This window comes from Nitrospirota bacterium (assembly GCA_020846775.1).
GTDB lineage: Bacteria > Nitrospirota > 9FT-COMBO-42-15 > HDB-SIOI813 > HDB-SIOI813 > RBG-16-43-11.
On sequence record JADLDG010000097.1, the window covers coordinates 1 to 57671 of the forward strand.

Sequence of the window (57671 nt, forward strand, 5' to 3'; positions counted from 1 at the left end):
AGCAGGAAGAGGCTGGAGAGGTTGAGTATATAAGAAAGGAATGGTTTAAGGGGGCGATATGAAATTTACGGAATTTATTGGTCAGACCAGTATTGACTTTATGGGGTTTAGAAAGTATGCATTTGTATTTTCCGGTATTATTACGCTTATTGGTATTTTTGCTATAATACAAATCATTTTAGGCCACGGCAATCTGGGAATAGATTTTGGTGGTGGAACAGCCGTCCAGTTGAAGTTCGAGAAGCCTTTGAGGATTGATGCGGCAAGGTCTGTTCTGATACAAAATGGCATACAGGATGCTGAACTCCAGGAATTTCCGGAGGATAACAAGATCCTCATCAGGTTAAAGAAGCTTGTTGCTACTACTGAGCCTGTCGCAGACCGCATTATATCCATGTTCAAGCAGGATATACCGGACAATACATTTATTGTTGACAGTTCTACGGAGATAGGCCCTACCGTAGGCAGGCAACTCCAGAAGGACGCTATCACAGCGGTTATTTTATCTTTCATCGGCATCATCATCTATATCGCACTCAGGTTTGAATTCAAATTTGGTATTGCAGCCGCTATTGCGACATTTCATGATGTCATTGTTGTTGTGGGCTTATTCTATCTGCTTAATAAAGAAATAAACCTGCTGGTAATAACAGCGCTTCTCACACTTGCCGGCTATTCTCTGACAGATACGGTGGTTGTATTTGACCGTATCAGGGAGTATCTGCGCGTAAGACGCAAGGAGCCGATCGAAATAATTATTAACAATGGAATAAACCATGTCATAGGACGTACAGTTATTGTATCATTAACCACGCTCCTGGTTCTTGTAGCCCTATTTTTCTTTGGCGGGGAGGTAATTCATGATTTCTCATTTGCCCTTCTCATGGGGGTATTAGTCGGCACCTATTCGTCAATCTTCGTTGCAAGTCCACTCCTTGTTATATGGAAAGGAAAGGGCATAAACCCGAAGAAGTAGCCCCGGACTCCTTCACAGGATCATGTAAAATCCCCCTTAATCCCCCTTTTTCAAAGGGGGAAATCAGTTCCCCCTTTAGAAAAGGGGGGCAAGGGGGGATTTGAAAGGTGTTTTTGTATGAAAAAACGCTGGATAATGGGCGAGGGCAACCATGTCCTTCAAAGCAAACTGTGCGCTGAACTTGATATCTCTCCCCTGGTGTCAAAGATACTGATTAACAGGGGTATCAGTGACCTGACGTCTGCCGGTGAATTTCTTAATGTGTCATTTAAAAATCTTATAGACCCGTTCAGGTTAAACGACATGGAGAAGGCAGTCGGCCGCCTTATACAAATCGCTGAACAAAAAGGCCGCATACTTGTATCAGGTGATTATGATGTGGACGGCGTTACTGCAAGTGCACTCTACCTCGAATTTTTCAGAAAACTGGACATAGATGTGAGTCTATATATACCTGACAGGATAAAGGATGGATATGGACTTAATGAATCTATTGTTAATATTGCCAGGTCGCAGGGAATTGATGTAATACTGACAGCTGATTGCGGCACAGCATCAGCAGTTACAATAAAGTCAGCCATGGACCTGGGCATTGATGTTATAGTGACGGACCATCATGAGTGTCCCCCGGATCTTCCGCCGGCATTTGCACTGATAAACCCAAACAGGCATGACTCTACCTACCCGTTCAAAGGTCTTCCAGGTGTTGGTGTTGCGTTCAAACTTATACAGGCCCTTACCATGGCATTGAGTTCTCATTCCGAACAACGTGCCTTCGATGATGATCTTTCTTCTTATCTTGACCTCGTTGCACTGGGTGTTATTGCTGATGTTGCTCCTCTTACAGGGGAGAACAGGTATTTTGTGAAAGAAGGTTTAAAGCTGCTGACTTCTGAGAAAAGGGTGGGTGTTGCGGCGCTTAAAGAGGCCGCAGGGATTAAAGGAAATGATGTGAGCAGCGGTACTGTAAGTTTTATGCTTGCCCCTCGCATTAATGCATCAGGACGTCTCTCCAGGGCCGATGATGCCGTTAAGTTATTGATAACAGACAACCCGGAGGAGGCAAGGGGCATCGCCCTGTATCTTGATGGTGTCAATCAGGAGAGACAGAAAATAGAAGCTAAAATCAGAAATGAGGCCAGAGACAGGATCTTAAAGGAAATGGATGCGGAGAAACAGAAAGTCTTTGTCATGGCTTCACACGAGTGGCATCAGGGTGTAGTGGGGATAGTGGCATCCAAGATTGTGGATGAGTTCTATCGTCCCTGTGTTATGATCTCCTTACAGGAAGATGGCATAGGCAAGGGATCGGCCAGAAGTATCCCTGGTTTCAATTTATATGAGGGCCTTGAAGCATGCAGTAACCTCCTTGAGAAATTTGGCGGCCACAAGTATGCTGCAGGGTTAACGATAAAAGAGGGTAACATACCTATGCTGAGGGAGAGGTTATCAGATATTGTTACAGAGAGGGTAAGGAAAGAGGATTTTACTCCAAGACTGGTTATGGATGCTGAAATAGACCCTGAAGATATCAACTTCCCGCTGTTAAAAGAAATGGCATTACTCCCGCCATATGGTGTATCAAATCCTGAACCTGTAATTATGTCAAGAGGTCTCAGGCTTTCAGAATCACGGATAGTGGGTAAAGACCACTTAAAGGTCAGGCTGAAAAGAGGAAGGGCAATTTGGGATGGAATTGGATTTGGCATGGCAACGGCGTATAATAATATAATAACGAGTGATAAGGAGATAGATGTTGCTTATACTCCGGAGCTCAACTTATGGCAGGGAACTTACAGGATACAGCTGAAGCTCAGGGATATGAGGGTTAGCGAATCAAATGCTGAATTGGCAATGAGTAATAAGCAGTGAGCAATACTCCGCATTTGACAGTTCGGATTATGTTAATATGCCTAACGTCGAAGAATTGATACAACATGTTATGGACTATAATCCCCAGGCAGATGCAGGACTGCTAAGGCGTGCCTACAGTTTTGCCGCAAAGGCTCATGAGGGACAAGTCCGCAAATCAGGAGAACCCTTCCTTAAACATCCGCTTGAAGTTGCAAATATCATTGTAAAGATGAAGATGGATACATCGTCCATTGCCGTAGGTCTGCTTCATGACACCATTGAAGACAGCCTTGTCACCTCTGATGATATAACATCAGAATTCGGGGGCGATATCGCAGGTATTGTTGATGGACTGACCAAGATAAGCAAGGTAGAGTTCATGTCAAGAGAGGAGAAACAGGCAGAAAATTTCAGGAAGATGGTCATGTCCATGGGAAAAGATATCAGGGTCATCCTGATAAAACTTGCGGATCGTCTTCACAACATGAGGACACTTGATCCCCTTTCCCCGGATAAGCAGAAGAGGATTGCCCAGGAGACCTTAGAGATATATGCACCTATTGCAAACCGTCTCGGTATAGGCTGGATGAAGGTCGAACTTGAAGACCTGTCGCTTCGCTACCTGAAACATGAGGCATATACGGAGATTTCAAAAAAGGTCGCCATGAACAAGGCCGAAAGAGACAAATATATTGAAGATGTAATAGCGGTTGTCAAAAAAAATCTAAAAGTATATGGATTTGAGGCTAATGTTTATGGACGGACAAAGCACTTTTACAGTATATACATGAAAATGGAGCGCCAGGGCATTGCCTTCGAGGAGATTCATGACCTATCAGGCATCAGAATTATTACTGAAACCACGGTTAATTGCTACGCAATACTTGGCATGATCCACTCAATGTGGACCCCTGTCCCAGGAAGGTTTAAAGACTTTATCGGAGTACCCAAATCCAATATGTATCAATCTCTTCACACAACTGTCATAGGCCCGAAGGGACACCGGGTCGAGATACAGATAAGGACAGAAGAGATGCATAAGCTGGCTGAAGAAGGTATCGCTGCACATTGGAAATATAAGGAACGGGGTCAGATAGACACGAAAGACCATCAAATATATAACTGGCTCAGGCAGATGATGGAGTGGCAGCAGGACCTCTCAGACAGCAAACAGTTCATGGACTCTGTAAAGGTAGACCTCTTCCCCGATGTTATCTATGTCTTTACCCCAAAGGGTGATGTAAAGGAATTGATAAGAGGGGCTACACCGGTAGACCTTGCGTTTGCAATTCATACTGAGGTAGGCAACCGCTGTGTAGGGGCCAAGGTTAATGGCAGGATGGTACCGTTGAGGTATACTCTCAAGAGTGGTGACACAGTGGAGATCGTTACCAATCCCAACCATGTTCCGAGTAAGGACTGGCTTAAGTTTGTCAAGACCCCGAAGGCAAGGAATAAACTCAAGCACATTATAAAGATGGAGGAACAGAGCCGCAGTCTCGAGATCGGACACAAACTGCTTGAGAAAGAACTCCAGAAAATGGGGACGAGCCTTAACAGTTTTTCGAAGTTGGAAAAGACTGATGAATTGTTGAAGGAGCATTCTGCAAGTAACATTGATGACCTTTTTATACTTATAGGTTATGGCAAGTTATCAGTTAAACAGGTTATACGAAAGGTATATCCTGAAAAAGATGGGAAGGAAGAAGCCCCTGAAAAAGTGGATGTCTCGCGGCCAAAACGATTGGATGGCGGGGTCAAGGTTAAGGGAATAGATGATATACTCCTCCATTTTTCCAAGTGCTGCAGCCCTGTCCCTGGAGACAAGATCATAGGCTACATAACCCGGGGGAGGGGATTGTCAATTCATTCTGTCACCTGTCCGAATATAGATGAACTGGATTTCGATAAAGACCGTCTAATCGGTGTTGAGTGGGATGTTGCAGGAACTGCATCATATCCGGTTCGCATATCAGTCTTCACGATTGACCGTCCGGGACTTCTGGCAAGTGTATCAACCTCCATAACATCTTCAGAGGCGAATATAAGCCATGCCGACATTTCAACCACGGAAGATAAGAAGGCAGTCCTAAATTTTGTTATAGATGTTAAGGACCTGCAGCACCTGGAGAGGGTAATACAAAAGATAGAGCAGTTGAGCGGAGTATTGCAGGTTAAAAGGCTGATGGGAAGGTGAAGCTTAAATTTTCTGAATTTTATTGACATGGCTGTTACACTGTTTTAGTATGGCAGGAATTTATAGAATATTATTGAATTCAGGGTTAATTGCATGAATAAAAAGTTTTCCATTATGGTCAGGGGTTTTTACGTCGCTGTATTATGCTTCGCCATTGCACTACTTTCCAGCTGCAGCAGTAATGAGAGTGCAGATTATACTGGTTTTACGTTTATAGGACCTGATGGTGGAACCGTTACAAGCAGCGATGGAAAGGCCTCGGCAAAAATTCCTGCCGGAGCCCTTGATAATAAAACTGCAATTGCAATAAAACCTGTTGCTGATGTATCTTCAGACCAAATAGGGGTTCCCTATGAGTTTCTGCCAGATGGCATCAATTTCCTCAAACCTGTAACTATTACAATATCCTATGAGGAGGAAACACTTCCGTCAGGTTTAAATGAATCCAAACTTCGCCTTGGTAGAAAAATTAATAATATTTGGGACCCGATCACAGACTCTAATGTAGATGTACAGAAAAATATAGTAAGCCATGAGGTTGATCATTTCAGTAGTTATCTTGTTGTGAATACTGGAAACGTTCCAACAGGGGTTAAGGCTAATCCGGTTAATTCACGGGTAATAACTTCAAAATTGACTCGCGGAATAACCATCAGATGGAAACCGGTAGTGGGTGCCACCTCATATAATATCTATTGGTCTACAACTCCGGACGTAAAAATATCTGGAGAGAAAATTGCTGATGTCACAAGTCCGTATACACATGAAGATTTAATATTTGGTAAAAAGTATTATTATATTGTTACTGCAGTTAAAGACACGGTTGAGGAAGAAGCATCATTAGAAACTTCGGCACTTCCTGGAATGGATTATATTTCTGGTGGGTCTGAGCATGTAGCTGTTGTGAAGAACGACGGAACGGTCTGGACATGGGGACTAAACACCTGGGGACAGCTCGGAGACGGAACTAAGACGGACAGTACAATCCCTGTTCAGGTGCTGGGCCTGACAGATGTAATCGCTGTTGCAGCAGACCGTACCATGACGATGGCCCTGAAGAGCGACGGAACGGTCTGGACATGGGGGTTCCATGATTCCGGCGAGCTGGGTGACGGCTCTAACATGCAGAGGTCTATACCGGGTCAGGTGACCGGGTTAACGGATATAGTTGCCATTGCAGCAGCCTGGTCAACTGGCATAGCCCTGAAGGGCGATGGAACGGTCTGGACATGGGGAAATAATCAATATGGAACCGTCGGTGATGGGACAATTGAGAAGCGATTTACACCGGTCCAGGTGACTGGTCTTACTGAAATCGTGGCTATCTCAGCCAAACGGTCTCACGTCCTTGCCCTGAAGAGAGACGGCACAATCTGGGCATGGGGACATAATCGTCATGGTCAGCATGGTAACGGCACGGCCACGGGAGATGCCAATTCTCCGGGACCTGTACCTGTACAAGTAAGTGACCTGAAAGATCCGTATGCAGCCATAGCAGCAGGTTATTGGCACTCCATGGCAATGAAGGGCGATGGAACTGTCTGGACCTGGGGAAGAAATGAAGCCAGTGAACTTTGCGACGGTACAATTATTAATAAATCAATACCGGTGAGGATTAATGGTCTGCCTGACCTGCTATCCCTTCAGGGCGGAGAAGGATATACCATATTTCTCAAGAGGGATGGGACGGTCTGGATGTGCGGAAATAATAGCACTGGTCTCCTTGGTTTAGGGGAGAATACAGAGACGGTAATGAGTACACCAGCGCAGGTATCAGGCCTGTCTGGCGTTGTCGCCGTAACGAGTGGAAGATATTTTGCCGCTGCATTGAAACGGGATGGCACTATCTGGACATGGGGATTTAATAATAAGGGACAGCTTGGGGATGGAACAACGACTCCAAAAACAGAACCGGTCCAAGTCTTGATGGATCCGCTTTTTTAATTTCACCGTATCTGTTCTGATAACCTGAAGTATCTTTTCAGATAGCTCCTGCCTGAACTACATTCTGTGTTTTTCTTGTTATTTCAACTGGTTAGAGCCAGGTTTCCATGCCATTAGTGAGGCATGCGAGTTGCAATATACCATCCTCATAGATTTTTGAGGATAGACCCTGAAGACTACTAATTATATTTTTTTGTTGAGTATCTCCTTTTTTATTCTCCTGACCCCTGCCTTATTATTTGGAGTTGAGATCAGCATAATTACCAGCCAGGAGTTGCCCATTTATGAGAAGACCTATGAAGGGTTCAATAATGTCTATAAAGGTGAAACAAGACGTTATGATCTTAAAGGCGATCTCATGGAATCAGAGAAAGTTGTCAGACAGATCAAGGAACAGCCCCCGGAACTGATAGTTGCAATAGGTCTTCTGGCCGCCACAGTGGCCAAAGAAAATTTCAGGAAAACCCCCATAGTCTTCTGCAGCGTCTTTAATCCCGAACGTTATTCCCTGGTTGGAGATTACATAACAGGTATAACTCTCAATACCCCTGTCATTGAGACGTTGTCTCAGATCAGAAATCTTTTTCCGGATGCCAGGAAGATTGGGGTCCTTTATGATCCCCGAAAAAACAGACGAACATTGAAACAGACTGAGAATTTGGGGAAGACAATGGGGTTTTCCCTGATTAAGCAGAAGGTTACTTCGGAAATGGACCTGCCGAATGCCATTAGATCCATTCTGGTAAAGGCAGATCTATTGTGGATAATCCCAGACAGCACAATACTTACATCAGACGCCATTGACTATATATTAATGAACAGTTTTGAGGATCGTATTCCAATCGTCACCTTTTCGGAAGATCTTGTAAAGAAGGGGGCACTGGTAGCCTTTTCACCAGATTATGTTAGCATAGGAGAACAGGCTGCACGTCTGGTACTGAGCATCTTGAGCGGTAAAAAACCTGACAATCTTTTTATACAGCCAGCAGAGAAAAACAGACTGATTATTAATCAAAAAATTGCAAATAAATTGGGACTTAAATTGAACACTGAGGCGATAGATTTTGATACTGAAGTTGTAATATATGAATAACGAGGCCGATCAGACAACATAAGCTTGCATCCGGTAACATTTCGAATGTATGATCTTCTTTAAGGACCTCCTTTATGAGATTGAAAACATATCTTATTTTATTCATTAGTCTGATCTTACCTGTTCATGTAATGGCTGAAGAGGTGGGAAATACTACAGAGGATATCTTTGCCATCTTTGCAGAGGAGGAGTTGGTTATGACGGCATCCAAATATCTTCAGCCTGTAAGCCAGTCACCCTCGACTATTACCGTGATAACGGCAGAAGAGATAAGGGAATCCGGTGTGACCACCATACCGGATATCCTGCGGAGAGTTCCAGGCGTGGAGGTCATGCAGGCAAGTGTAGCAGAGTATAATGTGGGTATTCGCGGGGAGAACAAGCTTAATTCGAACAAACTCCTTGTCATGATAGATGGCCGCACGGTTCAGGAAGATTTTGAGAATCACACGTTCTGGACCGCATTTCCAATAGTATTGGAGGAAATTGAACAAATCGAGTTGATCAGGGGGCCAGGATCATCCATATGGGGAGCCAATGCCTTCAATGGAGTAGTGAATATTATCACAAAGAAGCCGGAAGATTCGCCGGTAATTTCTGTTTCTGCGGTCGGTGGCTCGGAGAGTATGTCTATGGGCAGTTTTGTCCATGCCTCAAGGGCCGGAAGAATGGATTATAAATTTTCAATTGGCTATCAAAGGGCTGATATATTTAATGGCCGGGATGAGGCAGCTCTTATGGTAAGTGTCCCGGAACATGGTCTGGAGGTTTACAGGGGTAATGCAGCCCTTCAATACCATCTTCCCGGTAACCGGAGTATTAGCATGTCCGGCGGTTTTAGTGATACTCCCCGTTACGATGGCCCCTATTTCGGGGATGGGTGGAGTGATTCAGTAATTGACAACAATTATGTCCATTTTAATTATCAGGGTATGCAGACCGTCCTGCGTGGTTATTGGAACAGAAATGATGTTGAGATGAAATACATTGAAGCAGCAGTTAACTCGCCGCCCTTGATAACAGATCTGCATATCAAATCTGATCTTTATAATCTGGAGTGGCTTTATTACTTTAATATGGGGCAATCTCATAAATTAATCAGCGGGATCAATTACCAATATAATGATTCAGGAGGGTCTCTGCTTCACCCGGATGAAGTCCGGCCTTTGAACATGACAGGTTTCTTCTTTCAGGACGCATGGAATCCCTTAAAGAGAGTCGAAATCATCTATGGGGCGAGATCTGATTACCATACATTTACTCATTGGAATCTAAGCCCCAGGTTAGCCTTTATTTATCATCCGACGCTTGATCAGACCTTCAGATTAACATATGGTCTTGCCTATCGGGCCCCTACACCAATGGAGTTATTCTCGATCAATGGAGGAAATAGAGAACTTGCTAATGAAAAGATCATAACATATGAGGCTGGTTATTCATTGTTTGCCTTTCGAAGATTAAAGGGAGAGATAAATCTATTCTATAATCAATTGTCAGATCTGATCAGTGAATATATAGATTACAAAAACAGATACAATACTGAAACCTATGGCGGTGAGATTAACGCAGATTTGCTGCTTACCTCAAGGATTAAGACCTTTTTGAACTATTCCTATCAAAGGTTTAATGACATCACAGGGGATGATCCAACAGCGGACAGATCGTCTGCTCCAACTCATAAGCTTAATGGCGGCTTAAATATCGGGATGGCCAGGGGTCTTTCGACCGATCTGTCTTTTCATTATGTGTCAGATGTCTCCTATGCAGCCAGTGTAACAAACAGAAGGCAATTGCCGAACGATATCGGTTCCTACATCACAGTAAACCTGCATATCAGCTATCGTCTTTGGAAAGATAACCTTGTGATGGCCATATCTGCATCCAATTTATTTGATGATGTACACCGCGAGCATCCACTTGGAGATGAAATAGGCAGAAGATTCTTTGTATCTCTTAACTTTAAATCATGAGTTGTTTCATCTCGCGGACGGCCTGTTCTAATCCCACCAGTAGTGCCCGTGATATTAAGCTGTGGCCGATATTTAATTCCTCAATCTCGTTAATTCCTGCTATCGCCCTTACATTTCTGTAATTAAGTCCATGACCCGCTGAGACGTCTAATCCTATTCCTCTTGCGAACAGAGCTGCGTTCACTATTGCCTGTTTTTCCTCAGCTTCCAGTTGAAGAGAAGAGGCATTAGCATAATGCCCGGTATGAATCTCGATTATTCCAGCGCCTGTATCACGTGCTGCCTGTATCTGCTTTGAGTCAGGATCAATAAATATTGATACATTAATTTTGTTTTTATGAAACCTGGCGATTACTCTCTTCAACATTTCTTTGTGTTTTATAACGTTCAGACCGCCTTCAGTTGTAAGTTCCTCCCTTCGCTCCGGCACAAGCGTGACAAGCTCAGGTTTGACCTTAACAGCTATATTGACGATCTCCTCAGCAGGGGCCATCTCAAGATTAAGGCGTGTAGTCACTACCTGTCTAAGCAATTTCAGATCCCTGTCCTGTATATGCCGCCGGTCTTCGCGGAGATGTACCACAATCCCATCTGCACCTGCTGATTCGACAAGAATTGCAGCCGCAACTGGTTCAGGTTCACGTCCGCCGCGTGCCTGCCTGAGCGTGGCAACGTGATCGATGTTAACACCTAAACGCGTCATAGTTTTTCTATTATTTCAGAATATATGTTATATCGTCAAGAGAAAGAGTATGGAATGATTAAATAGAATATGTTTGAATGAACATGTCTAAGATAAAGAGAAATAACCTGACCTAAACTTATAACCTGCATGTCCGATACATACTGCAAAAACACTAAGTAAACAGACAGGTAACAGTGCACTGCCTGGGGGAAGGCAAAAACAAGTTCTATTACAAAGTAACTGACTGATATGGAAAAAACTAAAATACACTCCTCTGAACCTTATCTCAATCTGCATATGCCGGTTGGCACCGAACTTATGATCGAAATCGTAGACCTGAAAATTCGTGTAAAAAGTACTGTAGTAGGAATAGATTACAACAAGTTCATACTCGTTAACGCGTCCTCTCTTAATGTTGTTGCAGGCGGCTATATGGATGGAACAATTATAACTAGTCCTATAATCATAAGATACCTATGTGATGGTTATGTCTATGGATTCAAGACGGAAGTTCTAAACATAGTCTACAAACCCGAAAAATTAATCTTCTTTGCCTACCCAAAAGAAATAGAAGAATATAATATCCGCAGCAATCCAAGATATGAGTGCAGTTTACCAGCTGAGGCAAAAATTGGTGATTTTGCCATTGATCTGGTCATTATCAATATAAGCAAGAATGGGTGTGGTTGTGTTGTCAAGACATCCGGAGGTATAAATAAAGAACAGCTGTTTGAGTTGTTAAAAACGGATATGAAGATAGACTTGACGATGCAACTTCCTGGAATTGAAAATAAACTTGGTGTAAAAAGCGCTATCAGGCACATCAACGCAGGTGATGATCCTATTACGATCGGACTAATATTTGAAGATATGGTGTCAGATGTAAAGATGAATCTTGACAAGTTTATTTCATTGGTTTCTATTGTATAAAATAAAGTCCTGGACAATGTTCCACATGAAGATGTATTGAGTTCACATTATTTATTTGTGTGCCGCTATGATAAATGGAGGATATTTTCGAGCTTATTATTTTCCCCTCGTCATCAGCCGTATCGGCACGCCGTCAAACCCCCACTTCGAACGCATATTGTTTTCAATAAAGCGTTTAATGTTTGTGCCTATAGCGCCGGGATAATTTACAAACAGTGTGAACCTGGGGGGACGCGTGCCTGTTTGAGTTGCATAATATATTTTTAATACCTTTCCCCTGTATGAAGACATTGGAAGTCTTTTGGAAATCTCACCTATAAATCTGTTGAGCTCTCCAGTCGTAATCTTCCGTGAATATTGTTCCATGACAGAATGGATCTCCGGATAAATCTTTGCTGCCCTGATACCAGTAAGGGCGGAGATGAAAATCACCGGGATGTGAGATAAGTGGGGATAATTTGACACGATATTCTTCCTGTACCTTTCCATCGTATTCTCATCCTTTTCTACAAGGTCCCATTTATTTAAAGCAATAATGCAGCCCCTTCCGGCATCTTCAATATAACGGGCTATCTTAAGGTCCTGAACTGCTATTCCTTCCATCGTATCAAGCAGGAGGATCGCGATATCACATCTGTCTATACTTCTCAAGGCCCTGATAACACTGTAGGATTCAATCCCGTTATCTATTTTTGATTTTCTCCTGATTCCTGCAGTATCTATGAACATGTACTTTTTTTTGTAATAAGATACTACGGTATCTATGGAGTCTCTCGTAGTTCCTGGAACAGGGCTTGTCACAAGCCGCTCTTTACCTATGAGCCTGTTAACCAATGTAGATTTACCGGCATTCGGTCTTCCTACAATGGCTATCCTGGGGAATGCATCTTCCTCTTGCACTTCCTCTGCATCAGGCAAGAGGGCATATACATCGTCAAGAAGTTCGTCAACATCCAGACCATGTTCAGCAGAAATGGGGTAAAGTTTTTCTATACCTACTGAATAAAATTCGGGAACACTCGATAATCCTTTTTTACTGTCAACCTTGTTAACTGTATAGAAGACAGGCTTGCTGACCTTCCTGAGCATTCCTGCTATCTCAGCATCTGCTGTTGTAAGACCCTCTATTCCGTCCATCAAAAAAATTATTATATCGGACTCATCAACGGCTATTTCCGCCTGTGTCCTCATCTTCGAGAGTATATAGTCTGAAGTCTCTGGTTCAAGCCCGCCGGTGTCTACTAAGATAAACTCCCTTCCGCAGTATGAGGTCGGGGCATAGTTCCTGTCGCGTGTTACACCGGGAAAGTCCTCCACTATGGCCACACGTTTTCCCAGTATGCGGTTAAACAGGGTGGACTTGCCTACATTTGGTCTGCCGATTATGGCTACTATTGGTTTTTTCATCAGATTATCCTCTATTACTCATTGCTCATTGCTTCTTCTCACCCCACAACCCATATAATTACAGCTGTTAACATTACCATACTGCATGGAATAATCATATACCTGTATATGGTGCCCTTATCTGCCTTGAAGTATTCACCTGTGAGCACAAAACACATATGAACAGGGGAGAACATTACTCCAGTGAAGCCGCTGGCAAAGGCAAAGGCCATATGACCGATATCAGGAGCCCCCCCGCTCAAAGTGATTAGGAGCGGGAAGGTGGCGCCGACAAAGGCTATCGTAAGGCCGGTAAGCATACCTACCAGAAAGGGCAGCATAAAATACAGGATTATCAGCGGGAAACCTGTACCCTTGAAAAATAGCGATACACCATTTACTGAACCTGTTGCATCGAGCATCTCCTTGAAAAATATCACACCGGTTATGATCAACAAGATCTTCCAGGATATACTTTCCCTGAATGAGTCAATAATCATTTTAAAAGTATAGCGGTGATAAATGAACAGGGTTATGATGACAATTCCCATTGTAATGACAATATCTATGCGGAATACGGCAACCAAAAGTATGACAATGCCTAAGGGCAAGAGGCTTATGACAAGTTTTATTATGTTGTCCCTGCGTCGTTCAATCGAAGGGGTGTTATTGGGTATTTTTATCCCCCTGAAACAAAATAATGCCCCTGTGAGGATCACCATGACAGCGAATGGCAGTTGATAGACAATCAATTTGCCCAGAGGAAAACCTGTCAGGGCAGAGGCCAATATGATCCCCGGATATGTCGGCATGACATATTCCCATATATGTCTGAACCAGTAGTTGATAAAGCCCTTTCTCTCAGGGGTGATAGATATTGAACTGCTTGCTTCTTCAACCAATGGCGCTGAGAAATATGCACCTCCGACAGAAGGCACCATCCCGATTATTGCAGGAGGCGCTGCAAGGACTATCCTCGCATCACGAACGACATTCTTCAACGCCATCATCATCTCCTTAAAGGTCTCAGTCTTTCTCAGTATATTCTCCATTATCATAATCAGCCCCAGAGCGAGTATTAACTGAATACCTGTATAACTTGTTACTGTAGTGATCAATACAGTACTCAGGGCGGCTAGTGACAGTCTGTAGAGGAGTGCCAGCCCTATGGCCCCGGTTATCATAGCAAGTCCCAGATTGAGCTTACGGTTGATCAGGATTAATATCGCGGCAAATATAACAAGTATCTTTACAACATCATGCATAACTTACTCTGATCCTTAAAATCTTATATAATAGCACGATTCCGGAGTTATTGGTAAAGAGAGTAAACAGCTTGCCTGGTATGCATATTTGGTATTATCATGGAATGAATGAGAGGCTGGATTTGTAGATGAACCTGCAAACAAAAATATATCAGCTCATCATCAGCAGGCTTGATGGCGGGAGGATTTGTGATCAGACATATCTTGAAAGCATATTTACCCTTGTCAGGAGGGGGATAGGCGGGTTCATAATATTTGGTGGAAAGAGGGAAGAACTTAGACCTTTTATTGATAATCTCCAGTCAATTGCAGAGGTACCATTATTCATTGCGTCAGATATAGAAAGGGGAGTGGGACAGCAGATTGCAGGCTATACACAATTTCCTGGACAGATGGCAGTCAGGGCAGCGATAAACAGGGATGACCCTGATGACATGGCAATACTCAGGGATTATTTAAGGGCTGTTTCGCTTGAGGCCATTGATGCAGGTATCAACATGCCTCTGATCCCTGTCCTGGATATAAATAATAATCCCGATAATCCCATTATATGCACCAGGGCATTTTCTGATGATCCTGATGATGTCACTTTTTTTGGTTGTCAGTACATCAGTCTGTTAGAGGGTTTGAACCTTTTTAGCTGCGCTAAACACTTCCCGGGTCATGGTGGTACTTCTACGGATTCTCACATTTCTTTACCTTTGATATCAAAGTCATATGATGATCTGGTAAATTTTGATATCAGACCATTTGCAGAGGCCATACGATGTGGTGTGAGCAGTATAATGATCGGCCACCTTCTCATACCGTCAATTGATGATGCCACTCCTTCAAGCCTTTCAAAAAGGGTGATAACAGGTATTTTGAGAAAAGATCTTGGTTTTAACGGACTTATAATGACAGACGCACTCAATATGTCCGCATTAAGCGGAATTGATAACATTGCAGCAAGGTGTCTTAACGCGGGTGCTGACGTAATTCTTCATCCGACAGATGACGGGTTGACTGTAAAGGATTTGGAAGATGCTGTCAGTACACGACTATTGTATGAAGAGACTTTAGACAGTGCTCTTGAGAGGATATTAAAGGCCAAGGCGCGTTTGTCAAATATTAAGCGGGAGAAAATTGACTTCCGCGGCCACACACACATTTCAAAACTAATAACTGATATGTCTGTAACTTTGGTGAAGAAGATAGTTGGCATTTTACCGGTTGCTGACCATGAAAATATCCAGGTAGTCATTGCAGGTGAAGAAAGTCTGTGTGAACAGCCGGTGTGGGAAACACAATTCAGGAATGTTTGCAGTCTCTCGAAGACTAATGAAATGCTGGCAGTTCATACAGTCATAATTGCCATCTTCTCCAAAGTAGCAGCCTGGCGAGGTAGTTCCGGAACAGATGATCTGGTTATTAATCAGGTTAACGAACTGGTCGGAAAGGCAAAGACATCAATTGTTATTTCCTTTGGCAGTCCTTACATCCTGAGTTATTTTAGTAATGCTGATGTGCTCCTCGCAGCGTATGAGGCCAATGTCCGCATCCAGGAGGCTGTCATTAAACGTTTAAAAAGCGAGTCGGGATTCAAAGGCATGCTGCCTGTTAGATTTTGAGTCAAATAATTGCAGGTATTCAGACATGAGTCCAATCCTCCGCTATCAAAATCAGTTCTTCATCACCTTTAAGGTTACTGTCCTCAGACATATTTTCGACAGGCAGGTAGACTTCAAATGTTGTGCCTTTGCCCTCTTCACTAATAACATTAATCCATCCTTTATGATCTTCAATTATGTCCTTAACAACAGATAAACCAAGTCCAGCATTCACGCGACTTTTCCTTGTCGTAAAAAAAGGTTCAAATACATAGTTAATGTGGTCTTTACTTATTCCCAGGCCGGTATCCCTCACGGTTAACATTATAAAGCTGCCGGGCCGTGTAATTGGCATTCCGTTGTGGTACGGTGTATTTATGGTAACATTTTCAGATTTGATAACCAACGTGCCACCCTGGGGCATAGCATCTCCGGCATTTATAATGAGGTTCATAATTACCTGTTCCATTTTTCCCATATCTCCCGTGATCATCCTGAGATCGGTGTCTAAACTTAATTTTATGCCAATGTCGTTACTGATGATGGAGGATAACATTTGCAGCAGTTCATTTATCAGACTGTTCATATCAATCAAATCAGATTTTGCAGGTTTCCTCCGGCTGAAGGTAAGTAGTTGTCGTGTAAGGTTTGAGGCACGGCAGGAAGCCGCTTTTATATTTGCAAAAATGTCAAAGGCCTGCGGAACAGACGCTTGAAACTGTTTCATCCCTATGTGGCTGAAGTTGTTGATAGCGGTCACTATTTTACTGAAGTCATGGGCGATACCACATGTCAACATTCCAATAGCCGCCATCTTAAGGGATTGCTGCAACTGGTTTTGCAGCCGTTCTTTTTCTTCCTCTGCCCGATTGCGCTCGGTGATGTCCCTGAGAATAGCAACTGCCTTGACCGGTGAGACTTCAGAATCTCTAATGACAGAGAAACTTACAATTGCAGGGAATTCAGTCCTGTCTTTACGTTTGCTCATAACCTTGAAGGGCTGAATGAAATTATCAGCATGGATATTTTTAAAGGTCTTACAGAATTCTGGTTTGTCTTGTTCTGAGATGAATAATTCTACCATCCTTTCGTCAATAACCTCTTCCGTGGAATATCCGGATAATCTGGCAGCCGCAGCATTAATGTGGAGTATCTCTCCCTGCATGTTTATAATTATAAGGCCGTCCGGCATTGCATCGAGCATTGCAATTGTCTCTGCAGTCATTATCTTTACCTCTAATTAAGACTCTAAACTCTTGTTTCTTCTATGTGCAGAATATATGCCATAAAGATATACCGGTAGATCAAAGATAGTGAATGAATAAATGCTATTTAAACAATATGTTGAGTGTAATTGCCCAATTGACATATAGATGATTCTGCGAGTGCTGCAGGTATAATCTACACCCTGATGTTATCCATTAAGATAATAGGATGTAAAATGAGATACTGTTTTAGAGCCGTATAAGTATTATGTCTGAGTATTTGAAGATGGACAGAGGCCGTTAGTTAAAGTGAAACTAAGCTGGAAGCGTAAAGATAAATTCACTCCCCTTTCCAACCTCGCTGGTCACCCATATTTTCCCGCCGTGCATCTCGATGACGTTTTTTGCGATAAATAGTCCCAATCCGGTCCCTTTGGGTTCAAGAATCGAGTTCTTTTCAAGGCGATAGAATCTATCGAATATTCTGGGTTGTTCTTCTACCGGGATGCCAACCCCGTTATCACTTATCCGGGCCTTAATAAAACCCTGACCATTATCAAGTTTAATCATAATTTTGCCTCCGGGCCTGGTATAGATAATGGCGTTATCAACCAGATTAGTTATGACCTGTTCAATTTTGTCCCTGTCTACCAGTATTTGCCTCTCAGCATCTAATTTCACAAGGCTTATTTCAATCTGTTTCTGGATGGCGATGGGACGAAGCCCATCAGATACCTCTTTGATCAGCTCAGATAGCAAAAGCGGGGTATAATTAAGCTTTATACCCCCGGCTTCAATGAGGGATATATCAAGCAATTCATTGATCATCCGGATCAGGCGGTCTGCATTCTTAGCCATCCTCTCGAGATACTCCTCCTGTCTCAACGTCAAGTCTCCTGCTATCCTGTCTCGAAGATTATCTATAAACCCCTTTATTGATGTAAGAGGTGTTTTAAGTTCATGAGAGACGTGGGAGACAAATTCTGATTTAAGGCGGTCGATCTCCTTGAAATGTGTTACGTCATGCAGAACTGCAATCTTACCTAACAATTCACCTCTATTATCGCGGAAGGGAAATGATTTCATTTTGATTATCATGTAAAGTCCGGAATCAGGATTGTCTACACGGATCTCACCGTTTGAATCGCCGGAAGAGTCAAAGAGGCTTTCTTTTATACGTTCTCCGTTTATCAGCATCAGGCGGGCAGCGGGGTTGATCATGATGGTTTTTCCATTCTGATCAACAACAATGACACCGTCATCTATTTCATGCAGAATCCTCTCTGTCTTCATCTTCTCCTTACGAATCTGAAAGAGCAATTTTTCCAGTTTATTCGTCCTTTCCAGAACCCTGTTTTCGAGGGTAAGATTAAGATCAGATTGCTTCTTGTTCATCCTTTCAAGCTGATGAATGTAGGATTTACACTCCTGTTCACGAAGACTGAGGGAAACGGTCATCTGATTGAAGATATCAGTCAGTTTCCCAATTTCGTCTTTTCCTGCAGGAGGGGCTTTCTGAGAGAGATCTCCCCTTGCGACCTTGTCAGCTACGGCAGCCAGCATTTCGAGAGGCTTCAGGTAGTGTTTTGTAAGGTAAAAGATGAGTATAATCCCTCCTGCCATTACCGCGGCAGTAATCAGAATGGCTACCATCCACATCTCGCTAATCTGCTTATCCAGCGAGTATGATGATAGCTCGATAACAACGTCTCCAAGTTTTGCCGGATTATCACTGGTTCGTTTTTCTAATTTAGTCTCTTCAAGGAGCTCGATCGGAAAATTATTCAACGCAGGGGACAAATAATGTACAGGATATGATACGAAATAATGTTTTAGGCCATCCCTGGAGGTAACGTATGTTACAATAGCAGTATCGCTGAAATCAGCATTATCTGCAGCTCTGGATGGCATATTTTCCCCTGAGGGCAGCGCTTCCCTTAATTTGGCTTTCTGAGCCAGGGGCTTTCCATGAGAATCCAGTATTGTGACAGAAACGATTTCACGGGCCTGAAGGACGCCGCTGATAAGTTCTTCAAGTATAATCCTGTCCTCAGTGATAATTCCATACCGGCTGTTATTGGCCAGGGTTTGAGCAATTAGAACGCTGTTTCTGATAAAGGTTTCAATCATGCTCATCTTAGTCTTGTGGAAGAATGAGAGACTGAGTGAAGCACAGATTAATACGATGACCAGGCTGAAGAAGAAAGACAACTTGAATTTTATAGAATATCCTCTCATGAAATATACTCATTCTCACTATTTTAGACTTGTATTTATTGCCGGGGTATATAGTTCTAACTCTTCCCGTAGGGAATACATCGCCTCCCGGTTGATTTTAATGCCCATCTTCTTAGCGACCATAATGTTAATTGATGTCTGGAGTTTTTTTACCGTGTTGACAGCTTCGGCAGCAGGAGGGGGCTTCCCTTGCAGGATGTTGTTGGCCAATCGCCCCGCCTCTATCCCTACCGTGTGATAGTCAGGGGAGAAGGTTAACAAGGCCCCTCTGCTTAGCAGATCCTTAGAGAAGGCTATAACCGGGATCCTGCTCTCGAACGTCTTAAGAAAAATAAACTCCAGGGACTCGGGCGTTACCACAGTGCTATCAGGAATTAACCAGAGGAGATCAATCTCGTTCTGTATATCCCTGAATGCATCCGGCATCTCTTTAATTGAAGATACCTCCTTTGTCGTCAGAGTAAATCCCCAAGTCTGAGCTATCTGCATGTCCTTCTCGACTATCCTTTTGGATTTTGCAGGGTCATAAAGGATTCCGATCTTTTTTGCCTCCGGGAAGAGTTCTCTTAGCCGGCGGATGGCCTCGAACGAGCTGATGTTAAGGTTTACACCAGTCAGGTTGCTTCCGGATATGGAGAATAGGTCAGGGTTAAAGACCATACAGTAGACAATGGGGGTATGCTGAAAATTATTCTTTGCTGTCACAGTGGCCAGGAGGCCTACTGAAATAATAAGATCCGGAAGATGCCTTTTGATTTCCCTTACGACCCTGCCTGATTCTTCCAAATCGCCTTTCAGGTCAAACTCCCTCATTTTCCCGTCATAGATACTCTTTATACCGGTCACGGCTTCACGATAGACAGGAAGTTCCTGGCTCATGATTACAGCAATCTCCTTTCCATCTGCATGATCTGCTGCAAATGCAAGAAAACTGATCATAGAGGAAAGGACAAAGATCACAAGGATGCCAAGCCTATTAATCAATTATCCTCCTTAACATAGTCTCTAATATTTAACTTTCTGATCAAACGGGCCAGATAGGTTCTCTGGAGATTAAGCAGATTCGCTGCTTTAGCCTGATTACCGCCTGTTTGCTGCATGGCACGAAGGATTACCTCCCTCTGGCAGCGCACTACTGATTCATGATATGGTTTTATAGTGTGAGGATCTTCCATCTTAAGATTGTATGTTGGAAATGGCAGGTCAAGGGGAGTGATCTCTTTACTGCTATCATCAGCCAAAACAACAGCCCGTTCAATAATATTTTTTAGTTCTCTGACATTTCCGGGCCAATGATAGTTGATCAGGTGCTCCATTGCCTCGGGAGAAATCTTCATTACGGGTCGCTTAATCTCCCTGCATGCATCATTGAGAAAGAAAGAGATGAGATTTGGGATATCCTCTTTGCGCTCCTTCAGAAGTGGAAGCTGGATCGAAACTACATTGAGGCGAAAAAATAGATCATCCCTGAATTTCCCCTCTTGAACCCTCTTATAGAGATTTTGATTTGTTGCCGCAATGGTCCGGATGTCTATCCGTATTGGCCGGTATCCACCTACACGTTCAAACTCGCGTTCCTGAAGAACCCTGAGCAGTTTTGCCTGAAGTTCAGGTTTTAAGTCACCGATCTCATCGAAAAATACTGTGCCTCCGTCAGCAATCTCGAGTTTTCCCCGTTTCATTGCATATGCCCCTGTAAATGCCCCTTTCTCATGTCCGAACAGTTCACTTTCAAACAGCTCATCCCGCAAGGCAACACTATTTACAACAACAAATGGTTTTTTTGACCGTTCACTCCTGCGATGGATAAAACGGGCAAACATCTCTTTACCTGTCCCGCTTCCCCCGAGGAGAAGTACTGTCGAAGAAGTTCCGGCGACCTTCTGCGCCATTTCCAGGGCTTCTCTTATTTTCTGAGACTCACCTATAATGCCGGGGAACGAGGCATCAATTTCACCCTGAAGATAGAGATTGTTTCTCCGCAGAGCCCTGTAGTCGAGGGCCTTTTTGATCACTATATCAAGGTGGTCAGGAGAGAATGGTTTTGTTACGAAGTCGAAGGCACCTGCCTTCATTGCAGCTACAGCATTCTCAATTGTTCCAAAGGCGGTCAGTACAATGATTGGCAGTTGCGGGTTATCCTTAAGGCGCTTAATTACCTCCATCCCATCCATTATGGGCATCTGGAGATCCAAGATCACTATATCCGGTTCGTGACTGTCAATGGATTTCAGGGCCTCCTGCCCGTTTCCAGCAGTCATTACATGGTATCCCAGTTTTTCAAGACGATCTTTAATTATCGTCCTGATATCCTCGTCATCATCAACCAGAAGAATTGTTTCATGCATGTTCATATTTTTACATTCCTGCTATCCAGAGTCAGCTGGTAAGGGGATGGATTAACTGTCGGTGGTATGCGCATAACTCGTATTTTGAGCAAATTATATTTGTGACGGTTGATTCTGTCAATACGTTATAGGACAGCAAGAATCAGACCAGTAGAGGCGCCGGACATCGTATTCGGTAAGAATTGATTCAAATGTAATGATATTAATGAGTTATAGTTATAGTAAATGACCCGATTTTGAAGTGGAATAAAATAAGAATGCGATTAATTTGATCCATTAGTTGCTTTGTATCTAATCAGATACACTGCCATATCCTGCTGAGTTGTATCCATATTGTCTTTATTATATTGGTCTCAATATTATGATGCCGGCTTTACCGGTCAGGTATTCTGTCAACTCTTCATCAATAACCTTATATGTATCTTTGCGTGATGATGCGTGACGAAGACATATCCTGCCGCCATCTTTTATAATAATGCCTGTGTGAGTTACATCCAATCCTTCATTGCCGGAATAAATGCCTGCATAATCTCCGGTCATTAACCGTGCCATGACATTGCTATTTATTGCGTTAACTGGTATGAAGGAGATCTCTCTCTGCGTGACACATATCCCGTGGAGCAAAAACGTCCCGTCACTCCTTAGATTTAAGTTTTTCATGATTCTAACAGTATTTTTCGCCCCGATTATCGAAGTTACATCATCCACTGTCTTAGGCGTGTAACCAACCCAGTCTGAAAAGAAATGTCTCCTGCCTTCATATGTCACTGCTCCATTCCTGTATCTAACCATCTTCAGATTCTTTGTAAATTCAGAGTAAGACCCGGAAAGGCGCATTGCCTCAACATATTCAATAAATGTAATGCAGTCCACCCCTTCAAGGTTTATGATGAGGACTTCTGGAACACTTACGCTGCCGCTCAAAGAAGCTTCTTTGTAGGGTGTGTTGAGTAATTGCCTGGAGATGAAGTCAATGCGCCCACCGATATCCGTCAATGCAGCGGCTTCATGTATTATTCCATCTATAAGTGCTGTCGTCCATTTACCTAAGTGAGTTATCATGAATTTTAGTTTATGCCAGATTATTGTAAGAAAACAAGGGGGTGGGGCGACATCCTGATGGGATCTTCCCTGAGTCCAAAAAATTAAAATAAAGTCATGCGGTTCCTATCTTTGCTACAAGATCATAAACAGGTAGCAGCAGTCCCATGATAATCAGCGCAAAGAGAAGCCCTATTACAGCAATGACGATCGGTTCAATCATCGTACCTATCTTTTGGGAAATATCGTCAAGTTCCCTGAGGTAATGGTCTGAGAGATGTAGAAATTTCTCATCCAGATTTCCACTCGTCTCTCCCACATCTATCATTCTTGTAACCAGTTTTGGAAATACCTTCTGCTTTCCTATAGCATCCGATATCCTGCTCCCCAGGGCGATCTCCTCCCTTATCCTGAAAACAGAGTCTTTAAAGACCTCATTGCCAATCACGTCAGAAATCGTCTCAAGTGACCTGTCAATGGTAATACCGGCAACCGTAAGTATTCTTAACTGTTCAGAGAAGAGGGCAAGGAGCCTGTTGTAGGTAACATGTTTAATCACAGGTAGTTTTATTGTTAAAAGATCAAGATAATATCGGGTCTTTTGCCGTCGTCTGAGCAGCTTGATGCCAAACAGCAATACGACTGGAGTGATCAGCAGCATGTACCAGGAATTCCTGCAGAAATCGCTCATATACAGCAGTATCCTTGTTGGCAGGGGTAAGTCCAGACTCATGTTTTTAAATATCTCCATCACCTTAGGCAGGACGTATATAAGCCAGAATAACAGGGCACCCAGGGTTGAAACTATGGCAAAGGCAGGATAGATGAGCGCCCTCTTGATGGAAGAGGAAAGGTTTTCCATCTTCTCAAGGTGGATTGCCACATCTGAGAAACTTCTTTCAAGATTGCCGGTTTCTTCACCCACCCTGCTGAGTCGGACAAAGATATCCGGAAAAACATGACAGCCGGCAGCTGCATCGGAGAAACTGGATCCAAATTCAATCTTCCTTCGTATGCTGTAAATAGTCTGTTGAAAATACTTGTTATCCATACCATCGGCTATATCAGAAAGGGCTGACAGGATAGGGATGCCGGATCTCAGCATGATGGAGAAGTCTTTTGCAAACTCAATAATCTCAGGCCGCCTGATGCTCCTCATGTCAGCAAATTTACGGATGGATGAACTTACAGGGTTTAATTTCCTGAGTGTAATAACATATAGACCGGATGAGGAGATATCATCACGCGCATTCTCTGGATTGTTCCCCTCTATTGCCCCCCTGATCAGGATGCCTTCACTATTCACGGCTGAATACGAATAAAATGCCATTATCCAACCACCCTCAGCACCTCTTCAAAGGTTGTTATCCCATCCATAGCCTTTTTGATCCCATTCTCCCTCATGGGTTTCATGCCATTTCTTCGGGCAGAATCCCATATTGATTTTACAGCGCCATTTGAATCGATGAGGTCCTTAATTTCATCTGATACAATAAGAATTTCACCAATAACGGTACGACCGATATAGCCGGTATGATTGCATGCCCGGCAACCTTCACCCCTGTATTCTGTCATTGTTTTTCCTTCAACTTCAGCAAAACCCAGTTCTGTCAGTTCTCCGGGGGCAAAGATATGCTCTTTTCGACAATAACCGCATACCTTTCTTATAAGCCTCTGGGAAATAACGGCCAGAAGGGCTGAGGAAAGCAGAAAACGGTCAACATCAAGATCTATCAAGCGCGGGATGACTGTAGCCGAATCATTGGTATGGATAGTGCTCAACACCAGATGTCCCGTAATAGAAGCCCTGATGGCGATCCGGGCCGTCTCCTCATCCCTGATCTCTCCAATGAGCATTGCATCAGGGTCCTGCCTCATGAAACTTTTTCCTGCCACGGCAAAGCCATATCCTGACTTTGAGGAGACCTGCGTCTGTTTGATCATGCTCAACTTGTATTCCACCGGGTCCTCAACCGTCAATACGTTCTTCTCAATGATATTTATCTCCCTGAGCGCTGAATAGAGGGTCGTAGTCTTACCACTCCCAGTAGGACCAGCGACAATAATCATACCGTGAGGTTTTGAAAAAAGCTGCTTCAACTCTTTCGTGTCATGCTCCTCAAAGCCCAGCCCTACCATACTCAAAAGTGCTCTCGTCCCGCTAAGCACCCTCATTACAAGGTTTTCACCGTAAATCGTCGGTACAAGAGAGACGCGAATCTCATAGACTTTATTCATTAGAGGAAAACTGAAGGAGCCCCCCTGTGGAAGCCTCTGTTCTGCAATGTCAAGGTTTGATAAAATCTTGATTCTTGATATTACACCGCTGTGCACCGACTTTGGAAGACAGTATATATACTGTAGTACGCCGTCTATCCTGCAAAAGATGTCCAGGGTTTCATGCTCCGGAGAAATATGAATGTCTGATGCATTTCTCCTGATGCCGTCCATAATCAGGAATTCCGTCAACGAGGAGATCATAGTCCCGGAGACCTCGACTCCCCTTTTCAGGTCACTGATAATGGCTTCTATCCTCTGATGTATAGGGTTCTTCAGGAAGAAGTATGCCTTTTCGAGAGTTTCATAAAAGGTTTCCGAAGCGACCATGTAAACATTCGGGGCCTTTCCGCTGAGACGAGTAGCAACATCTATAGCATGAATATTATTGGGATTAATCATGCCTATGCTCAAAACGCCATCCTCTATTTCCAGTGGCATGAAGCCCGTAGATTCAGCAATCTCACGGGAGACCAGCTTGAGGGCTTCGTCGGAAATGGCATACCTGCTTAGATCAATGAACTCAATCCCTGCCTGCTCAGCCAGCACCTGTCCCATCTCCAGAGATGAGACAAACCCGAGTTTTATCAGTGTTTCTCCAAGGAGGGCCCCTGTGATAGACTGTTTTGCCATCGCTACCATGAATTGATCCTTGCTTAGAAGCCCCTTGGAAATAAGTAAATCACCAAGTTTAAGTGTCGCCATATTTTATTTCTCCTGCACGTGACTTACAGTCTGCATGTCTATCTCAGAGAATCTATATGGGATCAGATACAATGAGAGGTTTAAGCATGATAATCAGTTCAGTTTTTTCATAGCTCCTGTCACGGTTTTTAAACAGGTATCCGATAACCGGAATATTGGCAAGATAAGGAACATTGTTGTCTGCCAGCCTATCCTTATTCTGAATCAGCCCTCCTATAATGACCATTTGACCGTCTTTGACCTGAACCGTCGTGCTTAGCTCCCGCAAGTCAACCGTTGGAAGGGAAAGCTCGACAGCGTTACCTGCGGCCCCGATAGTTTTATTGTTGAGCTTGACGAGATCGGTGATTATAGGCGAAATGGTAAGGGTTATATTATTATCATCTGAAGCGCTGATGTACGGAACAATACCGAACACAATCCCCGATAGCACACTGCTCGTCTCAACAGAGTAGGTGACTGTAGGTACAGAGGTTGAGGTTCCAGTTGACGTGGTTTCCACTTTTGAAATGAAGTCCACCTTTCTTCCAACGCTCAGGAACGCAGTCTGACCGTTCATAATGTTCATCCTCGGGTTTGAAAGGACGTTGATATTACCCTGCTGCTGCAGCGCCTTCAGGAGGGAGGTGAAATCGCCGCCCGTCAGAGAAAGATTGAAATTGGGAAGGGAGTTGAGTGGACTGGTAAATCCGGTAGTCCCAGCGGCAAGATTGCCAACATTATCCCACCCCCTTCCAAGGAAGCTCCAGTCAACTCCATACTGAATGCTGTCAGTCAGCTGCACTTCAACAATACGGGCTTCTACCAGCACCTGTCTTCTGAGGGTCTTTTTAAGGGTATTGATATAATTCTCAACCCTGCTGATATCCTTTCTCGATGCCGTTACCACGATAGTCCCGGTCATCCTGTTAATACTAAAACCGGCGCTAAACCCGGATGATCCTGACTTTGATTGTTGCTGGTTTGTTTGAATATTTAGAATCCCGGCTATACCTCTCTCAACAGAGTCCCAGAATTTGAAGGAATCTTTGTCTGTTTCAATCTTCTGTGTGATATTACCACTGACGCCGGCTGAACCGGTTTTTGTGTTTCCCAGCATATCCCCGCCCACAATAATGGAATAGTCCTGGATCACAGAAGGTTGTCCGAATTCTAATATCCTTGTATCCATAAATTTAATAGTGAGAATATTGTTCCTGACTGTATAAAAATAATCAACCGAAGCGAGTACCGTATCAAGGACATCCTGTATATTCATATCCTTGAGAGTTATAGTGACCGGCGTTTCAGGATCTACACCCCTTTCTATGACCAGATTCAGAAAGGCAGATTCAGCAATTGTATACAGGACATCTCTGAGAGGCGTATTTCGCGCAGATATTGAGATCGTTTTTGTCTTCAATGATGATATTTCCTCGTTTACAGGAGCGGATTCAATCCTTGGTGTTATTTCAGCCTTTTCCTCAACCTTGACTTCCTCAGGGGGGATGCCGGCCTTTGTTGAGAATGACTCCAACGCTTGAGCCTTTCTTGCAAACTTGTCAGACGCACACGATGCAGTAAGCGACAAGATAAGGAGTCCCATCAACACAGAACGTGGTACACGACCACAAAATTTATTCATCTTTCTTCCTCCATATATATCCATCTGACTGTCTTGTCCTTAATTAGAATCCTGTTCTTTTCAATCATTTGAATAGTCATGCCCCCCGTGGTTTCACCCGCATGCAAGAGACGGTCGTCCACTATTGCAAAACTGCGTCTGCCATTCAATACTATAAACGTCAGCTTCGGATTAACCCTGGCATTATTGCCTGCCAGATTTGGCAGGACATCCTCTCTCTGAAAACTCCTGCTGACAGATGCAGATGTAACGCCGTACTCAATTCTTTCAGAAACACTCTTGTTCTCAGAAATACGCCTGACCTCACCACTGGCGCTAATTTGAGCTTTATCAAAATTAAATAAACTTGTCTGTAATATAGGGGCAATGTCCATTACAGGGTCCGTCTTATCAATTCCCAACACTGATTCATCAGGAGAAAAATGCAGCAGTTGACGCTGGCCAGGCCTCAGGATACGGTGCTCCAGATTAATCGCATTAATCAGCAAGACAGCGGCAACTAAAATACAGAATGGAAGCACTACCAGTATCTTTGTCCTTGTATCAATCACCGTGAAGCCCTCCTGTCCGGAATTCCCGTAATCCTTCCAGACGGAATTATGAAGGATCCCGCAATTGTCCAGGTGATTTCACGACTCTCCTCATTTCTTTTAGCACTGATATTACGAATTTTGAAATATGGGAATCTAAGTCCACGGAGATATCCGATGTTGCTCAAACCTTCATGGTACTGGCTGACGCTGAATTCCAGGGTAACCGGGAGTGTGATCTGACCGTTCTCCTCAACGATATTTCCAATGATGATATCAGTCTCTGAGATGGAGCTTCTCACCTTGTCAAGGCAAAGTAGCAGAATCTCCTGGTGGCTTCTGGAGTTATAATCTGTCGGCAGCAGGTGAATAGCAGAAGTCTGCTTTTCTCTCATTACACTGGTGACATGTTCCATCTTAAGCGCATTCTTGCGTATGGCATCCAGGTCAGTGGCAGCCTTAATTAGGTTATTCTTATATTTGCCGGCAAGGATAAGAAGACAAAGCGTCACGGCAAGCAATGTTCCTGCTGTCAGATGACGATAGAGTGCCTTTCTTAGATCCCTTGTGAGGGTCATCTGTAATCCGCCTCCACAAATAATTTTTTATCTTTCAGTTCAAATATATTTTTTGTAACCGACAGCCCCTGAATATCGGCAAGAGATCCTATAAATTTCTCGTATGCACGCCCGGCTTCAGCATAGTTTTCAGTGAAGGCTCTCCCTTCAATCTTGCAATGAAGCACCCCTTCATCTGATGAAATATCAAGGGAGTCAACCCTTATCCTCCCCCCTCTTATTCGGGCAAATGCATTGAGCAAATCCAAAATGTCAGGTTTTTCCATAGACCTTTCAAAAGAGGAAATGAGTGTGCTGTACTTAGTAAATCCGGACATCTCGTTCTCATATGTTGAGAGAATCCTGTCTATTTCCGGCATGTCTCTTACAGCATTCTGAAACCCCTCTCTGAGCGGAAGGATAGACATGACAACAATTGCTGTGTAAATAACTGACAGGATAGCCAGGCAGAAAAATGCCGCAGTGGAGTATCTGAGGAATTGCATTAAGAACGTCAAGTTTTTGTAGCTGAGTGGCGCAATATCGCACCCTTTATCAGCACAGAGCGCTGACACGGCAGTCATATATTCCAGAAAGATGCGGTTGTCCATATGAATTTCCGGAGGGGGGATCATACAAATAACAGGAAGGGAATTGTCTACAGATACATTGAAGTTCCCGGAGAGGGTTCCGGTCAGTATGATGAATGAGGGATTAATCCTGAGAGTCTGCCTGCAATAATTTGCAGTCATCTCGATATTCCTCATGTCATAGTCTGTCATGTCTGCCTCCGGTGAATTAGCCTCCCGGACCAGCACTATCCTGCCATCCCTGACGAGAAACAGGTTCTTGTTATGACCTGCACCGGACACGCTCAGTCCATATTTCCCGTCCGTCCTCGTCATCCGTGCCAGAGCAAAGATATCCGGATAGACCGCCGTGACCTTTTTCCCCATATTCGTAAATCTGGTGATCAGGTTCATTACTTCGTTGTTCCTGACAGCAAGGACAAATATCTCAAGTGTCTTCCTGTTTTCAACAATCTTTTCTCCTGAGAGATAATAGATATAGGAGAAATCCTTAAATGGACATTTTTTCTGAATCTCAAATTTGATGATTTTATCCAGATATTTCTTCTTTACGAAAGGCACAGTGATAGTATCCTGGTAGGTCTCCCTGAAATTACCTGCGACGATAAATTCCTTTGTCTTTTCACTCCTCAGAAATTCTTCGAACTGAGCATCATTCAAAGTGATAGCATCTCTTACAAAAAGTCCCCCCTTTTTCGAGGTGGCATAAATGACCCTGATTTCCTGGTTCTCAAAGCTCACGACAACGGTATTATTCATTTCACTCATCTACCTCAAGGATTTACAGTAATTACGTAAGACCTCTGTGCAATATTGTCATTGGACCCGACGGGGTCATTATTATCTCTTGTAAAGATGATCAGATTAAAACTCCCTGCAGAGGTTGGGGTTCCTGATAATCCCATTGTATCTGACTGCCCCCATGATCCTTCTGCCAATCCGCTGCAGTTAAGACTCGCTGTGTTAGGGGAAAGGGAAAGTCCGGCTGGCAGGCTTCCCTGCAGGCACCATTTGTATTTTCCGCCAGCGGAGTAGGCCACCCCTCCGTCAGAAAAGGCTTTGGCGCTGTAAGAACTTCCGGACTTGCCCGAAGGAAGATCGTTATTGATAATCCTGAGTTGTGCCCCGACGCATCCGGCCCTTATCCTGAGCTCATCGAGGGTCATCCACTGGACTATATCATCGTAGTCTTCAAACCGTGTCATATCAGCGGCGTAATTATCAATGCCTGGAATATCCGGATTGTATACCCGCACGCTCCCGCCTGTATTAGCCGTCTGAATATTGAAATTTGCAGCTCCGCTGATTACTGCAAATGCTATATTGGATATAGAACTAATCGGTGCTGCACAACCTGAGTCGGCACACAAAATAATACTGATACCGGTCGTTTTTCTCCCGCATATCCCCCCTGCTGATGTGTTTATCAGATTCGCATCCGGAATATATAATAGAGAGTTATTCCAGGAGTCTTTTGGGGTCCTTACGATAGATGGGAACTCTGTTGTATTGGGGATCCGGTTACTTGTAGTTCCAAAACCGATCATTCCTGAAACTGCTGCATTCACAATCTCCTTGGTCTCATTATGTTTGGCTGCCTTAACAAGGGGTCCCATCATTCCGGTTCCAATCCCGATCAGCATACCGATAATCACAAGTACAATGGCAAGTTCAACAAGTGTAAAACCATTATTCCCTTTTATAAGGTGCAGCTGTTTCATATAGAACCAATGTCTATTTTAACGTCCTGTGCATCCATATCATGAGTGTTATTCCGCCTAAAATAGTCAGAAAAACTCCACTCCGGGTCTTTGTGACAACTTCTGATAAGAGGCTGTCGGGAGAGATGCTCCATATTACGTAATAACCGGAAAAAATGAATATACAAGAAAGGGATGGTAAAACCAGCCTGAGGATAAGATTAATAATTGTCCTGACTGTAAATGACAGATCCCGGTTTCTATGCCATTCCTGCGGCAAACTTTTCCCCTTCCACGTAAAGTCATCTCTCCCCCAAACGGGATAAATTAAAACCTGAAATAGAGTGTGTATGCACCACTGGTTGCTGTGTTGTAGTTGCCTGATCCCCGGATATCTCCACTATTATACCCAGTGGTCGGACTGCCATCATCATACTGCTGATCAAGGAGCTGGCATACATCGTAAGGCACATTTGTAAATCCTATCCAATGTGTGGTCAACCCCTGGACTGCTACAGTCCCTATCGCTACGATGCCTGCGTAAGGGTTGCCTGGATTTACTGCTGATGTTGCATCTCCTGACAGGAGATTTGCAAGCCTTAATCCTCTCCAGGCGACACAGGTCTCGGTGGTGGTGCCGGACGCACAATTAGTGGTAAATCCTGTGATCAGGCCATTGTTATTCCCGTCTGTGATTCCCCAACGGGCATTGGCATTGTTGTCATCCCCGGGATATTTTCCATATTTATCCAGATAGGTATTAATAGAGGCATTAACCTCTTTCTGCATATTATAGAGTCTCTTCATCCGGGCATTATTGATCATCTCCTGCCCCTTGAGTACAGCCCCCAGGATCAACCCGATAATTACAAGCACGATTGCCAGTTCTACAAGTGTAAATCCCTTCTGATTTCGAATCATCCTCATTTTATTCCTCTCCATTTCTTCTCCTTTTACTTACTACTTTGTTAGTTACTTTCATTTGTTAGTAATGTCTAATATTTGTCTGTAAGACAAGTATCAGCAATACATGTGCCAAGTCATATCTAATTGATTTATAAGGATAATTACAGCTATAGTGGGGTATTTCTAATGGTAGTTATTGACGGGGTTGTCAAACCAATGACGGCACAGTTGTCCAATCAAAAGGAATAAACTCTGCAATATAAACCTGGAATAATCTCGATTCTTTGAAGCCAGCCTGCTCCGGCGATGGAAGTAATGGGGTCCGATTTTCAATCTGAAGTTTTGATTTTATATATGGCCTGAGCCCTCATAAAGTCTTTATATATTCTATAAGCGCCTCGATCTCCTTATCTGTCAGAAGACCCTTCTGGGATGGCATAATAGGTGGAAAGCCCTTCACAACATCTGCAGCCGGTTCCAACATGGATTTCCTTATATATTCTTTGTCAACAACTACAACTACTTCTTTGCCATCTGTTATAACGGTCTCCTTCTTCAGATATAAGCCCTTCCATGAGGGTCCTATGCGTTTTGTGCCGTCAACCGAGTGGCAGCCCGTACACCCCTTCTCAGAGCTTAAGCGGAGCCCAAGCTCTGCACTGGATAAATTTGCTGACATGGATACCTCAGCCATCATATCTTCACGCCATTTATTAAACGCCGACTCATCCATCACCTCCACAGTAGTCAGCATCCTTGAGTGTCCGAGTCCGCAGTATTCCGCACAGAAGAGATTATATTTCCCCACCTCGTCAGGGGTAAACCAGAGGTAATTGTCCCTGAGGCCAGGCACTACATCCTCTTTTACTCTGAATGCCGGTATATAGAGGCTATGTATTACATCATTTGATGCAAGTAACAGCTTTACCGGCCTCCCTTTTGGAAGTTTGAGAATTTTGCTCTTTATGTTACCCTCATACTCAAAAGACCATGACCACTGCTGCGCAGTAACGCTAACGTTAATGGCATCCGCCGGGACCTGAGTCCTTTTTTTATAATCATTCCAGCCAAAATAGAACAGAGAGAGGACTATAAATACTGGAATTACGGTCCAGGCTGTTTCAAGGATAATGTTCCCTGGTATATCTGTAGCAGTCCGGTTTCTGCTCCTGCGATACCTGATAATAAAAAATGCCGTAAGAAAGGTAATAATACACAGCATCAGGATGCAGACCCCCACAACAATCAGGAACGTGCTGTCAACATCTTTTCCAATTATGCTTGATGCTGTCTTGAACATAGTCTATCTGTATCCCACATCTGAATAGAGGAAGAGACTCAGTATCAGGATTACCCCCGGGATAAAAAATATCATGATCCTGATAAAGCCCTTTTCGTATTTCAGGTTCATAAAGAATGCTGCAATAAGAAAGGTCTTTATTATGACGATTAATATTGGAGTCTTATCCCAAAGACTGCCTTTGAATGTTGTTGCACTTGCCGCAGCCCCAATAGTAAGTGCCACCATCACGGCCCAGACTATAACGTATGTGCGGATAGTGGCCCCGTGTTTCTCCAATTTACCAGATGTATTATTCATATATCTCCTATGTAACCAGATAAAAGAATGAGAATAGATAAATCCAGATAATGTCTATCAGATGCCAGTAAAGTCCTGAGTTTTCGAGTATGGCAAAATCCTTCATCACTATCTTATCCCTGACTACAAAGACCACCATAACAGAGAGTAATATTATACCTCCTGCCACGTGAAGGCCGTGAAGTCCAGTCATTATAAAGTAGAGGTTGTAGAATAGACCTTCGCCCTTTAAGAGGTCTTTCATCCCGGTTGCCCCCGGGTATATACCGTGGCCGATCTTTTCACTCCACTCGATATATTTATTCACCAGGAAGACTATCGCCAGGAATATGGTTGCCAAGAGGGCCAGTATAGCCAGGTGTTTCTTCCCCACCCTTATGGCCCATACTGATGTTGCCATGAAGAAACTGCTCGTCAGGAGTATGAGGGTATTTGCAGTTGCGATAAGGACACTTAGATTTCCCGATGCATGGTGGAAATCCTCCGGGTAGCGGCTGCGGTAGACAAAGAATATTATGAAAAGTACGACAAATAAAAAAAACTCTGTAAAGAGAAAAAGCCACATTCCCATACGGGAACCAACAGGGTCCCGATGTACCGCTTCTATTTCAATGCCGGGTCCTTCAATCATAATAATTCCCTGTAATCATATGGCCCGCGTTCTACCACCGGCGGAGTATGAAAATTCTCCAGCGGTGGAGGGGATGTCGTCTGCCACTCCAGCGTAGCCCCGCCCCATGGATTTTCCGGTGCCCGTTCCCCCTTTTTAAGCGAATAGACCAGGTTTGCAAACATTATGATGAGGCCGGTTATTAATATCCACGACCCGAAGGTTGAGACCATCTGCCATGGTTGAAATTCAGGAAGATAGTCGTAATATCTCCTAGGCATTCCATTCAGTCCCAGTATGAACATAGGAAAATAGAGGGTGTTAAAACCAACGAACAGAAATGCAGCCGAGATATTTGCAATTTTTTTGTTATACATCTTTCCAAACATCTTGGGAAACCAGTAATGTAGTCCGGCGAAGAATGCGAACCCGCCGCCGCCGAAAACAATGTAATGGAAATGCCCGACGACAAAGGCTGTATCATGAAGATGGACGTTTAAAGAAAGGGTGCCAAGCATTAATCCTGAAAGCCCTCCAATGGAAAATTGGAATATAAATGCAAGTGTCAGAAGAAAAGGGGTCTCAAGGACAATAGATCCCTTGTACATAGTGGTAACCCAGTTAAAGACTTTTATTGCGCTGGGTATTGCCACAAGAAAGGTGAGCAGGGAAAAGACCATTGCGGCATTGGAACTGTAACCGCTTACAAACATATGGTGTCCCCATACCATCGAACCCAGGATTGCAATTGCCAGACTCGAATATGCTATGGCCCTGTAACCGAATATGACTCTTCTGCAGAATACAGGTATGATCTCTGCAACGATACCCATCCCTGGAAGGATCATAACATAGACTGCCGGGTGGGAGTATATCCAGAAGAGATGCTGATAGAGTATGGGGTCACCTCCCTTCAGCGGATCAAAGACACCTATACCTAAAAATCTCTCAGCAAGAATCAGGAGAAATGTCATTCCAACAACCGGGGTTGCTATGACGAGTATCCAGGCGGTCGCGTAAACAGACCATACGAAGAGAGGAAGCTTGTGCCACCTCATTCCCGGGGCCCTTAGAATGTGAACGGTTGTCACAAAATTAATCCCTGTTAATATGGAAGACAGACCGAGTATGAATACAGCAAAGACCGCAAGGGATACGTTTGTCCCAGTCTTTATACTGTAGGGCACATAGAAAGTCCAGCCTGTATCAGGAGGACCGTTGCCGGTGAAAAGAGATGTGAAAACGAGGAACGCTCCAATTATATAGAACCACCAGGAGAGCAGATTAAGCCTCGGAAAAGCCATATCTTTTGCGCCAATCTGTATGGGGAGGAAAAAATTGCCTAATACCCCTGTGGTCACGGGGATGATGAATAAGAAGATCATAATGATGCCGTGGAGGGTAAAGACCGAGTTATAGGTCTGTGCCTCCATTATTGTGGCGCCAGGGGCTATAAGTTCCAGCCGTATAAGAAATCCGAGAGTCACACCCATGAAGAAGAAAGTTAATGCAGAGAGTAAATAGAGGATAGCGATGCGTTTATGATCTATTGAGAATATCCATGAGAATAGCCAGGAGAGGAGCCCCGGAGAACGCCCCTCGCTGAAGTAAAATCCTCGATTATCTTCCCTTGATAGATCCACTATAACCCCCGGTTTACATCAAGTCTTTCTTTTTCTGGTTACAAGTACCAGCATTGCCAGGGCCGATGTCAAAACCACTATACCGGTAACTTTCAATGTATTGAAGACATATCTTCTGCCCACGGGGTCGTAACTGAAGCAGAGGAGGATTGCCTTTCTTATAGACGGACCGCTCTTGCCGGCCGCCGCCTCAGTTATAGCCATTTCAAAGTCGAAGGGAAGAAAGCTCTGTCCGTACAGGTATCGTGTAATATGCCCATCTCCTGATATGATAATTAGTGCAGAAGGGTGAAGGAAATCGTCCCCCTCGCGTTTATAGTTGAAGCCTACTGCGTCAGTCAGACGTTTAATCTCTGCAGCTTTCCCTGTTAGAAATCTCCAACCTTCATCGGGGAAGGGTCTTCCAATTGCCTTGAGGTAATCTCTCTTTACCCTTACGGCATCCTCAGGTGTTTCGGAATCGTTAAAACTTATGGTTATAACGGAGAAGTCATCAAGCGGTTTGAGGCGCGTATTCTCTAACAACCTTGCAGTAGCCTCAAGTACAGTTGGACACAGGTTTATACAATTGTAATAGGCAAGAATAATTACAGTTGGACCTTTTATTAGTTCGGTCAATTTTACTGATCTGCCATCTTCTTCAATCAGGGAAATATCGAGGGGAATATTCCCCCCCGGTTTTTCATCTATACCGATTTGTTTTGTATCAACATCATGATGGCTGTCTGCTCTGTTATAAACTTCAGAAAGGGCGGTCTCACTTAGGGAAAGAAGCATTATCGGTATTAACAGCAGATAAACTCCCATGTCTATTTACCAATACCTCTCAATTGCCCGCGTCTTAAAGCCAAGCTATTACCTAAATAGTCTACTAGCGTCTCCCACCTGTTGTCAAGGTTCAGGATTAATATTTTAATTACCTCCGGCGGATCGTTAAGTGTCCGGGATGTGCTTATGATTGCAATTAGTTATTTGCAATCCTCACTGTTTTATGATTAAAATAGCGGCAAAAATTAATAATAAAGTGGATATGATAGCCGGGAAACTAATATCTCAACTTCATGGTCATCATCTGTTTTTGACACCATATCAGAAGGTTATTAACATCTGAAAACACAAAGGGCAAATTTTGTATAGATCTGTCAGAAGCGATCTATTAAAGGTATTCACAAGCCGTAATATCTCTGTATTATTGTTTCTTGGATTTTCTTCAGGACTGCCGCTTGTCTTGACATCGGGCACATTGCAGGCATGGATGGCTGTTGCAGGTGTTGATCTTCGTTCAATCGGTATTTTCTCTCTAATCGGGCTTCCCTACACATTGAAGTTTCTGTGGGCACCTTTCATGGACAGGTATGTTCCGCCCCTTTTGGGAAGACGCAGGGGATGGATAATACTGACTCAATTGGGCATAAGCATTGGTGTGGTTCTAATGGGCCTCGGGTCACCAAAGGAAGAACTGCTCTACTTCGGTGTTATTGCCATGATGGTTGCCTTTTTTTCTGCATCACAGGATATTGTCAGTGATGCATACCGGACTGACGTACTTATAGAACAGGAACGTGGATTAGGGGCCGCAGTGTTTGTTACCGGTTACCGCATTGCAATGCTTGTCGGCGGGGCAGTGGCGCTGGTTTTTTCCGACCAGATTGGGTGGAGAAATACATATCTGCTTATGGCAGGGCTGATGTTCATAGGGATTGCTGCTGCATTTTTCGGGAATGAACCTGACAACAATATCGTTCCGCCCAGGACACTTAAGGAGGCAGTAGGGGGGCCTCTTACAGACTTCTTTTCCCGCAAAGGCGCCATTGTGATGCTGATCCTGATAGTGCTTTATAAGTTGTGTGATGCCTATGCCGGAACAATGACGACACCCTTCCTCATCAGAGGCATGGGATTTACTGCAACCGATGTCGGCACCATAAACAAGGGGTTGGGGCTTCTCTCTGTAATATTTGGCGCTATGGCAGGCGGTACTCTGATGGTTCGGCTCGGCCTTTTCCGCTCACTCCTGATCTTCGGGATATTGCAGGCATTGTCTAATTTCTCATTTATGGCACTTGCATTGTATGGGAAGAGTTATGGAATGCTGATATTTGCCGTTGCCTTTGAGAACTTCAGCGGCGGGATGGGGACAGCCTCGTTTATTGCCCTGCTCATGGCACTTTGTAATCACAGATACAGTGCTACTCAATATGCACTCCTGTCATCCCTGTCTGCACTCGGCAGAATCTTTCTGGCCCCAACATCCGGTTATCTGGTAGAGTCAGTTGGCTGGGCAAATTTCTTTATCATTACAGCCTTATTCGCCATCCCCGGATTGTGGCTATTATGTAGATACCGGGATATAATAACTGACATGAGGCAGACAACTGTCAGCAATGAGTGAAGAAGCAATGAGTCGAAAGCAATGAGCAATGAGAATGAAATAAAAAAACACTATCTCATTCAGGGAGAGGGGAAGGCCAGTCCTGAGAGTATTCGAAGGAGTGAGGGTGGGTTTTTGTAAGGAGATTCATTATGGACAGAGAAAACAGCATACAGAAGGTTATAGAATATCACGAGCGCACCAAGCACTACCCGGATCGTTATGCAAGATCTCCAGGTGAACTCGATTGGGCAAACCAACCCGCTCCGTTCATGAGATACGAGGGCGCTCCCGTACTTGATATCCCTTTTATAGCAAAGGACCAGGAGACCAATTATTATGGGATATACGACAGGAGTGGAAATCCATCGAAAGATTTTTCTTTTGAAAACATTGGCGCCTTTCTTGAGTTGTCTGTTGGTCTTTCTGCATGGAAATCAATATCTGGAGATACATGGGCACTGCGTATCAATCCATCAAGCGGCAATCTCCATCCAACAGAGGTTCATCTCATCCTACCTCCGCTGAAGGAATCTGAGAATTGCGGCGGAGTTTATCACTATAATCCATACCGGCATATTGTTGAGTGGCGTGCAACATTTGATAATTCATTATGGTCAAAGCTAATATCGCATTTCAGGACAGATGGTTTTTTAGTTGCACTGAGCAGCATCTATTGGAGGGAGGCATGGAAATACGGGGAGCGGGCGTTCCGGTATTGTAATCATGATGTAGGGCATGCAGTGGCGTGTATGAGCTTCGCAGCTAATCTTTCTGGTTGGAAGGTAACATACCTTAATGCACTTTCAGACTCAGACGTGGAAACGATGCTGGGCTTCCATAAAACACCATGGATAGAACATGAGAAGGAAGAGGCAGACCTGATCTGTTTTGTTCACAGGTCATCAGAGGCAGACATAGCGGTGGATATCCCTGAAGATATTATATCTATATTCAAAAAACTTCCCTTTATCGGGGACCCGTCTTTTCTTAGTGAAGATCATGTCGTATGGGAAGTGATTGATGAGGTTTCAGCAGCAACTGTCAAGCCCGCTGCTGATAAGAAGGAATTTATATATAATGAAGATGAATTTATTGAACGGGAAATCACCGGGGTTAATGCGGCAGCTATCATACGCCAGAGGAGGAGCGGACAATCGTATGATGGAGAGGCGTCAATCAGCAGGAATGATTTTCTGGCGATACTCGATAAGACTATCCCTCGTAAAAATTGTGCGCCGTTTGATGCCGGTATTGGCAATGTCTCTGTTAATCTCCTTATATTTGCTCATCGTGTAACAGGACTTGACCCTGGATTATATATTTTGTTTAGAAATAAAGGGGATGTTGCAGAGTTCAAACGCAAATGCACAGCTGATTTATTATGGGAGATAGTTAGTGATGTGCCGGATACTCTGCCATTATATTTGCTGAAAAAAGGGGATTTCAGGCAAAAAGCATCTTATTATAGCTGTGATCAGGAGATAGCAGGAGACGGTGTGTTTTCCGCAGGGATGATAGCGAAGTTCAAAGCGAATATAGAGGATGAACCGCACGCATACAGGCGCCTCTTCTGGGAGGCAGGGATGATTGGACAGGTGCTATATCTTGAGGCAGAGGCGCATTCTCTGCGCGGTACTGGCATAGGATGTTACTATGATGACCTTGTGCACCAGTTGTTGGGGTTTACTGACAATACTTATCAGGATATTTATCATTTTACAGTCGGAAAGGCGCTGGAAGACACAAGGATAACAACGCTTTCCCCATACGGCCATTTGAAGAGATAGCAGATGAGAATACCCTCCCCTGAGAGAAATCGAAGGGGTGGGGATGGGATTTTAGATTGAAGACTATAGACATTCATACTCACGGAATCGGTGGCTTTGACACCAGGACATCCAATCCTGAAGACATAATCAGGATGGCTGAGATACAGGAATCCCTTGGCGTTACAGCTATTATTCCTGCAATATATCCAGACACGATAGAAATTATGCGTGAGAATATAATGGCAGTGAAAATGGCGATGGAAGTGCAAAGGTCAAGAGAGGCGGCAGGCAGCGCCGGCCTTCATGGCCGGACTAAATATGCTGCTATCCTGGGTGTCCATCTTGAAGGGCCATTTCTCAATTCTGCCAAATGCGGTGCGCTGATATCCACATCATTCATTGAACCGACTGAATCAAATCTAAGACATCTAATTGCAGGTTACGAAGATATGATAAAGATAATCACTATCGCCCCAGAGCTGAATGGTGCCGTAAAGCTTATCAGAAAGATATCTGACATGGGGATTATTGCAAGCATGGGGCATTCAGATGCAACGTTTTCTGAGGCAGAGCAGGGCTTCAATGCAGGGGCAAAGGGCATCACCCACATATTCAATGCCATGCGCGGCTTTCACCACAGAGAGCCCGGGATAGCTGGTTTTGGACTCCTCAACAAAGATGTCTTTATCGAGGTTATAGCAGACCCTCATCATCTTAATGTGAAGACACTTGAACTTATATTCAGGATAAAGAATCCGGATAAAATAGTCATTATTTCAGATTCAGTAAAATGGACGGAGATGTCAGGGGATGGCACAGGACGTGGCGCTATAAATGATGCCGGAACTCTTCAGGGAGGGTCAATGGGCATTACAGAATCGTCACGTAGATTAATAAAACATGGGTTCGATGAAGAGATTGTTAAGACACTTATAACAGCAAACCCGCTAAAATATCTTTCACGACCTTAGCTACGAACATGGCATTACCGCAAAGAAAAAAGGTTTACACTTACGCGGACTATGAGAAACTTCCTGAAGGGGCGCCGTATCAGTTGATTGGAGGTAATCTCGTAAAGGAACCGGCACCTGTACCATATCATCAGATTTTATCAAAAAGGCTCGCACTTGAACTTGCAACTTTTGTAGAAAAAAACGTACTTGGGGAGGTCCTATATGCCCCTACTGATGTATATTTTTCCGAGAAAGAGGTATATCAGCCGGATATTTTGTTTATATCAAAAGAGAGGATGAACATCATAGGAGAGAAAAATATCGAGGCAGCGCCTGATCTCATCATTGAAATACTCTCTCCATCTTCCGCCTACTATGATCTAAGACACAAGATGCGCGTTTATGAGGCATCCGGTGTAAAAGAATACTGGGTTGTTGACCCTATAGAAAAGGATATCGAGGTCTATCAGAATATAAATGGTGGGTTCAGGTTAGTCAATAAAGCCTGCCAAAGCGGTGTTATCCACTCAGTACTCCTTGAGGGGTTTGCTGTTGAACTGGAAAAGATCCTCAGGTAGAGGGCGATTCAATTTCATCTCAAGGTATTCAATGAATGTCTCACTTCCTAATGGTCTGCCGACCTTCTCATGAAAACGAATCACCTCATCTGTTTTTTTGTTAATGCCTCCTGATAGAAACCTCCGCCAGTCCCCTGCGATATCTATCAGGGGTTTGACATTTACCAGTGCGTCATCTTGACCTGAAATGTGTGCAGATGCACTGCTCTGCCATAAGCTTTATATATAATTCATAGTCCTCGTTGAAGAAAAATGTCTTCTGCCGACGATTCCCTCGCTGCGTTATATGGTGGGGGAGTCCACCTGCAACAACACGCCTTATTCTTGCCATATTAATTACTCGATTAGTTGTGGGGGTATTGAATAAATGAGTACTAAAAATGAATTTAAAGAGTTATCATTGCAGGTTTTATGCCTTGTTAGAAAGAAGGATATCAGGTATTCTTATCTAAGCAAGAAGAGAGTTAAGTATGGTGTCCCCGGAATTGCCGGAATGTCAAGAGGAAAACGGAATTGCCCATAAAATTTAAATATGACTAACATCGCAAATAGCGTATCAGTCATTTGAATAATAATTTGTTGAAAGAAGCATAGGATTATAACAGGACTAATATTACAAATCGAGCACTATTCATTTGCAAAATATATTTATAGCTATCAGATATGTCAATAATCTTCAAGCGCTATTGACCGGATCAAAACTTTCTGCTACGGTTCTGTAACTGACTAATACCGAACTATAAACTGTCTAATAACTGGTCAGGCGTATGCGACACCGCCTTTAAATGTCGCAACAAAAAGGAGATCGCCATGAGTCAATACCAAATCGCCGTTGTCGTCGGCAGCCTTCGCAAAGATTCTTTCAACCGGAAGCTAGCTAACGCCATTGTAAAACTGGCGCCACCGGAGTTTTCGTTCAAGCAAGTGCAAATCAGCGACTTGCCGCTCTACAACCAGGACGACGACGAGAATCAGGCCGAATCCGTCAAGCGACTAAAGGCCGAAATCGCGGCAGCCCAGGGTCTTCTGTTCGTCACGGCCGAATACAACCGTTCGATCCCTGGGGTGCTCAAGAACGCGATTGACCACGCCTCGCGCCCCTATGGCCAGAACGCTTGGGCGGGCAAGCCCGCTGGCGTGTTGGGTGCTTCGATCGGTGTCATCGGCACGTCCATGGCTCAACAGCATTTGCGCAATGTTCTCGCGTACTTGGACGTGCCGACGCTTGGCCAACCCGAAGCATTCATCCATGCAAAGGATGGGTTGTTTGACGAGGTCGGTAACATCGGTGCAGACAGCAAGGAATTCCTACAGAACTGGATAAACCGCTATGTCGCGTGGGTGAAAAAACACGCTGGCTGATACAGTAAAAACACGCCAAAATATTATTGCAGCGGAGCCGGGTCACGAGGGCAAGTCTCATAGGATAGCTTAGACACGGTTCCTCTGTGGTTTTCGCCTAACCCTGCATTCGAGCGGGACGTGCAAAAAGCCGCACGCCCCTCAATTTGAACGTTAGACAATAAAAATAATTAAATAACCACCAAAAAATCCAGCTGACGGCGCAATGTATCTTTCAACCCCTGACATAAGTTAGTCTGTCGCAGACAATTTACAAAATTAAAATTGACAGGTAAGTCTCATATTGCTAATCTACCCGAAATAATCCAGATTCATATAGATGGAGTTCGAATGGAAAGGAGAAAAACAGTATGAAAAGAATGGTTTTGTTGATCTTGTCAGTCAGCCTTTTATTTGTTTCTCATATCTCTGTTGCAGCGGGAGGTCCGGATTTTCATGAGGGTCTTTGGGAGATTACAAGCGTCTCGGAAATGCCCGGTATGCCTGCTATGCCTTCGGTTAAACAAAACCAGTGCATGACCAATAAAGACTATGTCCCGCACAGCAAAGAGGAAAAGGATTCTTCATGCACAGTCAGCGACCTCAAGACAAGTGGTAATACCGTTACATGGAAAATGATATGCAAGTCAAAAGAGGGTGATATGGATGGAAAAGGAACAATCACTTATAGTAAAGATAAGTTAGACGGCAGCTCTGTCATCAACATGCAGATGCCGGGGATGGGCAAGATGCAAATTAAAAACAAGTTGACAGGGCGCAGGATCGGCAATTGTAAATAGATGTGACCAACGGCATGAATGCCAGAGCTTCCAAGGATTATCCTTAGATCATATGGGGACTGGTTGTTATCTTGCCCAGGATGACACCATGCCTTGCCCCTGTAACAGAAGGGATGTTGCCTGCCTTTCTATTTAAAGTCTGATACCCGAGGATGGCAAAACTCATAGCCTCTTTTGCCTGCGCCGGAATACCGTATTCTGATATATTACGTATTATTACGCCATCGTCCTTAAACTTGTCATTAATCAATCCTGTCAGAAAGCAGTTATTTACACCTCCCCCTGTCAGAATAATTTCGTCCGGTTTAAAATTTGCGATGGAATTATATACAGTTGCAGCTGTCAGGTGAGTGAGGGTCGAGACAATATCATTAGGTTTAAACTTCCCGTATTTATTTAAGAGATATTTTAACATTGTTGTCCCAAAGGTCTCTCTTCCTGTAGATTTAGGAAATGTCTTCCTGAAGTAAGGATGGGAGAGGAGCTCTTTCAGAAGTCCCGGGATTAATTCCCCCTTCCTTGCAAATGCCCCGTTCTTATCGAATGATTTTCCCCCCTTTGAAATAACCAGCATTGCCTCATCTATCAAAGAATTACCTGGTCCGATGTCGAATGCAACAGTGTCATCTATCCTGTCCCTGACTATGGTAACATTAGCAATTCCGCCTATGTTTAATACTGCCCTTACTTTTCCTGGTTCACTGAAAAGAAGAAAGTCTGCCATAGGGACGAGCGGGGCGCCATGTCCTCCTGCGGCCATGTCAGCGGTCCTGAAATCAGATAAGGTTAATATCCCTGTCCGTTCTGAAATTACTGATGCCTCGCCAATCTGAAGAGTTGAGCCAGTGCTTTTACCCGATGGAGGGATATGGTAAATGGTTTGTCCGTGGGAGGCAACGGCATCTATATCCTCCGGTCTGAAGCCTGAATCCTTTAGTAACGAAAAGACAGCCTTGGCAAAGATATTGCCGAGGGTAAAGTTCAGGCGGCAGATTAGTTCTGTGTTTCCGCTGAATGCCATACGGATCTCATCCCGGAGCTGTTTGCTGTAGGGGACGTGAATGTGGCGGACTGGTGTAATATTTATTTCACTTGAAAACCCCGAATCAAATCCCCCCTCGCCCCCCTTTTCTAAAGGGGGGGACCTGATTTTACCCTTTAATAAAGGGGGATTAAGGGGGAATTCCACCAGTGCTGCATCCACCCCGTCATGAGAAGTCCCTGACATGAGGCCGATGATTCTTGTTATCCTTGTATCTGGTCGGGGAGCCTTGCCTTTAGACTGTGCTCCTGACTTTCCCTTATTCCCGGGGCTCATTCTCCCAGGGCCTTTCTCAGTGAATCGCCGGACAACTTCAGCAAATCCTTTGCGTCTTCACAACTTAATCCCTTCATATACATCAAAATTGAGGTCTTTGCGTTTCCCCCTGATTGGTCAAGTAATGTCTCCGCCTCTTCACCCCCGCATGCTGTAATCTCCTGTATAATATTGAGCGCCCGTTTTCTCAACTTAGTGTTTGAGGGGATAACATCCACCATGTAATTTTTATATACCTTTCCCAATTTTATCATCGCGGCTGTAGATATCATGTTAAGGACTATCTTGGTGGCGGTGCCTGCCTTAAGCCTGGTAGACCCTGCAATAATCTCCGGTCCAACCGGAAGATTAATTATACCGTCGGTAAAATCATACGCTGTATCATTACATGTCAATAACCAGCATTTAGCGCCTCTTCGTTTTCCTTCCCTGAGAGCGGATATGGTAAATGGTGTGGAGCCGCTTGCAGTGATTCCGAGCAGCATGTCTCTTTGGGTTACGCCATTCACTGCTTTTCTGCCTTCATCCTCATCATCTTCAGCGCCTTCAACTGCATTGGTTATTGCCCGCTCCCCGCCTGCTATTATGGCCTTTATTGTATCCGGGGTGACCCCGAAGGTCGGCGGGATCTCTGACGCATCAAGGACGCCAAGCCGTCCGCTTGTGCCTGCACCTATATATATCAGGCTTCCTCCTGATTGTATAGCTGCGGCTGCATCATTAATGGCAGAAGATATTGAGCTCTTTGCGCTATTGATTGTATTCATGACACGGAGATTCTCATAGTTCATAAGAGTGATTATCTCATCAAAGGGCAAGGTATCTAAAAGACTGGAATGGGGTTTCTTGTCTTCGGTATTCATTGCAATATTATGTTGTCAATTAACCGTGTATTGCCTATCCGGGCCGCAACAACAATTACTGTCCCATTTTCTGCAAATGTTTCTTCTTCAAGTGTCTCAGGGTTTATGATAGAAATATACTCTGTATGTACTGAAGGTTCTTCCTTAAGTACGCTCAATATGGTATTTCTCAATCTTTCTGTACCCGATACACCACTTTCGAATAACCTGCCTGCCTGCAGGAGTGAGCGATAAATAACAGCAGCAGCCTTTCTGTCGTCTTTCTTCAGATATTGATTCCTCGAACTCATGGCAAGGCCGTCAGCCTCGCGCACTGTCGGTAGAACAATTATATCTGTATCAACATTAAGGTCTTTTACCATCCGTCTTATTATGACGGTTTGTTGATAGTCTTTCTGACCGAAGAATGATTTGTGAGGTTTTATGATGTTAAAAAGCTTAAGGACCACGGTGGATACACCCCGGAAATGACCTGGTCTGGTTTTACCGCACAATATCTCAGAAAGGCCTTCAACTGATACATATGTCCTGAAGCCTTCCGGGTATATTTCGGACGGGGCAGGAGTAAAAAGTATATCAACTCCTGCAGACCCGGTCTTTTCTATATCACCTTCCATGTCCCGCGGGTATTGATTCAGATCTTCTCCGGGGCCGAATTGGGATGGGTTGACAAAAATGGAAACTATAACGATATCGGATTCTTCTTTTGCATGTTCCATCAGGCTGAGATGGCCCTGATGAAGTGCTCCCATGGTTGGGACGAAACCTATAGTCTTGCCTTCCTGCCGGAACTGCGAGGCAAGATTCTGCATCTCTGATATGTCTTTTATGACTTTCAGCACTCCCTGTACAAATCCACCTTATGTGTATCATTTAGATGCTTCAGGAGATCTGCAACTGTCTTGTTGAGTTTCGGGTGTATAACGTCAGGGGCTATTTCAACAAGAGGGGCAAGGACAAATCTTCTCTTGTCCATGTTCGGATGGGGGATAAGCAGGTCATCCTCTTCTATGACTGCGTCATTATACAGGAGAAGGTCGAGGTCTATAATTCGAGGTCCCCATTGCATAGTCCTTGTGCGGCCCATCTTATCCTCAATAGACAGACATAATGCCAGGAGCTCATGTGGAGGGAGGGTAGTCATTACCTCGACAACACAATTCAGGAACCAATCCTGACCTACATAACCTATTGGTTCTGTAACATACAATGAGGATGATTTTATGATCTTTATGTCAGTCCTGTCCTCAAGAAACTTTATTGCCTCTGTGATATGTTTCTTGCGGTCACCGAGGTTAGTGCCTAATCCTATAAATGCATTTATCAAGACATTCGCCGCCATGTTAATGATCAAGTGATCAGAAATCAAATGTTGTATCAGATAACCTTTTCTTCACCTCATTTAAAATTCTGGTTTCATCAGTCATATCCTTTGCCACAAAAGTAGCAGAAAATCTTACATAACTGCCAACGTCATCCCAGGGTACCGACGATATAAGTTTTTCCTTTATCAGAAACTCTGAGAAGTCTTCAGCAGAGTTGAATGCCTTGCCATCCCCGGTCCGCTTCGGTATCTTAACATAAAGATAGAAGGAACCCCTGGGCATCCTCGCAGGAAAAGCTGCTGCTTTAAGTGTATCAACAAGGGCCTTCAACCTTCTTTCATATTTTCTGCTGATCTCAGTCGTAAGCGATGCATTATCGAGTGCATATGCTCCGGCCTTCTGTATGGCCCTGAACTGCCCGGAATCGTAGTTGTCTTTTACAGAGCCATATGCATTAACTACCTTTTCATTTCCGGCAACAAACGCGATACGCCAGCCGGTCATGTTGAATGCCTTGGAAAGTGAGTGTATCTCTATGCCGACATCTTTAGCTCCTGGAATTGACAGGAAGCTGAGGGGTTTTCCGTCAAAATTCAGTGCTGCATAAGCTGCATCATGAACAACTACTATGTTATTCTTCGAGGCAAACCTTACAACCTTCTCGAAAAACTCTTTTGTAGCGGCGCCGCCTGTCGGATTATTAGGATAATTGATATAGAGCAATTTCGCACGTTGCCGCACTGATCTGTCAAGAGAAGCAAGATCCGGGAGGAAGTTGTTCTCCTCTCTTAATGGCAGATTAATAACCTCACCGCCATACCACTTTGTATGAGTACCCATTACAGGATAACCAGGGACTGTCATAAGTGTTATGTCTCCGGTATTAATAAATGCAGACGGCAGCATGGCAAGCGCAGGTTTAGAGCCTATACCATGAATGATCTCCTTATCAGGATTAAGTCCTTTTACACCGTAAAGGTTTTCCATGTATCGGGAAGCAGCTTCTTTGAACTCCAAAATGCCATTATCAGCATATCCCCTGTTTTCCCATTTTGCACACTCTTTTTGCAATACCTCCACAACGCCCGGAGGAGCCATGTCATCAGGTTCACCCACACCCAGGTCTATCAACTCTGCTCCCGGATTTGCCTTGAGTGCGGCGGCCTTGGCCCGCTTGATCTTTTCAAACTTGTATATTTTATCTTCCTTGCCGAACTTGCTTCCGCCTATCCGCTCAGCAAACATCTTCTGAATCTCATCTTCCATTAAAGAATCTCCTCCATGGAGTTTATTTTGTATCTTTAAGTCCAAGTACGTCCAACATATCGTAAATGCCTGGTTTTTGTTTGACCACCCACATGGCTGCCCTTACTGCCCCTCGGGCGAAGTTATCACGACTTTGCGCCTTATGTGTTATTTCAATCCTCTCACCTGTTCCACAAAACATTACGGTATGATCACCGACAATATCGCCGGCCCTGATTGACTGAACGCCTATTTCTTTTTTATCCCGCTCTCCGGTTATGCCGTGACGGCTGAATTTACCTACGACTGAGAGGTCTCTTCCCAGCGAGTTTGCAACTATCTGAGCCATCTTCATCGCTGTCCCGCTTGGTGCATCCTTCTTGTGTCTGTGGTGCGCCTCGACTATCTCAATGTCGTAATCATCTCCCAGAGCGATTGCCGCATCCTTTATGATCCTGAAAAGGACATTTACCCCGACACTCATATTGGGTGAAAAGACACAAGGGGATTTACTGGCAAGGCCTCTGATCTTGTTTTCTTCCTCTCTTGTGAAACCTGTAGAACCTATAACCCAGGCCTTGCCGGCAGCAGCCACTTTTTCCATATTGGCAATTGTTGCCTGAGGGGTTGTAAAGTCAATCACAACATCAGCCCTGTCCATGACATTCTCAAGGCCATACACTATCCTGACCTTCATGGGGCTTAATCCGGCAACCTCACCTGCATCCCTTCCGAATAGAGGATGCCCGTCCTGTTCAATAGCGCCCATAACTTCAATTCCTTCAGTCTGATGAATAGCACGTATAATACTGCATCCCATACGGCCTGCAGCGCCTGTTACTATTGCCTTGATCATTTTTATGCCTCAAATATTGTTTATTGGTTATATCAATCCGTATCTATTCAATGACTCTCTAAGTCTGTCCCTGTTCCCATCCGCAATAGGGCAGAGCGGCAGCCTCATTTCCTCACTACACTTATTCATCATTGCAAGTGCGGTTTTAACAGGGATCGGGTTTGTCTCGACAAACATAATCTGATGAAGGTCAAAAATACTGTAGTGAATCTGACGTGCCCTTGCCATGTCTCCTGATTTAAATGCATCCCACATGTCACCCATCTCTTTGGGGACTATATTGGCAGTTACGGAGATCATACCTTTACCACCTGAAGCAAGAACCGGGAAGTTAATAGCATCCTCACCTGACAGTATTGAGAGCCTTTCCCCGCAGAGCCTGTAAATCTCACAGATCTGTGTCATGGAACCACTTGCCTCTTTGATCGAGACAATATTTTCTATCTCCTCTGCAAGTCTTGCAACGGTTGACGGGAACATGTTAACCCCGGTCCTGCCTGGTACATTATAAAGGATAATAGGAATATCAACTTCTTCTGCGATTGCCCTGAAGTGTCTGTATAGCCCCTCCTGAGTCGGTTTGTTGTAGTATGGAGTAATCAATAATGCGGCATCAGCCCCGCACTCTTTAGCATATTTTGTAAAGTAGATTGCCTCATCAGTGCTGTTGGACCCTGTACCAGCTATTACAGGAACCCTTCCTGCCGCTGCCTCGACTGTAATCCTTACCAATCTGTTATGTTCATCATTGGACAGGGTAGCAGATTCTCCGGTAGTGCCGCACGGGACTATACCGTCTGTGCCATTAGCAACATGAAACTCGATCAGGTCACTATATGCCTTTTCATCTATCTTGCCATTTCTAAACGGCGTTATAATTGCTACGAAGGAACCCTGGAATACTGGCCTCATTTTAAAACCCCACCCTCACTCGAAATAGCCTTTCAAATCCCCCCTGCCCCCCCTTTTCTAAAGTGGGGTAACTAATTTCTCCCTTTGAAAAAGGGGGAGTAAGGGGGATTATTTTCATGTATCTTTGTGAGCCCGCAGCTCATGACGGTTCATCCCCCTTTACTCATTGCTTCTTCTACTCATTGCTCATTGCTTCTTAGGCTCATTGCTTCTTATAACTCTACATTATTTCTCCGCTGTATACTTCTTCAGCCGGTCCGGTCATATACACATGGTTGTCTTTTTCGTTCCAGTTAATCAGCAGGTCGCCGCCTGGAAGATGAACAGTAATCTCCCTTCCGGTATGTCCATTCAAGTTTGATGCTACTGCTGCGGCGCAAGCGCCTGTTCCGCATGCGAGGGTCTCGGCAGCACCCCGTTCCCATACCCTGACAGTAATTTCTCCCTTGTTATCCACCCTGACGAATTCAACGTTTATTCGCTTGGGAAAAAGGAGATGGTTTTCTATTTTAGGGCCATACTTTTCTACAGGAAAAGAAAGGAGATTGTTCTCAAAGATAACGGCATGCGGATTACCCATGGAAATGCAGGTAATAGGGAAGTCCATGTTTTCTATCTTCAGCAGATACCCCTTAACACTGCCTTCAAGATTAACTGGTATGGATGGTCCGTCGAGAATTGGTTCACCCATGTCAACCTGAATCAAATCTCCCTTTTTAACCGGTTTAATAATTCCAGCCAGGGTCTCAATTACAAGTTCATCCTTGACTGAGATACCCCTGTCCCAGATATATTTTGCAAAACACCTGATGCCATTGCCGCACATCTCCACCTGCGAACCATCGGCATTGTAAATGTCCATCCTGAAATCTGCTGATCTGGAAGGGTGGAGGATCAATGCCTGATCAAAGCCAATCCCAAACCTGCGGTCAGAGTATTCCCTGCAGAATGTACTCAACTGCGGCAAGTCCTGATTCCTTGCGTCAATCAGGATAAAGTCATTGCCAAGGCCATGCATCTTTGTGAATCTTAGTTTCACCTGAAAATACCCTTATCCCCCTATACTCATTGCTCATTGCTTCTTACTATAATTCTCCTCTGATCAAATCTTCGTAACTCTCACGCTTTCTTATAACGGTATACGTGTCTCCATCAACCATGACCTCAGCAACCCGTGGTCGGGAATTATAATTTGAAGACATGGTAAATCCGTAGGCCCCTGCACTCATTACTGCAAGCAGATCCCCTGGTTCAGGTTTCTTTATATCCCGGTCTTTAGCAAGGAAATCACCTGATTCACATATAGGACCGACTATGTCAGCCTTAAAAGATTCAACTGCCCGTTTTGCAACAGGCACTATTTCGTGATGGGCCTCGTATAGGCTGGGTCTTAGAAGGTCGTTCATCCCTGCGTCAACGATGACGAAGTTTTTAGTCTCTCCTGATTTAAGATATAGCACTTTGGTCACAAGCGTACCTGCATTACCGACCAGGACCCGTCCAGGTTCGAGTATCAGAGTGCATCCGGTATCTTTAATCATCGGCAAGAGTACCTTGCCAAGCTCCTTTGGATGGGGAGGTTTCTCTTGCCCGTATTGGATGCCGAGCCCGCCTCCGGCATCAATATATTTTATGTCAATACCTGTTTCCTTCAGTTCTTTTACAAGAATCAGAATCTTTTCCATTGCAGCCACAAACGGGCCTATCTCTGTTATCTGAGACCCAATATGTTTATGGATCCCGACTACCTCTATGTTTGGCAGGGTAGAGGCAAGCTGGTATTCTTCGAGTGCGTTTTTTATAGCGATCCCGAATTTGCTTTTCTTCAGGCCTGTGGAAATATATGGGTGAGTCTTAGGGTCTATGTCCGGATTAACGCGCAGTGCCACCCTGGCCTTAACTCCGAGGTTTCCTGCCACCTCGTTGATCTTCTGAAGTTCAAGAGAAGATTCAACGTTGAACATGAGTATTTTTGATTTTAGTGCAAAGGAGATCTCCTCACCGGTCTTGCCTATGCCTGCAAAGACTATCTTAGCAGGGTCAACTCCTGCCTTGAGCGCCCGGAATAACTCGCCGCCGGACACAATATCAGCGCCTCCGCCATGCGAGGCAAAGAGCTTCAGTATCGCAAGGTTTGAGTTTGCCTTTACGGCAAAACATACGATATGGGGTATCCCCTCAAATGCATTGTCAAATGCCTGATAGTGATTTCGAAGAGTGCCTGAACTGTAAATGTAGACAGGGGTTCCAACCTCCTGAGCTATCTTCCATACAGGAACCTTCTCACAATAAAGTTCACTTCCTATATATGTAAAGTCATGCATGAATCATTAATCTCCAAATGAGCAACTGCTTAATAGACCTCTTCTGCCGGTATCTCAAATAATAATGGATTTACAAGACTCGACTGGTTGATCTTTTCAACTGCTTCACTGAACGAAGCCTTAAGGTTTGTACATTTTATCTTATATGGGGCAATCTTGTCCTTTAAAGTGCCGAGATCAAACAGTGTGCTGAGGGCAGCCGGAGTAGTCTCTTTTAGATTTTCAAAGTTGATAACTATGTCCATCTTAGATTTCTCGACTGCTGCAATTATACGCTGTTTCAATTCTAATGCGTTTATCTTGTCCATTGTCCCTTCGAGTTCAATAAGTAATGCCTGCACCTTTGCGCTCTTCCTTACCTTTACATAGAGATTATTTCCTGCAATGCTGACCTGATCAGAGACATTGCCTATTTTTTCCCGTATGGTGCTGATGGCATTTGGTATCAAGCCCTCTGTCTCGATAGTCGGCAGCATTCCCGGTATATTTCTAAGAGTCTTTGCCAGCGGAGAAAGGCTCCCTGCCGGAACTCGCTTTACTATCTTTCTGAATGCATAGTTGACAGCAAGACGCTCTACTATAAGCATCTTTCTCGGGACCTTCCAGAAACTTGGAATTACACGCCTGAAGACTGACGGCACAGAGAAAAACTTGTGATACGCCCATAAAAAACCTTCCTGCAATGTCTCAGGACTCATAAGCTTAGGCTGGAATACGACATGCCTTCCATCATAGTTTTCCCAATTCGTATCAATAATCCTTCCTTCTGCTACCATCTGTTTGTGCAGGTTTGTTCCAGGTAAAGGGGTAAGAATATTAAACATTGCAAGCTCTATCCTGTTGCTTTCTAAAAACTCTACAGTTCGTTCAAAAACACTCTCATCATCGTTGTCGAAACCGAATATCATCCCTGTCATAATCTGCATTCCATAGTCATGGAACCTGCTGAATTCTTCTCTGTACTTATCCACCTTATTAAATCTCTTGTTTGCTGATGCCAGGTTCTCTGTTGAGATAGTCTCAACCCCTATGAAGAGGCCGGTGCAGCCGCTCTTTGCAGCAAGCTCCATGAGCTCAGGATCCCTTGACATGGTAAGACTTGCCTGACTCCCCCAGTTTATCTTAAGAGGGATCAGCTTCTTAAACAGCTCTTTAGCATACGCCTTATGGCCTGCAATATTATCATCAACGAAGACTACAAACTTTTTGTTCAGTCGTCTGACCTCTTCCACAACCTCATCTACCGGTCTGAGGCGGAACTGGTTGCCGCCAAAGACGGTGACTGTACAGAAGTCACAATCAAATGGACATCCGCGGCTGGTCTGTACACAGTTGGTAGTCCAGTAGGCTCCGGGCTTTAACAGGTCCCTCCTCGGCGTTGGCAGGCATTGAAGGTCTGAGAGGTTTTTTTCTACATACATGGGTTTCATTTCGCCGCGTTTGAAATCCTCTATCAGCATTGGCCATGTCTTCTCTGCCTCTCCAACGACCACGCTGTCTGCATGTTGAGCTGCCTCATCCGGGCACATGCTGACATGTATGCCTCCGAGTACAACCTTTACCCCTCTTGCCCGGAACCTGGCGGCTATCTCATATGCCCTCGTTGATAGAAATGTCATGACAGATATGCCGACAATGTCAACGTCCGCGTTAAAATCAATATCCTGCACACATTCATCAACTATTCTTACATCGACGTCGGATGGAGTATACGCAGCAATAGTCGGCAGACTGAGTTTAGGGAACCAGAATGCCTTTACATCCTCCGGTCTGTATGCAAAGACCGATTTTTTGTTTTCCGGATTAATTAATAATACTTTCATTCACAATACTCCTTTTCGTTGCTATTTTTTCCGGCGGTCTCGGGTCACCTTTTCTCCCGCAGCCACCCACTACTAAAAGCGATATGATAAAAAAGACCTGAAGCAGGGCAATATACCTCATAGTCTGTTGTTTATTATCTCCTTTAACCTCTTTAATACCATCTCTGTCGCTGTGCCTCCTGTTACACACCTGATATTGACCGAGGCTTCAGGAGGTATCATATCATAAATGTCCTTCTTAAACCTATCAGAAAATTTTGACAGTTCTTCGAGGCTGACCTCCTGAATCTCCTTTCCTGTTTTTAAACAGTGGCTTACGAGTTTACCTGTAATTTCATGTGCTGTCCTGAAAGGCACCCCTTTTCCGACAAGATAGTCGGCTACATCTGTAGCCCACATGTACCCCCTGGAGGCTGCATGAGCAGTAATTTTATCCCTTATAATTGTCCCGGCAATTAATGCCGGGAATATCTTTAATGCAGAAAGAATTGTATCAACTGTGTCAAACAGCGGCTCTTTGTCTTCCTGCAAGTCCCGGTTGTAAGTTAATGGAAGGCCCTTCATCGTAGTAAGTACAGAGGTAAGGTTTCCATATAATCTGCCTGTCTTGCCGCGCATGAGTTCAAGTATGTCAGGGTTTTTTTTCTGCGGCATCATGCTTGATCCCGTACAGAATGCATCCGGGAGTTCTATAAACCGGAACTCCTGAGTGGACCATATGATCATGTCTTCACTGAGCCTCGACAGATGCATGCCAAGGACTGCAGATGCAGAAAGGAATTCAATGACAAAATCCCTGTCACTGACAGCGTCCATGCTGTTTTGGGAAACCCTGTCAAAACAGAGTAATTTAGCGACGTATTCTCTGTCCAGCGGGAAGGAGGTACCTGCTATTGCACCTGAGCCTAAAGGCATCGAATTAACCCTTTTAATGCTATCAGCGAGTCGTTCCCTGTCTCTCTCAAACATTTCCCAATAGGCAAGCAGGTAATGGGAAAATAGGACCGGCTGGGCAGCCTGCAAGTGTGTATATCCGGGCATTATCACACTGATGTTTGCCATTGCCTTGTCAACTAATACCTTCTTAAACTCAGATATCGAGTCAATTGTCTCCTCAATAACATCCCGAAGGTAAAGCCTGAGGTCAAGGGCTACCTGATCATTCCTGCTCCTTGCAGTATGCAGCTTTGCGCCTGCAGGACCTATCTTGTCAGTAAGCCTTTTTTCAATGTTCATGTGTATATCTTCTAATTCTACAGAGAATGAAAACCTCCCGTCTTCAATCTCTTTCTCAATCTCCTCAAGCCCCGTTACGATGTCTGATACTTCCTTTTTTTTAAGCAGACCGATCCTGCCAAGCATCTTTGCATGCGCGATGCTTCCGGAGATATCATACTTATAGAGGCGTTTATCAAACGATACAGACTCGGTAAACTCCTCAACTGATTTTTCAGTCGGTTTGGAAAACCTGCCGCCCCAGAGTTTCTTCTTTTTCATTTTTTCTGGTTCTTCAACCTCAGGGCATTTATCCTGATAAAGCCCTCTGCATCCTTCTGGTTATAGCCCTCACCCTTCTCAAAGGTGACGATCTCCGGTCTGTATAATGACACAGGGGATTTCCGGCCGACTACGATACAGTTCCCCTTATATAACTTTAACCTGACGGTCCCGGTCACATTCTCCTGTGAGGCGTTTATTGCCGCCTCAAGCATTTTCCTCTCCGGGGAAAACCAGTAACCGTTGTATATGAGCTCTGCAAACCTGGGTATAAGCGAATCCCTGAGGTGCATGACCTCACGGTCCATGGTTATCGTCTCTATTGCGCGGTGGGCAAGATGCAGTATAGTGCCGCCAGGGGTTTCATACACTCCGCGAGACTTGATACCTACATATCTGTTTTCTACAACGTCAACGCGGCCTATGCCGTTTTCACCTCCGGCCTTGTTTAACTGAGACAGAAGCTTGAATGGTGACAGATGTTTCCCGTCTATTGTAACAGGAATCCCTTTCTCAAAGCCAATTTCTAATAATACTGGCTTATCAGGCGCAGCCTCAGGAGATACAGTGAGAGAAAACATGTCTTCAGGATATGATGCCCAGGGGTCTTCAAGTATCCCGCCTTCATAGCTGATATGAAAAAGATTGGCATCACAGCTGTAAGGTTTTGCCCTGGTTACAGGTACAGGTATGTCATGCTTCTTTGCGTACTCTATCAAGTCGCTGCGTGATTCAAAGTCCCACTCCCTCCATGGCGCTATTATCTTGATAGAAGGGGAGAGTGCGGAGTATGTCAGTTCAAACCTGACCTGATCGTTCCCTTTTCCGGTAGCCCCGTGTGCTACTGCACCGGCACCCTCACGCAGGGCTGCCTCTATCTGTTTCTTTGCTATGAGGGGTCGGGCCAGGGATGTACCCATCAGGTATGTCCCTTCATAGACTGCATTGGCCTTCAGTGCAGGATATATATAGTCCCGGACAAATTCTTCCCGTACATCCTCAACAATTGCCTTGCTTGCTCCTGTCTTAATGGCCTTTTGCTCTATGGCCTGTAAGTCTTCTGACTGTCCGAGGTCAGCAATAAATGCTATAACCTCACACTCATATTTTTCAATAAGCCACCTGATAATCACCGATGTATCAAGCCCGCCTGAGTAGGCAAGCACAACCTTATTTGTATTCATTAATAACTCCTCGCTTTACACTCATTGCTTCTTATAATCATTGCTTCCTATAACTCATCAGCATTTCCAGCAGTGCCTTCTGCATATGCAGTCTGTTCTCTGCCTGGTCAAATACGACTGACTGATGGGATTCCATCATGTCATCTGTAATCTCTTCCCCTCTGTGGGCAGGCAGGCAGTGTAGGATAATGGCATCAGCAGCAGCCTTTTTCATTAACTCTTTGTTTATCTGATATTCTCGAAAAATCTTCCTGCGGCTGTCCTCTTCTTTTTCCTGCCCCATACTTGTCCAGACATCTGTATAAACGACATCTGCACCATTAGCCGCATCAAAGGGGTCTTCCATAACTTCAATGACAGCCCCTGTCTCCTTGGCCTTTTGAACAGCCATTTCAACTATCTTTGCATCAGGCTCATAGCCTGCAGGAGTCGCCACCCTGAGGTGCATCCCCATAAGTGCCGCACCTTCAATAAGAGAGTGTGCTACATTATTACCATCTCCAATATAGGTAAGCCTGATTCCGGATATGCGTCCTTTATTCTCCAGTATAGTGAGAATGTCAGATATAATCTGACATGGGTGATGCCGATCTGTAAGGCCATTTATTACCGGTATTGACGAGTGTACTGCAAACTCCTCGATCATCTTTTGTTCAAATGTCCTGATAACTATTCCATCGAGATACCCGGCGAATATCCTTGCAGTATCTCTGATCTCTTCACCCCGTCCCATCTGTATCTGATGAGGAGAAAGATAAATGGAATGTCCGCCAAGCTGTAATATGGCGACCTCAAAAGATAATCGTGTTCTCGTAGACTGTTTCTCAAATAACAATCCGAGGGTCTTACCTTTCAGTGAACTGCATTCAACCCCTTCCTTTAGAATAGCCTTGAGTTCTTTTGCCCTGATAATGAGCGATTCTATCTCTTTCGCAGAAAGGTCATATATAGTTAATAAATTCCGTGTCATATCCTGATGTTTTTAAATACATCCGTGAGTGTATCAGTTAGTTTATTAATGTCTGGCTGACTTATGTCCAGCGGGG

General features: G+C 44.2%; 49 protein-coding genes and 1 pseudogene (1 of these 50 running past the window's edge). 15 read left to right on the forward strand and 35 right to left on the reverse strand.

All coding sequences use genetic code 11. From position 1 onward, the window contains the following. Positions 1-58 precede the first annotated feature (58 nt). The 6 genes from secF (at position 59) to IT392_11445 (ending at position 10034) form a co-directional block, all read left to right on the forward strand. On the forward strand, positions 59-976 hold the full coding sequence (gene secF / locus IT392_11420) for a protein translocase subunit SecF (protein ID MCC6545083.1): 918 nt from the start codon (positions 59-61) through the stop codon (positions 974-976). A 117-nt stretch (positions 977-1093) separates the two neighbouring features. Next, complete coding sequence (gene recJ / locus IT392_11425) at positions 1094-2848, forward strand: single-stranded-DNA-specific exonuclease RecJ (GenBank protein ID MCC6545084.1); 1755 nt, start codon at positions 1094-1096, stop codon at positions 2846-2848. Positions 2849-2885: 37 nt separating this feature from the next. Beyond that, positions 2886-5027: a bifunctional (p)ppGpp synthetase/guanosine-3',5'-bis(diphosphate) 3'-pyrophosphohydrolase gene (locus IT392_11430; protein MCC6545085.1), complete on the forward strand. Its 2142-nt coding sequence runs from the start codon at positions 2886-2888 to the stop codon at positions 5025-5027. Between the two features lie 93 nt (positions 5028-5120). Continuing rightward, positions 5121-6971: a hypothetical protein gene (locus IT392_11435; protein MCC6545086.1), complete on the forward strand. Its 1851-nt coding sequence runs from the start codon at positions 5121-5123 to the stop codon at positions 6969-6971. Between the two features lie 196 nt (positions 6972-7167). Next, on the forward strand, positions 7168-8064 hold the full coding sequence (locus IT392_11440; GenBank protein MCC6545087.1) for an ABC transporter substrate-binding protein: 897 nt from the start codon (positions 7168-7170) through the stop codon (positions 8062-8064). Positions 8065-8138: 74 nt separating this feature from the next. Then, on the forward strand, positions 8139-10034 hold the full coding sequence (locus tag IT392_11445) for a TonB-dependent receptor (GenBank protein MCC6545088.1): 1896 nt from the start codon (positions 8139-8141) through the stop codon (positions 10032-10034). Here the strand turns inward: IT392_11445 and IT392_11450 are convergent. Next, on the reverse strand, positions 10024-10737 hold the full coding sequence (locus tag IT392_11450; protein MCC6545089.1) for a pyridoxine 5'-phosphate synthase: 714 nt from the start codon (positions 10735-10737) through the stop codon (positions 10024-10026). The genes IT392_11445 and IT392_11450 overlap by 11 nt on opposite strands. A gap of 231 nt (positions 10738-10968) precedes the next feature. On the opposite strand from IT392_11450, the gene IT392_11455 reads away from it, so the two are divergent. After that, positions 10969-11649, forward strand: coding sequence for a flagellar brake protein (locus IT392_11455; GenBank protein ID MCC6545090.1), 681 nt, complete (start codon positions 10969-10971; stop codon positions 11647-11649). 96 nt (positions 11650-11745) lie between these two features. Here the strand turns inward: IT392_11455 and der are convergent, their stop codons facing one another. Both der and IT392_11465 read right to left on the reverse strand, forming a co-directional pair. After that, complete coding sequence (gene der, locus IT392_11460; GenBank protein MCC6545091.1) at positions 11746-13056, reverse strand: ribosome biogenesis GTPase Der; 1311 nt, start codon at positions 13054-13056, stop codon at positions 11746-11748. Positions 13057-13094: 38 nt separating this feature from the next. Beyond that, positions 13095-14300, reverse strand: a complete 1206-nt coding sequence (locus tag IT392_11465; protein MCC6545092.1) for a DUF401 family protein — start codon at positions 14298-14300, stop codon at positions 13095-13097. A 128-nt stretch (positions 14301-14428) separates the two neighbouring features. Here IT392_11465 and IT392_11470 point away from each other — a divergent pair, with 128 nt between their 5' ends. After that, complete coding sequence (locus IT392_11470) at positions 14429-15910, forward strand: hypothetical protein (GenBank protein MCC6545093.1); 1482 nt, start codon at positions 14429-14431, stop codon at positions 15908-15910. A gap of 19 nt (positions 15911-15929) precedes the next feature. Here IT392_11470 and IT392_11475 read toward each other — a convergent pair whose 3' ends face one another. The 18 genes and pseudogenes from IT392_11475 to IT392_11560 form a co-directional block, all read right to left on the reverse strand. Then, the gene (locus IT392_11475; GenBank protein ID MCC6545094.1) at positions 15930-17114 is read right to left on the reverse strand and encodes a PAS domain S-box protein; all 1185 of its coding nucleotides are present in this window, start codon (positions 17112-17114) and stop codon (positions 15930-15932) included. A 295-nt stretch (positions 17115-17409) separates the two neighbouring features. Next, entirely contained in the window at positions 17410-19332 is a 1923-nt protein-coding gene (locus IT392_11480) for a HAMP domain-containing protein (GenBank protein MCC6545095.1), read from the reverse strand. An 18-nt stretch (positions 19333-19350) separates the two neighbouring features. Then, positions 19351-20316 carry an ABC transporter substrate-binding protein gene (locus tag IT392_11485; protein ID MCC6545096.1) on the reverse strand — a complete coding sequence of 322 codons (966 nt, stop codon included), beginning with the start codon at positions 20314-20316 and terminating at the stop codon, positions 19351-19353. Further along, positions 20313-21686 carry a sigma-54-dependent Fis family transcriptional regulator gene (locus tag IT392_11490; GenBank protein ID MCC6545097.1) on the reverse strand — a complete coding sequence of 458 codons (1374 nt, stop codon included), beginning with the start codon at positions 21684-21686 and terminating at the stop codon, positions 20313-20315. Before IT392_11490 ends, IT392_11485 begins: the two co-directional genes overlap by 4 nt. A gap of 336 nt (positions 21687-22022) precedes the next feature. Next, positions 22023-22742 (reverse strand): DUF1460 domain-containing protein, encoded by a 720-nt coding sequence (locus IT392_11495; protein ID MCC6545098.1) that lies wholly within the window; start codon positions 22740-22742, stop codon positions 22023-22025. Positions 22743-22836: 94 nt separating this feature from the next. Continuing rightward, positions 22837-24051, reverse strand: coding sequence for a type II secretion system F family protein (locus tag IT392_11500; GenBank protein ID MCC6545099.1), 1215 nt, complete (start codon positions 24049-24051; stop codon positions 22837-22839). Further along, complete coding sequence (locus tag IT392_11505; protein MCC6545100.1) at positions 24051-25703, reverse strand: type II/IV secretion system protein; 1653 nt, start codon at positions 25701-25703, stop codon at positions 24051-24053. The genes IT392_11500 and IT392_11505 overlap by 1 nt, the downstream gene beginning before the upstream one ends. Positions 25704-25755: 52 nt before the next feature. Further along, entirely contained in the window at positions 25756-27327 is a 1572-nt protein-coding gene (gene mshL / locus IT392_11510) for a pilus (MSHA type) biogenesis protein MshL (GenBank protein MCC6545101.1), read from the reverse strand. Then, positions 27324-27878, reverse strand: a complete 555-nt coding sequence (locus IT392_11515; protein MCC6545102.1) for a hypothetical protein — start codon at positions 27876-27878, stop codon at positions 27324-27326. The genes mshL and IT392_11515 overlap by 4 nt, the downstream gene beginning before the upstream one ends. Then, positions 27875-28435, reverse strand: coding sequence for a hypothetical protein (locus IT392_11520; GenBank protein MCC6545103.1), 561 nt, complete (start codon positions 28433-28435; stop codon positions 27875-27877). The genes IT392_11515 and IT392_11520 overlap by 4 nt, the downstream gene beginning before the upstream one ends. Then, positions 28432-29763, reverse strand: a complete 1332-nt coding sequence (locus tag IT392_11525) for a hypothetical protein (GenBank protein MCC6545104.1) — start codon at positions 29761-29763, stop codon at positions 28432-28434. The genes IT392_11520 and IT392_11525 overlap by 4 nt, the downstream gene beginning before the upstream one ends. Before the next feature lie 812 nt (positions 29764-30575). Beyond that, positions 30576-30725, reverse strand: a pseudogene (locus tag IT392_11530) (prepilin-type N-terminal cleavage/methylation domain-containing protein). Positions 30726-31031: 306 nt separating this feature from the next. Further along, positions 31032-31622, reverse strand: coding sequence for a prepilin-type N-terminal cleavage/methylation domain-containing protein (locus IT392_11535; GenBank protein ID MCC6545105.1), 591 nt, complete (start codon positions 31620-31622; stop codon positions 31032-31034). Positions 31623-31977: 355 nt separating this feature from the next. Then, positions 31978-32910, reverse strand: a complete 933-nt coding sequence (coxB, locus tag IT392_11540) for a cytochrome c oxidase subunit II (protein ID MCC6545106.1) — start codon at positions 32908-32910, stop codon at positions 31978-31980. Positions 32911-32913: 3 nt separating this feature from the next. Beyond that, positions 32914-33210 (reverse strand): cytochrome C oxidase subunit IV family protein, encoded by a 297-nt coding sequence (locus tag IT392_11545; GenBank protein MCC6545107.1) that lies wholly within the window; start codon positions 33208-33210, stop codon positions 32914-32916. 7 nt (positions 33211-33217) lie between these two features. Beyond that, complete coding sequence (locus tag IT392_11550) at positions 33218-33841, reverse strand: cytochrome c oxidase subunit 3 (GenBank protein ID MCC6545108.1); 624 nt, start codon at positions 33839-33841, stop codon at positions 33218-33220. After that, a complete protein-coding gene (locus IT392_11555; protein MCC6545109.1) occupies positions 33838-35466 on the reverse strand; it encodes a cbb3-type cytochrome c oxidase subunit I in 1629 nt (542 codons plus the stop codon). The genes IT392_11550 and IT392_11555 overlap by 4 nt, the downstream gene beginning before the upstream one ends. A gap of 15 nt (positions 35467-35481) precedes the next feature. Beyond that, positions 35482-36270 (reverse strand): SCO family protein, encoded by a 789-nt coding sequence (locus tag IT392_11560; protein ID MCC6545110.1) that lies wholly within the window; start codon positions 36268-36270, stop codon positions 35482-35484. Positions 36271-36589: 319 nt separating this feature from the next. Here IT392_11560 and IT392_11565 point away from each other — a divergent pair, with 319 nt between their 5' ends. From IT392_11565 to IT392_11595, 7 genes are all read left to right on the forward strand, one after another. Further along, on the forward strand, positions 36590-37855 hold the full coding sequence (locus tag IT392_11565) for an MFS transporter (GenBank protein MCC6545111.1): 1266 nt from the start codon (positions 36590-36592) through the stop codon (positions 37853-37855). Between the two features lie 131 nt (positions 37856-37986). Beyond that, the gene (locus tag IT392_11570) at positions 37987-39624 is read left to right on the forward strand and encodes a SagB/ThcOx family dehydrogenase (protein MCC6545112.1); all 1638 of its coding nucleotides are present in this window, start codon (positions 37987-37989) and stop codon (positions 39622-39624) included. 56 nt (positions 39625-39680) lie between these two features. Beyond that, positions 39681-40577 carry a hypothetical protein gene (locus IT392_11575; GenBank protein MCC6545113.1) on the forward strand — a complete coding sequence of 299 codons (897 nt, stop codon included), beginning with the start codon at positions 39681-39683 and terminating at the stop codon, positions 40575-40577. An 8-nt stretch (positions 40578-40585) separates the two neighbouring features. Next, entirely contained in the window at positions 40586-41137 is a 552-nt protein-coding gene (locus IT392_11580; GenBank protein MCC6545114.1) for a Uma2 family endonuclease, read from the forward strand. A gap of 367 nt (positions 41138-41504) precedes the next feature. Next, positions 41505-41660, forward strand: coding sequence for a hypothetical protein (locus IT392_11585; protein ID MCC6545115.1), 156 nt, complete (start codon positions 41505-41507; stop codon positions 41658-41660). Positions 41661-41947: 287 nt separating this feature from the next. Beyond that, positions 41948-42499 (forward strand): NAD(P)H-dependent oxidoreductase, encoded by a 552-nt coding sequence (locus IT392_11590; GenBank protein MCC6545116.1) that lies wholly within the window; start codon positions 41948-41950, stop codon positions 42497-42499. A 350-nt stretch (positions 42500-42849) separates the two neighbouring features. After that, complete coding sequence (locus IT392_11595; GenBank protein ID MCC6545117.1) at positions 42850-43278, forward strand: DUF3617 family protein; 429 nt, start codon at positions 42850-42852, stop codon at positions 43276-43278. A gap of 43 nt (positions 43279-43321) precedes the next feature. Here IT392_11595 and IT392_11600 read toward each other — a convergent pair whose 3' ends face one another. From IT392_11600 to IT392_11665, 14 genes are all read right to left on the reverse strand, one after another. Next, positions 43322-44596, reverse strand: a complete 1275-nt coding sequence (locus IT392_11600) for an anhydro-N-acetylmuramic acid kinase (protein MCC6545118.1) — start codon at positions 44594-44596, stop codon at positions 43322-43324. Then, entirely contained in the window at positions 44593-45459 is an 867-nt protein-coding gene (gene murQ, locus IT392_11605) for an N-acetylmuramic acid 6-phosphate etherase (protein ID MCC6545119.1), read from the reverse strand. Before murQ ends, IT392_11600 begins: the two co-directional genes overlap by 4 nt. After that, complete coding sequence (locus IT392_11610; GenBank protein ID MCC6545120.1) at positions 45456-46298, reverse strand: pantoate--beta-alanine ligase; 843 nt, start codon at positions 46296-46298, stop codon at positions 45456-45458. Before IT392_11610 ends, murQ begins: the two co-directional genes overlap by 4 nt. Then, entirely contained in the window at positions 46295-46801 is a 507-nt protein-coding gene (gene folK, locus IT392_11615) for a 2-amino-4-hydroxy-6-hydroxymethyldihydropteridine diphosphokinase (GenBank protein MCC6545121.1), read from the reverse strand. The genes IT392_11610 and folK overlap by 4 nt, the downstream gene beginning before the upstream one ends. Before the next feature lie 16 nt (positions 46802-46817). Further along, complete coding sequence (locus IT392_11620) at positions 46818-48050, reverse strand: LL-diaminopimelate aminotransferase (GenBank protein ID MCC6545122.1); 1233 nt, start codon at positions 48048-48050, stop codon at positions 46818-46820. Between the two features lie 22 nt (positions 48051-48072). Continuing rightward, positions 48073-48885, reverse strand: a complete 813-nt coding sequence (gene dapB, locus IT392_11625) for a 4-hydroxy-tetrahydrodipicolinate reductase (GenBank protein MCC6545123.1) — start codon at positions 48883-48885, stop codon at positions 48073-48075. A gap of 27 nt (positions 48886-48912) precedes the next feature. Then, positions 48913-49797, reverse strand: coding sequence for a 4-hydroxy-tetrahydrodipicolinate synthase (locus IT392_11630; protein MCC6545124.1), 885 nt, complete (start codon positions 49795-49797; stop codon positions 48913-48915). Positions 49798-50017: 220 nt separating this feature from the next. Next, the gene (locus IT392_11635) at positions 50018-50836 is read right to left on the reverse strand and encodes a diaminopimelate epimerase (protein ID MCC6545125.1); all 819 of its coding nucleotides are present in this window, start codon (positions 50834-50836) and stop codon (positions 50018-50020) included. Between the two features lie 46 nt (positions 50837-50882). After that, a complete protein-coding gene (lysA, locus tag IT392_11640; GenBank protein MCC6545126.1) occupies positions 50883-52121 on the reverse strand; it encodes a diaminopimelate decarboxylase in 1239 nt (412 codons plus the stop codon). Between the two features lie 29 nt (positions 52122-52150). After that, complete coding sequence (locus IT392_11645; protein ID MCC6545127.1) at positions 52151-53944, reverse strand: B12-binding domain-containing radical SAM protein; 1794 nt, start codon at positions 53942-53944, stop codon at positions 52151-52153. A gap of 117 nt (positions 53945-54061) precedes the next feature. Then, positions 54062-55441: an argininosuccinate lyase gene (gene argH, locus IT392_11650; GenBank protein ID MCC6545128.1), complete on the reverse strand. Its 1380-nt coding sequence runs from the start codon at positions 55439-55441 to the stop codon at positions 54062-54064. After that, positions 55438-56625: an argininosuccinate synthase gene (locus tag IT392_11655; protein MCC6545129.1), complete on the reverse strand. Its 1188-nt coding sequence runs from the start codon at positions 56623-56625 to the stop codon at positions 55438-55440. Before IT392_11655 ends, argH begins: the two co-directional genes overlap by 4 nt. A 37-nt stretch (positions 56626-56662) precedes the next feature. Continuing rightward, complete coding sequence (argF, locus tag IT392_11660) at positions 56663-57595, reverse strand: ornithine carbamoyltransferase (GenBank protein ID MCC6545130.1); 933 nt, start codon at positions 57593-57595, stop codon at positions 56663-56665. Then, positions 57592-57671 carry the 3' portion of an aspartate aminotransferase family protein gene (locus IT392_11665; protein MCC6545131.1) on the reverse strand. 1120 nt of this gene lie beyond the right edge of the window, so the window shows 80 of its 1200 coding nt (coding positions 1121-1200); its start codon lies beyond the right edge, outside the window — the gene reads right to left on this strand; it ends in the stop codon at positions 57592-57594. The genes argF and IT392_11665 overlap by 4 nt, the downstream gene beginning before the upstream one ends.

Coding starts and splice junctions, on each gene's coding strand:
- IT392_11450 (MCC6545089.1), bottom strand. CDS start 10,737: ATGACGCGTTTAGGTGTTAACATCGATCACGTTGCCACGCTCAGGCAG.
- murQ (MCC6545119.1), bottom strand. CDS start 45,459: ATGAATACCGAAGACAAGAAACCCCATTCCAGTCTTTTAGATACCTTG.
- lysA (MCC6545126.1), bottom strand. CDS start 52,121: ATGCATGACTTTACATATATAGGAAGTGAACTTTATTGTGAGAAGGTT.
- argF (MCC6545130.1), bottom strand. CDS start 57,595: ATGACACGGAATTTATTAACTATATATGACCTTTCTGCGAAAGAGATA.
- argH (MCC6545128.1), bottom strand. CDS start 55,441: ATGAAAAAGAAGAAACTCTGGGGCGGCAGGTTTTCCAAACCGACTGAA.
- IT392_11525 (MCC6545104.1), bottom strand. CDS start 29,763: ATGAATAATACCGTTGTCGTGAGCTTTGAGAACCAGGAAATCAGGGTC.
- der (MCC6545091.1), bottom strand. CDS start 13,056: ATGAAAAAACCAATAGTAGCCATAATCGGCAGACCAAATGTAGGCAAG.
- IT392_11595 (MCC6545117.1), top strand. CDS start 42,850: ATGAAAAGAATGGTTTTGTTGATCTTGTCAGTCAGCCTTTTATTTGTT.
- IT392_11570 (MCC6545112.1), top strand. CDS start 37,987: ATGGACAGAGAAAACAGCATACAGAAGGTTATAGAATATCACGAGCGC.
- IT392_11475 (MCC6545094.1), bottom strand. CDS start 17,114: ATGACTGCAGAGACAATTGCAATGCTCGATGCAATGCCGGACGGCCTT.
- IT392_11600 (MCC6545118.1), bottom strand. CDS start 44,596: ATGAGCCCCGGGAATAAGGGAAAGTCAGGAGCACAGTCTAAAGGCAAG.
- coxB (MCC6545106.1), bottom strand. CDS start 32,910: ATGTTCAAGACAGCATCAAGCATAATTGGAAAAGATGTTGACAGCACG.
- IT392_11490 (MCC6545097.1), bottom strand. CDS start 21,686: ATGAACATGCATGAAACAATTCTTCTGGTTGATGATGACGAGGATATC.
- IT392_11550 (MCC6545108.1), bottom strand. CDS start 33,841: ATGATTGAAGGACCCGGCATTGAAATAGAAGCGGTACATCGGGACCCT.
- IT392_11505 (MCC6545100.1), bottom strand. CDS start 25,703: ATGGCGACACTTAAACTTGGTGATTTACTTATTTCCAAGGGGCTTCTA.
- IT392_11630 (MCC6545124.1), bottom strand. CDS start 49,797: ATGAGGCCAGTATTCCAGGGTTCCTTCGTAGCAATTATAACGCCGTTT.
- IT392_11545 (MCC6545107.1), bottom strand. CDS start 33,210: ATGAATAATACATCTGGTAAATTGGAGAAACACGGGGCCACTATCCGC.
- IT392_11520 (MCC6545103.1), bottom strand. CDS start 28,435: ATGACCCTCACAAGGGATCTAAGAAAGGCACTCTATCGTCATCTGACA.
- IT392_11455 (MCC6545090.1), top strand. CDS start 10,969: ATGGAAAAAACTAAAATACACTCCTCTGAACCTTATCTCAATCTGCAT.
- IT392_11590 (MCC6545116.1), top strand. CDS start 41,948: ATGAGTCAATACCAAATCGCCGTTGTCGTCGGCAGCCTTCGCAAAGAT.
- IT392_11495 (MCC6545098.1), bottom strand. CDS start 22,742: ATGATAACTCACTTAGGTAAATGGACGACAGCACTTATAGATGGAATA.
- IT392_11500 (MCC6545099.1), bottom strand. CDS start 24,051: ATGGCATTTTATTCGTATTCAGCCGTGAATAGTGAAGGCATCCTGATC.
- IT392_11445 (MCC6545088.1), top strand. CDS start 8,139: ATGAGATTGAAAACATATCTTATTTTATTCATTAGTCTGATCTTACCT.
- IT392_11465 (MCC6545092.1), bottom strand. CDS start 14,300: ATGCATGATGTTGTAAAGATACTTGTTATATTTGCCGCGATATTAATC.
- folK (MCC6545121.1), bottom strand. CDS start 46,801: ATGGCGGCGAATGTCTTGATAAATGCATTTATAGGATTAGGCACTAAC.
- IT392_11435 (MCC6545086.1), top strand. CDS start 5,121: ATGAATAAAAAGTTTTCCATTATGGTCAGGGGTTTTTACGTCGCTGTA.
- IT392_11480 (MCC6545095.1), bottom strand. CDS start 19,332: ATGAGAGGATATTCTATAAAATTCAAGTTGTCTTTCTTCTTCAGCCTG.
- IT392_11560 (MCC6545110.1), bottom strand. CDS start 36,270: ATGGGAGTTTATCTGCTGTTAATACCGATAATGCTTCTTTCCCTAAGT.
- IT392_11580 (MCC6545114.1), top strand. CDS start 40,586: ATGGCATTACCGCAAAGAAAAAAGGTTTACACTTACGCGGACTATGAG.
- dapB (MCC6545123.1), bottom strand. CDS start 48,885: ATGATCAAGGCAATAGTAACAGGCGCTGCAGGCCGTATGGGATGCAGT.
- mshL (MCC6545101.1), bottom strand. CDS start 27,327: ATGAATAAATTTTGTGGTCGTGTACCACGTTCTGTGTTGATGGGACTC.
- IT392_11655 (MCC6545129.1), bottom strand. CDS start 56,625: ATGAATACAAATAAGGTTGTGCTTGCCTACTCAGGCGGGCTTGATACA.
- IT392_11620 (MCC6545122.1), bottom strand. CDS start 48,050: ATGGAAGATGAGATTCAGAAGATGTTTGCTGAGCGGATAGGCGGAAGC.
- secF (MCC6545083.1), top strand. CDS start 59: ATGAAATTTACGGAATTTATTGGTCAGACCAGTATTGACTTTATGGGG.
- recJ (MCC6545084.1), top strand. CDS start 1,094: ATGAAAAAACGCTGGATAATGGGCGAGGGCAACCATGTCCTTCAAAGC.
- IT392_11470 (MCC6545093.1), top strand. CDS start 14,429: ATGAACCTGCAAACAAAAATATATCAGCTCATCATCAGCAGGCTTGAT.
- IT392_11585 (MCC6545115.1), top strand. CDS start 41,505: ATGAGTACTAAAAATGAATTTAAAGAGTTATCATTGCAGGTTTTATGC.
- IT392_11645 (MCC6545127.1), bottom strand. CDS start 53,944: ATGAAAGTATTATTAATTAATCCGGAAAACAAAAAATCGGTCTTTGCA.
- IT392_11430 (MCC6545085.1), top strand. CDS start 2,886: ATGCCTAACGTCGAAGAATTGATACAACATGTTATGGACTATAATCCC.